The following is a 56664-nucleotide window of genomic DNA, read 5'->3' as shown; positions in this document are numbered from 1 at the left end:
AACTGCACGCGTCTGGCCTATCCCATCCGGCCGTCCGGTTGCCACCGCCTGCGGTGAAAGGCCCAGGACGCGCCGGAGAATTCACCCGGTCGTGGAAATCACGACGGGGTGGCCGCCGGCCACGAGCCGCCAGTCGGTGCGGGTGAAGTCGGCGGGGTCGAGCACGCCCGCGGCCTTCACCCAGTCGATCAGCAGCTGCCGGATCTCCTGCCGCCGGTCGAGCAGCACCGGGGCGGTCGCGATGTGCGGGAAGTCGCCGCCGCCCGCCTGCCGGTAGTTGTTCACCGCGACCGCGAACTCCTGGTCACCGGCCACCGGCACCCCGCCGTAGGACAGGTCCGTGATGCGCGAACCGGCCGGGCGGGCGATGTCGACGTCGTAGGTCAGCGGGGCGTCCAGGCCGTGGGCGATGTCGAAGTTGTAGTCGGGCACGTCAGCCGACACCTCCTCGGGCGTGAACGGCCCCGCGGCGGTGACCTGGCGGAAGTAGCGCGCCGACTCCTCCAGGAAGTCGCGCAGCTGCGCGCCGGTCAGCCGCACGCCCACGAGCGTGTTGTCGAAGATGTACAGCCCGGCGACGTCGCGGATGGACACCTCGCCGGCCGGGATCGCCGCGCCGCGGTTGAACGGCGCGCACAGCGACAGCACCGGCAGCGACGTGGACTTCTTGAGCTCCAGCGCCTGCACGTGGTTGATGAACCGCAGTGCGGGCGTGTCCTCGAACCGCGACCGCGCCGCCGACATCGCGGCCCGGCAGGTGCCGATCCGCCCGTTGACGTGGTGCACGACCTTCTCGTGGTCGTGCCGCAGCAGCCGCACGATCCGCGGGTCCTCCGGCACCGACGCCGACACCAGCACGGAGGACCGCGACCCGGTCAGGTGCCAGCCGCCGTCGTGCTCCAGGTCGAACTCCAGCACCGACAACCGCTTGCCCCAGTACAGCGGCTCGGTCAGCAGCACCCGCCGCCCGGTCACCCTGTTCCTCACGAACCGCTGCGGGATCTCGACGTGCGCGTGTCCCACCAGGATCGCGTCGATGCCCGGCACGGTCTCCGCGACCAGCTCCGCGCAGTTCTCCGGGAACGGCACCTGGTCGCCCAGCGACGACGACAGGTCCGCGCCCGAGTGCGCCACCAGCACCACCAGGTCGGACTGGCGCCGCACCTCCGGCACCCAGCGCAGCGCCTGCTCCACCAGCCCCGGGAACGTCAGCACGCCCTCGACGTGCACCTTGTCCCACACCGCGATGCCGGGGTTGGTGAGCCCGAGGACGCCCACCCGCAACGGCGGGCCACCGGTGCGCCACACCGTCTTCACCACGTACGGCGGGAAGGCGGGCAGCCCGGTCGCGACGTCGACCGCGTTCGCCCCGAGCAGCGGGAAGTCCAGCTGCCGTTCGAACATCCGCAGCACGTCGAGGCCGTAGTTGAACTCGTGGTTGCCCAGCACCGCGGCCGTGTAGCCGATGGCGTTCATCGCGGCCGCCATCGGGTGCACGTGCGTGCGGGTGATCGGCTCGACCTTGGCGTAGTAGTAGGCCAGCGGCGTGCCCTGGATCGTGTCGCCCGCGTCCAACAACAACGTGCGGTGCCGGCCCACCTCGGCGCGCACGCCGGCCACCAGCGTCGAGATCTTCGCGAGCCCGACGTCGTCGTGCGCGAAGTCGTCGTACTCCCGGTCGCGGTAGTAGTCCCAGTTGAAGAGGTTGCCGTGCAGATCGGTCGTCCCCATCACCGTCAGCGTGAACGTGCGCAGGACGCTCACCTCCGGGCGGTCGTCGGGTCCCCCGACCGAACATAGCTGCTCACAATTGACGTAACTGCTGATCGCCCGAACGGTGGACGGTCTCACAGGCGGTACACAGGATGACCGGTCACGATGGGAGCCATGCGCGCGATGGAAGCCGAACTCCGCCGGCCGGACGGGCAGCCCGTGCGGGTGCTCGTGGTGGACGACGAGTCCACACTGGCCGAGCTGATGACGATGGCGCTGCGCATGGAGAAGTGGGACGTGCGCACGGCGCTCGACGGCACGACGGCGGTCCGCACGGCACGGGAGTTCCGGCCGGACGCGGTGGTGCTGGACGTGATGCTGCCCGACTTCGACGGGTACGAGGTGCTGCGGCGGATGCGGGCCGAGCAGCCGGCCCTGCCGGTGCTGTTCCTGACCGCGCGGGACGCCGTGGAGGACCGCATCGCGGGGCTCACGGCCGGTGGCGACGACTACGTGACGAAGCCGTTCTCCCTCGAAGAGGTCGTGCTTCGGTTGCGTGCACTCATGCGGCGCACCGGTGTCACGGAGGAGGACGCGGGCGCACGGCTCGTTGTCGGCGATCTGGTGTTGAACGAGGACACGCGCGAGGTGACGCGGGCGGGTGAGCACGTCTCGTTGACGGCGACCGAGTTCGAGCTGTTGCGGTACCTGATGAGCAACCCGCGGCGGGTGCTCAGCAAGGCGCAGATCCTCGACCGGGTGTGGAGCTACGACTTCGGCGGCCAGGCGAACATCGTCGAGCTGTACATCTCCTACCTGCGCAAGAAGATCGACGCCGGACGGGCGCCGATGATCCACACCGTGCGGGGCGCGGGCTATGTCCTCAAGCCCGCGGCGTAGCGACGGCCGCCCGCGCGCGCCGTGGCCGAAGACGCTGCGGGGCAAGCTGATCGCCGGCCAGGTCGCGGTGCTGCTGGCGCTGTCGGTCGGCACGGGCGCGGTCGCGGTGCCGGCACTGCACGGGTTCCTCACGCACGACCTCGACCGCCAGGTCCGGGAGATGGTGCAACCGGCGGTCGGCCAGCGGGCCCGGGGCATCAACGCGCGCGTCACCGAAGGCGGGGTGGAGGGCACGATCGAGCTGCCCGGCACGCGCACGTTGCCCATGACGGACCACGAGCGGCGGCAGCTGACCGGGCTGGGTCCCGGCGACCACACCGTGGACATGGGCGACAAGGGCACGTTCCGCGTCAACGTCGGACCGGCACAGATCAAGGGCCTGCCGTCGGGTCCGGTGGACGACGTCGTGTGGCGGATGGTGTGGCTGCTGGTGGCGTTGACGGCGGCCGGGGTGGCCGCGGCGGCGCTGGCCGGCCAGCGGATCGTCCGGCGCGCGCTCGTGCCGCTGGACCGGGTCGCCGCCACCGCGGCCCGTGTCGCCGAGCTGCCGCTGCACTCCGGTGAGGTCGCGCTCGCCGAACGCGTGCCGGAGACCGACCCGGACACCGAGGTCGGCAAGGTCGGGCTCGCGTTCAACCGGATGCTCGGCCACGTCGGTGCCGCGCTGAAAGCCCGCCACGACAGCGAGACGCGCGTGCGCAGGTTCGTCGCGGACGCCTCGCACGAGCTGCGCACGCCGCTGGCCGCGATCCGCGGGTACGCCGAGCTGACCCGGCGCTCCGGCGAGGAGCTCAGCCCGCGGGTCGCGCACGCGATGAGCCGGGTGGAGTCCGAGGCGGTGCGGATGACGTCGCTGGTGGAGGACATGCTGCTGCTGGCCCGCCTCGACGACGGCCGGCCGCTGGAACGCGCGGAGGTCGACCTCACCCGGCTCGTGCTGGACGTGGTCGGTGACGCCCGCATCTCCTCCGCGGACCACAGCTGGAAGATCGCGGTGCCCGACGAACCGGTGACGGTCATCGGCGACGTGCAGCGGTTGCACCAGGTGCTCGGCAACCTGTTGTCCAACGCGCGCACGCACACCCCGCCCGGCACGACGGTCACGACCGGCCTGTCCGTCCACAACGGACAGGTGGAGCTGACCGTCACCGACGACGGGCCGGGCATCCCCGAGGGGCTGGAGGTGTTCGAGCGGTTCGCGCGCGGCGACAGCTCCCGGTCACGCGCCGCCGGCAGCACGGGGCTGGGGCTGTCCATCGTGGCCGCCGTCGTCGGCGCCCATGACGGCGAGGTGTCCGTGCAGAGCGTCCCAGGGCAGACCACGTTCACCGTCGCGCTGCGCGGCTGAGGTCTCGTTCCACAGCAGCGGCAGCAGGTCAGCGCCGCGCCGGAACACCCACGGGACGCCCTTGAGCAGCAGCCACGCCACGTGGTGCCAGACGGTCAGCTCGCGCCCGCCGGAGCAGTCGAGGCTGATCTCACCGAACGCGTGACCGCAGGCGCGCAGCTCGTGCGCGAAGGCCTTCGCGAGCATGCGGTGCCCCAGCTCGGAGGGGTGCAGCCGGTCGACCGCCCAGGTGGCTGGCTCGTACGCGCCGGGCAGCGCGTGCAGGTCGACGCAGCGGACGCCGTGCCGGGCGACGACGACGTCGACGACCCGGTTGAGCTCGTCGATGCGGCCGCGCAGCACCCGCCGCAGCCGGCCGGGCAGCGTGAACACGCGGCCCTGGTCGTGGAACCGCACGGTCACCACGGAACAGCCGGCGGCGGTCAGCTCGCGGCAGACGTGGTCGAGGTCGGAGTGCGCCTGCCGGGCGGAGAAGTCCGAGCGCAGCGTGTCGTTGACGCCGGCGATGACGACGGCGGCCTTCGGCGCGAGCCGCAGCGCCTGCGGCAGCTGCAGGTGCCGCACGTCCGCGATCCGCGCACCGGAGACGGCGAGGTTGCGGTAGCCGTTGTGCTCGTAGGCCGCCGACAGCAGGGGGCCGAAGCCGCGCCAGCCGCCGGGTACGAGGTCGCCGATCCCGACCGCTGTCGAGTCACCGAGAAGCACCAGCACGTGCCCCAGGATCGACCGGCCCGGTGAGCCCGGGATGACCGTGCGGGAACCGTTCAGCGAAATGCCGGGTAAAGCGGGAGTTCGAGCACCTCGGACCCGTAGCGCTCGGCCAGCGCCCCGATGACGGCGTCGGCGTGCGAGGCGACGGTCTTCTCGCCGAGGACCAGCGCGTCGGCTCGCAGCCGCACCCACCGGCCCGCCAGCACGACGCTGCGCGGCGGGGCGTTCACGACGCTCGGCATGGGCTTGGACAGCGCACGCCACGTCGCGAGCCACACCCACAGCAGCTGGGCCTGCAGCAGCCGGGGTAAGAGCACCGCGTCGTCGTCCATCTCCGGCCACACCGAGCCCACCTCGGCCCGCCAGGCGGCGACCATGGCCTCGGACATGCCCGGCGGCAGCCCCCACCCGCACCAGCAGGACGGGAACGGCACCCGCAGGCTGGCCGCGTCGAAGACGATGTCGCGGACGCAGCCGCCCTCGAAGTCGACGAACCGCACGCCGCGCGAGGTGACCAGGTGGTTGTCCGGGCACGACGTGGACGGGCTGAACGCCCTGCGCCGCGACGTGCTGAACGCCTTCGCCGCCGCGACCGCGAACTCGACGGCGTGCGCGGAGGTCTCCACGGCCAGCTCGGTCTCCAGCAGCCCCGGTAACCCGGCGATCGCCGCGTGCACGTCGACCGCGATCGGGTCCTGGCAGCACTGCGCACCGGCCCGGCGCATCAACGCGTCGAAGTCCGCGTCCCTGCCCGCCGTCGTGGCGTGCAGCCGCCCCATGGCGTGCGCCCAGGACAACAGGCCGCGTTCGGCGACCCGCGCGTCCTTGCCGTGCAGCTTCTCGGACAGCCGCGGCGCCCGGCCCAGGTCCTCCAGGACGACCAGCCGGGACGTGCCGTCGTGGGCGAACAGCTCCGGTGTGGCGCGCTCCTCCGCGGGCAGCGCGGTGAGCAGCTGGTGGCTGACGGCCTCGTGCGCCCACGGGTCGCGGTCACCGGCGGCGGGCGGGTAGCGCTTCACCACCAGCGTGCGCGGCATCGAGAACGGCGAGGAGGCCACTCTGACCCGGATGACGACGGAACGGCCGGTCCCCCCGAGTGCCTCGGGGTCCGCAAGGCGCACCTGTGCGCCCAAGCGCCTGGTCAGTACCCGCTCGGCGGCCTCGACGGCTTCGACGATCTCCGGTGAAGTCGTGTCGGGAGGGCCCGCGGTGATCTCCACGCTCATCCCCTCCGACCCTACTCCCCATGCCCGTGCGCCCGGCTGACGCCGATCAGGCCCCGTTGCGGTCACCACCACCGGTTCACCGCGGTCCCCACGTTCCCACAACACCCCTCCGAGCCCTGGACGTGTGCAAACACCTTCCGTTGCCCGGTACGGGCAGATCAACCCGATCGTTCGAGCCGGTCGCGTCAATACCGATCAAGTTGCCGCTCGTTCAGGCGATCCGGTCCCATGTTGTGGGAAACGCGCGTGACCGTCCGGGAGGTTGCCCTCCCGGACGATCTTCCTGCGGAATCGATCCCGCTCAGCTCTTCTGGTCGGGCTTCGCGTCCACGCCGGCTTCCTTGCGCTGCTGCGCGGTGATCGGCGCCGGAGCCGCGGTCAGCGGGTCGAAACCGCCGCCGGACTTCGGGAACGCGATGACCTCGCGGATCGAGTCGACGCCCGCGAGCAGCATGCAGAGGCGGTCCCAGCCGAGCGCGATGCCGCCGTGGGGCGGGGCGCCGTACTTGAACGCGTCGAGCAGGAAGCCGAACTTCTCCTGCGCCTCCTCGGCACCGATGCCCATCACGTTGAACGCGCGCTGCTGCACGTCGGCGCGGTGGATACGGATCGAGCCGCCACCGAGCTCGTTGCCGTTGAGGATCACGTCGTAGGCGTAGGCCAGCGCGTTGCCCGGGTCGGTCTCGAAGTTGTCGATCCACTCCGGGGTCGGCGAGGTGAACGCGTGGTGCAGGGCGGTCCACTTGCCGCCGCCGACCGCGACGTCGCCGGCCTCCAGCTTGTCGACGGCCTCGAACATCGGGAAGTCGACGACCCAGGCGAACGCCCAGGCGTTCTCGTCGATCAGGCCGACGCGGGTGGCGATCTCGACGCGCGCGGCACCGAGCAGGGCGCGGGCGTCGCGGGCCTCACCGGCGGCGAAGAAGATGCAGTCGCCGGGGTTGGCGCCCACGGCCTTGGCCAGGCCGTCGCGCTCGGTGTCGGTCAGGTTCTTCGCGACCGGCCCTCCCAGCGTGCCGTCCTCACCGACCAGCACGTACGCGAGCCCCTTGTGGCCGCGCTGCTTGGCGAACTCCTGCCAGCCGTCGAGCGTGCGGCGCGGCTGCGAGGCACCGCCGGGCATGACCACGGCACCCACGTACGGCGCCTGGAACACGCGGAACGTCGTGTCCTTGAAGTACTCGGTGAGCTCGGTCAGCTCCAGCTCGAAGCGCAGGTCGGGCTTGTCCGAGCCGTACTTCGCCATGGCCTCGGCGTAGGAGATCCGGCGGAACGGCAGCGGCAGCTCGACGTCCTTGGTCTCCTTCCAGATCGCGGCCAGCAGCTTCTCGGTGAGCGCGATGACGTCGTCCTGCTCGACGAAGCTCATCTCGATGTCGAGCTGGGTGAACTCCGGCTGCCGGTCGGCGCGGAAGTCCTCGTCCCGGTAGCAGCGGGCGATCTGGTAGTAGCGCTCCAGGCCGCCGACCATGAGCAGCTGCTTGAACAGCTGCGGCGACTGCGGCAGCGCGTACCAGCTGCCCGGCCGCAGCCGCGCGGGCACCAGGAAGTCGCGCGCGCCCTCGGGCGTGCTGCGGGTCAGGGTCGGCGTCTCGACCTCGACGAACTTCTCGCCGTGCAGCACCTCGCGGGCGATGCGGCTGACCTCGCTGCGCAGCCGGATGGACTTGGCCGGGGTGGACCGGCGCAGGTCGAGGTAGCGGTGCTTGAGGCGGGCCTCCTCGCCCGGCTCCACGTCGCTCTCGACCTGGAACGGCAGCGGCGCGGCCTCGTTGAGGACCTCGAGGTCGCTCACGTAGACCTCGATGGCACCGGTGGGCAGCTCGGGGTTCTCGCTGCCGTCGGGCCGCTTGCTCACGTCGCCGGTGACCTTGATGACGTACTCGCTGCGCAGCCGGTGCGCGCGCTCGGCCATCTCGCCCTCGCGGAACACGACCTGGGCGACCCCGCTGGCGTCGCGGAGGTCGATGAAGATGACACCGCCGTGGTCCCGCCGGCGAGCGACCCACCCGGTGAGGGTGACGGACTGCCCGGCGTGCTCGGCCCGGAGTGATCCGGCCTCGTGCGTGCGCAACACGGTGGTGGCTCCTTGTAGACGAAGTCAGCTTTTCCGTCAAGGCTAGCTGGCCGCACCGACAGATTTTCACGCAGGTCGTGCGCCTGCGCCCGTCCGCCCGCGGCGCTGATCTTCGCCGGCCGCGTTCCGGCCGCGCCCGCCCTGCTGCACGCGCTGACGCCGTCGCTCCGCCCGCATCTGCAGCAGGGGGGTGAGCGGGTAACTCAGCCGCGGCCGGGAAAACCCACCCGTGCAGCCGAAAAGGGCCGCGACCTGTGTCGCGGCCCTTCCCTCACAGCTCAGTTCACGCGGCCCGGCTCACCGGCCGGACCCGGTTCACGCGCTCGGCGCGAGGTACAGCAGGCGGTTCGGCGAGCCCGAACCCGGGTTGGTCACCTTGGACGGCGTCGACTGCGCGACCAGGTACGAGGCGACCTGGGCGGGCGTGGCCGACGGGTTGGTGGACAGGTACCTGGCAGCGGCGCCCGCGACGTGCGGGGTGGCCATCGAGGTGCCCGAGATGGTGTTGGTGGCGCTGTCGGAGGTGTTCCAGGCCGAGGTGATGGCCGAGCCCGGCGCGAAGATGTCGAGCAGCGAACCGTAGTTCGAGTACGACGCGCGGGCGTCGTTGCGCTCGGTGGCGCCGACGGTGATCGCCTCGCTCACGCGGGCCGGGGAGAAGCCGGACGCGTTGGCGTTGGAGTTGCCGGCCGCGACCGCGAAGGTCACGCCCTTGGCGATGGCGTTGCGCGTGGCGGCGTCGAGGGTGGCGTTGGCACCGCCACCGAGCGACATGTTCGCCACGGCGGGCTTGACGGCGTTGGCGCCGACCCAGTCGATGCCCGCGGCGACACCGGCGAGGGTGCCGGAGCCGTTGTTGTCGAGCACGCGGACGGCGACGATCCTCGCGTTCTTCGCGACGCCGTACTGCGAGCCCGCGATGGTGCCGGCGACGTGCGTGCCGTGGCCGTTGCCGTCCTGCGCGACGTTGTCGTTCTCGACGAAGTCACGGCCGTTCGAGGCGCGGCCGCCGAAGGTGGAGTGGCTGATGCGCACGCCGGTGTCGATGACGTACGCGGTGACGCCCGATCCGGTCGAGGTGTAGCTGTAGGACGAGTCCAGCGGCAGGTTGCGCTGGTCGATGCGGTCCAAGCCCCACGACGGCGGGTTCGTCTGCGTCGCCTGCGTGTGGATGACCTGGTCGGCCTCGACGAACTCGACCGTCGGGTCGGCGGCCAGGCGCTTGGCCTGCTTCTCGGTCAGCTTCACGTTGAAGCCGCCGAAGCTCGTGTAGTCGCGCTCGACCTTGGCACCGAACCGCGACGCCAGCGCGTGCGAGTTGCCCTTGCCCTCCTTGAACTTCACGATGAAGCTGCCCGCGATCTTCTCGGGGGCGTTGAGGGAGAGGACCTCGCCCTCGGCGGCGGAGGCGTTGGGAACCATGAGGACCGACATGGCGAGCGTCGCCGCGCCGGCACCGGCCAGGAACCGGATCTTTCGCGTCATGATGTGCATTCCGTTCTTTGCAGGGGAACGAAGCGCTTTCGACGCTAGGGAGAGATCCGGTCCCTGCCAAGGGTGTCCTATGGATTAAGACGGCCTTGTGCCGCCCAACAATTCACGCTTCACAGCGTCGGCGGCCAGTAAAGGATACGAGTGACGGGTGGCGTTCCCGGGGTGCCCGTGGTAACCAGCGCGCTCTCCACCTGCGCGGGCGTCGCCGCGCGGTTGAGCTCCAGGTACCGCGCCGCCACACCGGCCGCGTGCGGTGCCGCCATCGACGAGCCGGACAGGGTGTTCGTCGCCGTGTCACTGGAGTTCCACGCCGACGGGACGCTCACACCCGCCGCCCAGATGTCGACGAGCGGACCGTAGTTCGACGAGGAGGACTTGGTGTCGTTCTGCGTCAGCGCGCCCACGCAGATCGCCTGGGACACGCGCTGCGGCGAGGAGTTGGCCGGGTCGGTGTTGCTGCCGCCGGCCGCGACCGTGAACGAGACACCGGACGCGATCGCACGCCGCACCGCGTCGTCGAGCGCCGTGGAAGCGCTCCCGCCCAACGACATGTTCGCCACCGCCGGCTTCACGGCGTTGCGGGTCACCCAGTCCACGCCCGCGATCACACCGGAGATCGTGCCGGAGCCCGACCCGTTGAGCACCCGCACGCCCCACACGGTGGCGCGCTTGGCCACGCCGTGCTTCGTGCCCGCGGCGATGCCGGCGACGTGCGTGCCGTGACCGTTGTCGTCCTGGGCGACCGCGTCGTTGTCGACGGTGTCCCAGCCGTTGCGCGCCCGCCCGCCGAAGTCGGTGTGCGTCACCCGCAGGCCGGTGTCGATCACGTAGATGTTCACGCCCGCACCGGTGCTGGTGTACTCGTAGCGCTGGTCGAGCGGCAGGGCCCGCTGGTCGATGCGGTCCAGGCCCCACGGCGGGTTGAGCTGGGTGGTGTTGGCGTGCACCAGTCCGTCGCGCTCCACGTGGGACACGTTCGGGTCGGCCTGCACCGCGCGCAGCTGCCGCGCGGTCAGCCGGGCGCTGTACCCGGTGAAGACGCTGGTGTACCGGTGCTGCACCTCGCCCGCGAACGAGGACACGGCGCCGTCCTTCAGCACCACGATGTAGGAGGAGGTGGCCGCGGCCGCCGGGACGACCACGACCGAGGCGGTGAGTGCGGCGACTGCCAGCAGGGCTCTCACAGTCGGTTTTCCTTTCGGAGCAGGGATTCTCTTCTGGGCGGAGAACGGGGAACGGCTCGGGAACGGGCCGGGGCAGCACGTGCCGGACCGGCACTCAGCTGGTCGTCGTGTCCGTCGCAGGGGTGTGCGGAACCCGACCGGGACCATTGGCGGCGAAATAGGCCCGAGATCTGAACTTGCCGAGTTTCCACCGGCCGCAAAACCGCCGATCGGCTGTACCGCGCGCCCTTTGCTGCCGATAATCTCTCGTGCTTGACTCCGGGAACGGAGGGGTGATGCTCACGATCTACCCACCGCGCGAGGAGCTCGCCGACCTGTTGGTGACGGGTCCGTTCGCGGACGCGCTGAGGGTCGCGATCCAGGTGCGGGGACTCAGCCTCGAACGCTTGCAGCACCGGTTGCGGGTGCGCGGCGCGCCGATCAGCGTGACGGCGCTGAGCTACTGGCAGTCGGGGCGCCGCCGGCCGGAGCGACCGGAGTCGCTGAGGGCGCTGGCGCACCTGGAGGACGTGCTGGGGCTGCCCAGGACAGCGCTCTCACGGCTGCTGGGCCCGCCCCGGCCGCGGGGTCGTTCGCGCAGGCGGGAGGTGTCGCCGCGGGCGGCCTGGGACGGGTCGGGGCTGGTGCTGACCGCGCAGCAGGACCGGGTCGACGTCGCGCCGTGCGGCGGGGTGCGCGGGGTGCGGTCCCGGCAGGTCATGCAGGCGACGAAGGCCGGCGTGGACCGGTGGGTGCTGTGCCAGGAGACGGGTTCGGCGCAGCCGGCGCTGACCGCGATCCGGTCGTGCCGGGTCGGGCGAACCGCGCGGGAACGCACGAGCGGCGTGCTCGTCGCGGAGCTGTTGTTCCCCGAACCGCTGTGCGCCGACGAGTCCATCGCGATCGAGTACGAATTGGTCTATCCACGTCCGACGGCCGAGCACACGCATTTCCGGCGGTTCGCCGAACGGGTGCACGACTACGTGCTGGAGATCAAATTCCCGGTCGGTGCGACACCTGCCGTGTGCGAACAGTTCGCGTCGGGTCCGGCGGGCGTGGAACTGTCCGGCGGCGTGCGCCCGGCCCCGGTGGACGCCTGGGGCTACGCGCACGCCGCCGCGCTCGACTTCGGGCCCGGTCTCTACGGGATGCGCTGGACCGCGCCGGTGACGGCCGAGGAGAACGCCGCGGGGTCGTCGGCGAACGGGAAGTGACCGGCGCCGGGCTGCACGACCAGCTCGGCGTTGGGGAACAGGTCCGCGTACGCGCGCGCACACTTCGGTGGCAGCGCGACGTCGTACTCGCCGGCGATGAGGAGTGTTGGCACGTCGAGGGTTGCGAGCGCCTTGCGGGTCTGCTCGGGGTCGAGGGCGCCCTCGGCGTAGAACTGCGCGGCCCCCTCGTCGTTGCTCGGGTGGGCGTCGAGCGCGCGTGCCTCTTCGTCCCAGCGGCCGTAGTGGAACGGCGCGATCTTCGCGAAGTTCTCGGCCGTCGGCCGGCCGGCCCAGATGTCCTCGAACGCGGCGAACGCCTCGGCGAACCAGGGTTCCGCGCTGCGCTGCTCGGCGACCTCGCGGCGGTCGGCGTCGGTGACGTCGAGCCCGACGACCCGCGGGCTGGGTGCGACGAGGACGAGCTGCTTGACGTGCCGCGGGTAGCGCTGCGCGTAGAGGACCGCGAGGGTGCCGCCCGCGGAGTGGCCGAGCAGGCGGAGCCGGTCGAGGCCGAGGTGGCGGCGCAGCGCCTCCACGTCGTCGACCTGGCGGTCGGCGCGGTAGGTCTGCGGGGGCGCGGCCTGCGAGTCGCCGGTGCCGCGCAGGTCGAGGACGAGCGTGTTCGGCAGCCCGCCGAGGTCGCCGAGGTAGGAGGAGTGCTGCATCGGCCCACCCGGCAGGCAGACCAGCGGGTCGGTGCCGCCTGCCGGGTGGTACGCGAGCGTGATGCCGTCTGAAGTCGTGAAGGTCCCCATGACGGCGCAGTCTGTCAGTAGGAGCGCGGGAGCTTGAGCGAGTTCTGCGCGACGAAGTTGAGGACCATCTCCCGCGACACCGGCGCGATCCGCGAGAGCCGTGACATGCCGAGCATCGACGCGAGGCCGAACTCGGCGGTCAGGCCGTTGCCACCGTGGGTCTGGATCGCCTGGTCCACTGCTGCCGCCACGGCCTCGCCCGCCGCGTACTTGGCCATGTTCGCGGCCTCACCGGCCTCCCGGTCGTGGCCGCTGTCGTAGAGCGCGGCGGCCTTCTGGGTCATGAGCCGGGCCAGCTCGATCTCGATGTGGATCTTCGCGAGCGGGTGGGAGAGGCCCTGGTGCGCGCCGATCGGCGTCTCCCACACCTGGCGCTGGCGGGCGTAGGTGACGGCTTTGCGCATGGCGAGCCGGGCCGAGCCGGTGGCCATGCTCGCGCCCATGATCCGTTCGGGGTTGAGTCCGGCGAAGACCTGGAGCAGGCCCTGGTCCGGTGCGCCGACGACGGCGTCCGCGGGCAGCCGGACGTCGTCGAAGAAGAGGGTGAACTGCTTCTCCGGTGACAGCAGGTCCATCTCGATCTCGTGGTGGGTGAAGCCCTCCGCGGTCACCGGCACCACCACGAGCACCGGTCCGGTGGCCTGGATGGAGACCACGAGAACGGCGTCGACCTCGTCGATGCCGGAGATGTAGGTCTTGCTGCCGTTGAGGACCCACTCGTCGCCGTCGCGGCGGACGTTCGTCTTCAGCTTGTGCGCGTTCGACCCGGCGTCGGGCTCGGTGATGGCGAACGCCATCTTGAGCGTGCCGTCGGCGAAACCGGGCAGCCACTTGGCCTTCTGCTCATCGGTGCCGAACCGGGCGATCACCGTGGCGCAGATCGCCGGCGAGACCACCATGAGCAGCAACGGGCACCCGGCGGCGGCCAGCTCCTCGCACACCGCGGCGAGGTCGCCGATGCCGCCGCCACCGCCGCCGTACTCCTCGGGCACGGCCACGCCGAGGTAGCCGAGCTTGCCTGCCTCCTGCCACAGCTCGGTGGTCTTCTCCCCCGCGCGGGCCTTGGCGACGAAGTACTCGGTGCCGTACTTGCCACCCAGCTCGGCGACCGCCCTGCGCAGCGCGGTCCGCTCCTGCGACTCGACGAAGCTCACTGTTCCTCCACTACGGCCAGGACGTCTCCGGCGTTGACCTGCTGCGCCCGTTCGACGAGGAGTTCGGTGACGGTGCCCGCGGTGCCGGCGAGCACCCGGTGTTCCATCTTCATGGCTTCCAGCACCAGGAGCTCCTGCCCCGCGGTCACGTGGTCGCCCTGGCGCACCGACACCCGGACGACCGTGCCGGGCATCGGCGCGACCGTCGCACCGGGGGCCACCCCGGTCTCGGGTTCGGGGAAGCGCGGCACGACCCGCAGCGACACCGACCCGCGCGGCGAGTCGACCTCGACGGTGTCGCCGTACCGGGCGACGTGGAACGGGACGCGCACGCCGTCGAGGTCGAGGGTGACGGTGTCCGCGGTGGCCTGCGCCGGGTCGTACTCGACCTCGATCTGCTCGTCGCCGAAGAGGAACCTCGCCTTCGGCTGCTGCGAGCGAACGTTGCGCCAGCCCAGCGGCAGCGCGCCGATCCGGCGGGTGGCCGCGCCCGCCAGTGCCGCCGCGAGCGCGAACGGGTGCGGGTCGACGGTTCTGGTGAGGTCGTGCTCGGTGAGGAACCCGGTGTGCGTGTCGCCGTCGAGGAACGCGTCGTGCCGCAGGACGTTCACGAGCAGCGCGCGGTTCGTGACCAGACCGTGGACCTGCGCGTTCTCCAGCGCCGCCGCGAGCTTGCGGGCGGCGGCCGCGCGGGTCGGTGCGTGCGCGATCACCTTGGCCAGCATGGGGTCGTAGTGCACGGAGACGACCGACCCGTCCTCGACGCCGCTGTCGAGCCGGACGTCGCCGGGCACGGTGAAGCGGTGCAGCGTGCCGCTGGCGGGGCGCCAGTCGTGCGCGGGGTCCTCGGCGTAGAGGCGGACCTCGATGGCGTGCCCCCGCGGCGGTGGTGCCTGCTCGGGCAGCCGGGCGCCCTCGGCGATGCGCAGCTGCCACTCGACCAGGTCGACGCCGTGCACCAGCTCGGTGACGGGGTGCTCGACCTGCAACCGGGTGTTGACCTCCAGGAAGTGGAAGTCGGTGCCCTTCAGCATGAACTCGACGGTGCCCGCGCCGACGTAGCCGATCGACTCGGCGGCGGCCACGGCGGCGGCGAACAGGCGTTCGCGGACGTCGTCGCCGACCGCGGGGCTCGGGGACTCCTCGACGATCTTCTGGTGGCGGCGCTGGATGGAGCACTCGCGTTCCCCGAGCGCCCACACGGTGCCGTGGGTGTCGGCGAGGACCTGCACCTCGACGTGGCGCGCGTGTTCGAGCAGCGGTTCGCAGAACACGGTGGGGTCGCCGAACGCCGACTCGGCCTCGCGGCGCGCACTGGCGAGCGCGTCCGCGAGCTCCGCTTTCCCGCGCACGACCCGCATACCGCGCCCGCCGCCGCCGGCCGAGGCCTTGATGAGCACCGGGAACTCGGTGACGGTGTCCGGGTCGAGCTCGGGCAGCGTGGGCACGCCCGCGGCCGCCATGCGCTTCTTCGCGGCGACCTTCGAGCCCATGGCCTCGATGGCGTCCGGTGCCGGGCCCACCCAGGTGAGGCCGGCCCGCTGGACCTCGCGTGCGAAGCCGGCGTTCTCGCTGAGGAAGCCGTAGCCGGGGTGGACGGCGTCGGCGCCCGCCTTCAGCGCGGCTTCGACGAGCAGGCCGGCCCGCAGGTAGGTGTCGGCGGGTGCCGCGCCGGGCAGGTTGACCGCGAGGTCGGCCTCCCGCACGTGCGGTGCGCCGGCGTCGGGGTCGGAGAACACCGCGACGGTGCGGATGCCGTGGGCGCGGCAGGTCCGGATGATGCGGCGGGCGATCTCGCCGCGGTTGGCGATGAGGAGCGTCTTGATCACTGGGGTCATCACATCCGGAAGACGCCGAAGCCGTCGGCGCCCCTGATCGGTCCGCTGTGGACAGCGGAGAGGCAGATGCCGAGCACGGTCCTGGTGTCGCGCGGGTCGATCACGCCGTCGTCGTAGAGCTTGCCGGACAGGAACGGTGCGAGGGACTGCTCCTCGATCTGCGCTTCCACCATGGTGCGCATGGCGGCGTCGTGCTCCTCGTCGTACTCCTGGCCCTTCGCGATCGCGGCCTGCCGTCCCACGATCGACAGCACGCCGGCGAGCTGGGCGGGGCCCATGACGGCGGACTTGGCGTTGGGCCAGGTGAACAGGAACCGCGGGTCGTAGGCGCGGCCGCACATGCCGTAGTTGCCCGCGCCGTAGCTGGCGCCCATGGTGATGGTGAGGTGCGGGACCCGGCTGTTGGACACCGCGTTGATCATCATCGAGCCGTGCTTGACGATGCCGCCCTGCTCGTACTGGGCGCCGACCATGTAGCCCGTGGTGTTCTGCAGGAAGACCAGCGGCGTGTCGCTCTGGTTGGCGAGCTGGATGAACTGGGTGGCTTTCTGCGACTCCTCGCTGAAGAGCACGCCGCGGGCGTTGGCGAGGATGCCGACCGGGTAGCCGTGCACGCGCGCCCAGCCGGTGACGAGGCTGGTGCCGTACAGCGGTTTGAACTCGTCGAACTGCGAGCCGTCGACGAGCCGGGCGATGACCTCGCGCGGGTCGAACGGGACGCGCTGGTCCTCGGAGACGAGGTCGAGGATGCTGTCGGCGTCGTACAGGGGTTCGACGACGGCGGCCGGTTCCGGTCCCTGCTTGCGCCAGTTGAGGCGGGCGACGACGCGGCGGGCGAGGCGGATCGCGTCGACCTCGTCCTCGGCCACGAAGTCGGCGAGCCCGGACGTGGTGCCGTGCATGGTGGCGCCGCCGAGCGACTCGTCGTCCGCGTCCTCCCCGGTGGCCATCTTGACCAGCGGCGGGCCGCCGAGGAACACCTTGGAGCGGTCCTTGACCATGATCACGTAGTCGGACAGGCCCGGCACGTACGCGCCGCCGGCCGTGGCGTTGCCGAAGACCGCGGTGATCGTGGGAACTCCGGCCGCGCTCAGCCGGGTGAGGTCGCGGAACGCCCGGCCGCCGGGGATGAAGATCTCGCTCTGCGTCGGCAGGTCGGCGCCGCCGGACTCGACGAGGCTGACCACCGGCAGCCGGTTCTGCAGTGCGATGTCGTTGGCCCGCAGGCTCTTGCGCAGCGTGTACGGGTTGCTGGACCCGCCGCGCACGGTCGGGTCGTTGGCGACGACCACGCACTCGACGCCCTCGACCCGGCCGATGCCGGTGACCACGGACGCGCCGACGGGGAAGTCGGTGCCCCAGGCCGCGAGCGGTGACAGCTCCAGGAACGGGCTGTCCTCGTCGAGGAGCAGCTCGACGCGTTCGCGTACGAGGAGCTTGCCGCGCCGGTGGTGCCGTTCGACGTACTTCGGCCCACCTCCGGCGAGCGCTTTGGCGTGCTCGGCGTCCAGCTGCGCGATCTTCGCGAGCAGCGCCTCCCTGTTGCCCATCAGGCGAACCCCAATCGTCGTGCCGCGAGCTCGGTCATCACCTCGCTCGCACCTCCCCCGATGCCGAGGATGCGGGCGTCCCGGTAGTGGCGCTCCACTTCGGACTCCCGCATGTAGCCCATGCCGCCGTGCAGCTGCACGGCCTCGTCGACGACCTCGGCGCACGCGTCGACGGCGGCGTTCTTCGCGAAGCAGACCTCGGTGACGCAGTCCTCGCCGCGGTCGACCCTGGCCGCGACCTCGCGCGTGTAGGTCCGCGCCAGCTCGACCTCCTGCGCCATGTGGGCGAGCTTGTGCCGCACCACCTGGTTCTTGATGAGCGGTTTGCCGAACGTCGCGCGGTTGCGCACCCATTCGACGGTGAGGTCGAGGGCGCGCTGGGCCGTGGCGTAGGCCTCGACCGCCATGGTGACGCGTTCGACCTGGAACTGCTGCATGATCAGCGCGAACCCCTGGTTCTCCTCGCCGACCAGGTTCGCCACCGGTACCCGCACGTCGTCGAAGTGCAGCTCGGCGGTGTCGCTGCAGTGCCAGCCCATCTTGTCGAGCCTGCGGCGGGTGAACCCGTCCTCGACCACGAGCAGCGAGATGCCCTGGTAGCCCTCGCCGCCGGTGCGCACGGCGGTCGTGACGAAGTCCGCGCGGCACCCGGAGGTGATGAACGTCTTGGCGCCGTTGACGACGTAGTGGTCACCGTCCCTGACCGCGCGGGTCGTGATCGCGGCGACGTCCGACCCGGCGCCGGGTTCGGTGACGGCGAGGCTGCCGATCTTCTCGCCGCGGATGGCGGGCCGCGCGAACCGTTCGATCAGGTCTTCGTCGCGCGACTGCCAGATGTGCGGGATCGCGATGCCGAGCGTGAACAACGCCGCCATCAACCCCGAGGAGCCGCCGTTCTGGATGATCTCCTCGGTGAGCACGACCGAGTCGAGCAGGTCGCCGTGCTCGAACCCGATGCCGAGCAGGCCGAGCTCCGCCGCCTTGCGGTGCAGCTCGCGCGGGACCTCGCCGTCGCGCTCCCACCGGTCGAGGTGCGGCACGACCTCCTTGCGCGTGAAGTCGCGGACGAGCTCCCTGAGCTCCTTCCGCTCGTACAGGTCCTTCGTGATCACAGGAGCTCCTCCGGGATCTCGACTTCCCTGCTGCGCAACCACTCGCCCAGGGCCTTGGCCTGCGGGTCGAACCGGGTGCCGCTGGCCACGCCCTCGCCGAGCAGGCCGTGCAGCACGAAGTTGAGCGCCTTGAGGTTCGCCAGCTCGTACCGCGTGACCGCACTGGCCTCGGGCAGCAGCTCCTTGAGCCGGTCCGCGGTGAGCGTTTCCGCCAGCCACGCGTACTGCGCTTCCGTGCGCACCCACACACCGATGTTGGCGTCGCCGCCCTTGTCTCCGCTGCGGGCGCCGGCGATGGTGCCCAGTGGCCGTTTCACAGGATCACCGCCTTCGGGCTGACCTCACCGCGGTGCACGTACGCGGCCCGGTAGACGCCGAACGGCGTGCCGTCACTCGGCGGCGCCGTGACGTGGAAGCCGGGGTAGCTGCCCAGCGCCAGCTCGACCGCCGCCCGGCTGAACGCCTTGGCCCGCTTCGGGTCCGCGGTCTTGACCACGACGTGCAGGAGCGCGCTGGCCTGCTCCTCGGTGGCGGCGTCGGGCCGGTCGGTCCTGGCCAGCGTCCAGGTGAGGTCCTGCTCGCCGATCCGCCGGTGCAGCTGTTCCCTGACCAGCTCCGCCTTCTGCTCGACGTCGAGTCCGGTGAGGACGAACGTGGTGCCGTTGCGGAACCCGCCGAGCGTGTTGAGGCACACCTTGAGCGTGTCCGGCGGTGGGCTGCCCCTGGTGCCGCTGATCTCGACACCGCGCGGGGTTTCCTGGAGCCGGACGGTGTCGAAGTGCGTGGTGACGTCCGGCCCGAGGTACTGCGGCGCACCGATCTCGTAGAGCAGCTGGGCCGTGACGGTGTCCACGGTGACCGCACCGCCCGTGCCGTCGTGCTTGGTGATCAGGCTGCTGCCGTCCTCGCGCACCTCGGCGATGGGAAAGCCGGGATGCGTCGCGTCGATCTCGGTGAAGAACGAGTAGTTGCCGCCGGTGGCCTGCGTGCCGCACTCCAGCACGTGCCCGGCGACGGTGGCGCCGGCGAGGCGGTCCCAGTCGCCGCGCCCCCACCCGAAGTGCGCCGCGGCCGGCCCCACGACGAGGCTCGCGTCCGTGACCCGCCCGGTGACCACGACCTGCGCACCCTGCGTCAAGCAGTCGGCGATCTCCCAGGCACCCAGGTAGGCGTTGGCGGTCAACGCCTCCGGGAACCGGTCCTTGAGGTCGTCGCCGGTGACGTACCCGACCATGGTGTCCGGTGCGAGGTTCTTGAGCTTGCGCGCCAAGCCCTCGGGGTTCAGGCCGCCGGCGTTGGTGACGACCTTGACACCCCGGTCGAGCGCGAGCGCCAGGCAGTCCTCCATCTGCCGCAGGAACGTCTTGGCGTACCCCAGCTCCGCGTTCTTCATGCGGTCGCGGCCGAGGATCAGCATGGTGAGCTCGGCGAGGTAGTCGCCGGTCAGGACGTCGAGGTGACCGCCTTCCAGCTGTTCGCGGACCGCGGACAGGCGGTCACCGTAGAAACCGGAGGCGTTGCCGATGCGGATCACCGGGTGGCCGCCTGGGGGGTGTGGCTTTGTGCGTTGCCGCGCCGCCTTGTGTTGCCGCACCCGCTCGCGTTGCTGAGCCCGCTCGCGTTGCCGAGATCGTGCGACCTGCGCCCGTGCGCGCCCGCCGGTCTCACCGACCCGCACACGTCCACACGCCCCGCAGCCCCGCGCCCGTCCGCGTTCGCAGAACCCGCCAACCTGCCCGCGTTCTCCATCCCCGCTCGCGTCCCAGCGCTCACCGCCCGCCTCCGGGCGGCCCGGCGAACGCCTGCGCGATCGGCACCCACTCCTGCGCCACCGGCCCGACGGCCTCGATCTTCAGCTGCTCGCGGTTGCGCCGCTGCGTCACCAGGAACGCGAAGTCCAGCGCCGGCCCCGTGATCCGGTTCTCCGCGTCCTGCGGGCCCCACGTCCACACCTCGCCGCCCGGCCCTTCGAGCTCGACGCGCACCTCCTGCTCGGGGGTGGCCTTGCCGTTGAGCAGGAAGGCGAAGCCCATGGTGCGCACGCCGATGTGGCAGACGTGCCGGATGCGCGCGGTCGGTTCGCGGGTGACGCCCAGGCCGTCGAACACGTCCTGGCCGTGCGCCCAGGTCTCCATGATCCGCGCGGTCGCCATCGAGGCGGGGCTCATCGGCGGGCCGAACCACACGATCTTGCCGCTGGCTGCGGCGAGGTGCTCCCGCAGTGCGCGGCGGCTGTCGCGCCACAGGTCCAGCAGGTCCGGCAGGGCCGCCGCCTCGGCCGCGGTGCGGTCGACGATGTCCGGGGTCAGGGGTTGCGCCTGGAACGCCTCCGGGTCCGTGATCGCGAGGACCGCGGCCTTGTCCGTCCACATGAGATGGCCGATCTGGTGGCCGACGGTCCAGCCCTCGGCCGGTGTCGGCGTGGTCCAGTCCGCGTGCCTCGTCACGAGCTCGTCGAGCTCACGCGACTCGGCGTCGAGGTCGGCCAGCAGTTCCGTGATCACAGCTGCTCCTCCAGCATCCTCGCCCAGTACCGCACGACGTGGGCACGCCGTTTGGTGTCGTCGCCGAGCTGGTTCGCCAGTGCCAGGCCGCGGACCAGGTCCAGGGTTGCCTGCACGGCGTCCTTCACGCCCGGCTTGGTGTCGTCGGCGTCGAGCAGTTCCAGTGCCAGGCCGTAGACCTCGCGGCCCAGCCGCGCCTGCAGCTGGAGCACCTGCTCGCGCAGCTCGGGGTCCGTTCGCGCGGCCACCCACAGTTCGAGGGCCGCGGTGAACAGGTCGCTCGCATGGAAGTCCGCGATCAGCTCCACCACCGCGTGCGTGCTCTTCTCGGCGACGGCCGCCCGGCTCTTCAGCGCCTCGACGCTTTCCGCGCCCACGTGCTCGACCGCCGCCGCCACCAGCTCGCCGCGGGTGCGGAAGTGGTGCAGCTGGGCGCCACGGGACACGCCGGCGCGTTCGGCGACCACCGTGGTCGTGGTGCCGGACCAGCCGTGCTCGACCAGGCACTCGACGGTGGCCTCCATCAGCTTCCGCTTGGTCTCGCGGGTGCGGTCGGCTTGCCGCTGCCTCGTCTCCACGGGTCCGAGTGTTCCGGGCCACAAACAAACAGTCAAGCCTGCTTGTAAATGTCCTTACCTCACCTCCTCCCCTCCACATCTGCCGCCCCACCCGCGTTTCCTCCTTGCGGGGGAGGGCGAGGAGCGGATCCGGACATGAAGAAGACGGGCGCAGGCGTGAATCCGGACAAGCTTCACCCGTCGGAGTGATGAGACCAGGCATGAGCAGCGGAAATGAGAGGCGTTCGACGAGCGCGGAAACAGTCCGTACAATGTACGGTATGTCGTACGAAGAGGTGCAGGACTGGTTCACGCGGTGGGACGCGCTCGCCGTCGCGGGTGAGGTCGAGAAGATGGCCGACATGGCCCTGTTCCCCATCAACACGGTCACCGACGGGTCCGCGGTGACGTGGGACCGCGAGCGGTTCATCCAGGAGATGGGCGCGCAGGTCGGGGGCGGTGAGGTGCAGATGGAGTCGACCAGGACGCCGCACTTCATCAACGACAACCTGGTGTTCGTGATCACCGACGGCACGATCAACGGGGCCGTGGTGCGGTACGGCGACCTGCTGGTGAAGGTCGGCGACGAGTGGAAGTTCCAGACCATGGTCCAGGGCGGCTGGGCCTAGCCACCGCCCGGAGCGACGGTCGGGGAAACGGCGTGGCGGGCGACATCGGCGCCCGCCACGCAGTGCACCTGCGGGAACCTGGGGCGTCCGAACGGTCGAGCCGGCCTGAGCCGGAGCGAGGAGAGGACCACCCTGGGGAAGAGGGTGCGTCCACAAAGCTGTCAAACAGAGGTCAAAACAGGATCAGAGCAGGGTGAGCTGGTCCTGGTCCACGCGCGGCACCGGCACGCCCACCGGCAGGCTGCCGTCGGGCCACACGCCGTCGTCGTCACCGGGCACCCCGGTGACGGCGTCCGCGGCACGACCGCGGGGCGCCAGGCCGTGCTTCTCGATCAACGGCGTCACGCGCGCGGTCAGCCGCCTGCGGTAGCCGCGGTCCACATAGGACCCGTTGCCGTACAGGTGCCGGTACGTCTCGATCAGGTCCGGGTGTTCGCGCCGCAACCAGGCCGCGAACCACTCGCGAGCGCCCGGACGCAGGTGCAGCGGCAGCACGGTCACGCCGGTGGCGCCGGCGTCGGCGATCTGCTCCAGCAGGAAGTCCAGCTGTTCCACCGAGTCCGTCAGCTCCGGCAGCACCGGGGCCACGAACACACCGCACGGCAGCCCGGCCTCCCGCACCTTGCGCACGAGGTCGAGGCGCGCGGCCGGCGTCGGCGTGCCGGGTTCGAGGGACCGGTGCAGGTCGCGGTCCAGCAACGCGAGCGACACGCCGATGCCGACCGGCACCACCTCCGATGCCGCGACCAGCAGGGGGAGGTCGCGGGCCAGGAGGGTGCCCTTCGTCAGGATCGAGAAGGGCGTGCGGGACGCGGTCAGCGCCTCGATGATCCCTGGCATCAAGGCGTACCGGCCCTCCGCGCGCTGGTACGGGTCGGTGTTGGTGCCCAGTGCGACGTGCTCCTGCTTCCACTTCGGGGACCGCAGCTGCCGGGACAGCACCTCGGGGGCGTTGACCTTCACGACCAGCTGGCTGTCGAAGTCGGTGCCGCTGTCGAGGTCGAGGTAGGAGTGCGTCTTGCGGGCGAAGCAGTTGTGCGACACGACGCCGTTGGCGATGAAGTCACCGGTGCCGGTGGTGATGTCGTAGAGCGCCATCTCGCCGACCTCCTCGACGGCCACGACGCCGAGTGGTTGCTGCGACTTGATCGCGACGCCGTCGATGTCGCGCTTGCGGGTGATCGCCGGGTCGACGAGGTGGAAGAACCGCAGGTTCTCGCGCAGGCCGCCGCGCAGGCGCACGACCCGCACGCCGCGGCGGCGGCGCAGCTCCTCGATCGCGAAGTCGAAGTGGAAGTGCTTGAGCGCCAGGCAGATCGCCTCGACGACGGTGGCGTTGCGGGTGGACATGCGCAGGATGCTGCGCGAGCAGGTGCCGAGGTAGTCGAACGCACCCGCGAGGAATCCCTTGAGCCAGTCGGGGTTCGGCGCTATCTGCCAGTGCGCTAGTTCGCGCACCTGGTGCAGAAATCCCCTCCCTTCTCGCACACCGAAGTAGTCGAGGTACTCGCGGGTGCGGTCCATGGCCTCGATGTCGGCCAGGGGGATGCGGAACTCGTGCTCGTCCTCGACCATGCCGCGCAGGTAGCCGCGGCGGTAGTCGTCGGTCACGGTGGGCTGCTCGACGAAGGCCCCCGTGCCCATGAGCTTGTTGCCGGTGGTGAGGTGCGGGCGGCGCCCGGTGCCGGCGGTCTCGCCGGTCACGTGCTTCCAGCCGCGGTCGGTCAGGAACCGGTGGTCGCCCGAGGCGACGACCGACGTGCCGTCCTCCAGCGTCAGGCGGTACGCGACCTTCTCGGTCTCCCAGTGCGCCAGCACGGTCGTGAGCTTGTAGCGCCGGTAGTTGCCGACGAGCTCGGTGCCGTAGATCTGGTCGCCCTCGCGCAGCTCGGACAACGGCCTGGTGCGCCCGTCCGCCATGAGGATCGGCGTGTCACCGGCCATGCAGTAGGTGCAAGCGTGCGAACACCCCCGGTACGGGTTGACGGTCCACGAGAAGGGCAACGACGAACCCGCTACCCCGTTCAGCACGGATTTGGCGCGGACCTCGTGGAACACCACGTCCGCGAACTCAGGAGTTCGTACGCTGCGCACCAGTCCCGGTAGCCCCGGTAGTGCCTGTTGCGGCTCTGCCTCGAGTTTCTGCCCGTCCCATCGCACACCTCGATTCGAACACATGTTCGAACAGCGGTCAAGGAGAGCACGTGTCACCCATTGAGGTCGCAGGCTTCGTCACCGGAGCACTGTGCGTGTGGCTGGTCGCCCGGCAGAACCCGTGGAACTGGCCCATCGGGATCGCCAACAACATCGCGTTCTTGGTGCTGTTCTGGGGAAGCGGGCTCTACGCGGACTCCGGGCTGCAGGTCGTCTTCATGGCGCTGGCGGTCTACGGGTGGTGGGCGTGGGTGCGCGGCGGGGAGCGGCACAGCACGTTGAAAGTCAGCCGCACGACCGCGAACCAGTGGATCGCGCTCGCAGTCACAGGAGTCGCAGGAACCGCTCTGCTGCACTGGGTTCTCATCAGTTTCACGCAGTCCACGGTGCCGTTCTGGGACGCCGTCACGACCGTGCTGTCGTTGCTCGCCACCTGGGGGCAGGCGCGCAAGAAGGTCGAGAGCTGGTGGCTGTGGATCGCGGCCGACATCGTCTACGTGCCGCTGTACGCGTACAAGGAGCTGTATCTGACGGCGGTGTTGTACGTGGGGTTCATGGTGCTGTGCGTGCTGGGGTTGCGGAGCTGGTCGAAGGACCTGAAGAGCGAGGTGCCCGCGTGAAGGAGTTCCGCCACGCGCTCGTGCTGGGCAAGTTCTACCCACCGCACAACGGCCACCACCACCTGGTCGAGACGGCGGCGGCCCGCAGCGAGCGCACCACGGTCACGGTGCTCGCGGCGTCCACAGAGGCCATACCGCTCGCACACCGGGTGGAGTGGATGACCGAACACCACCGGTATACCGACGGTGTACGCGTTGTCGGCGACCTGGACGACCACCCCATGGACTTCGACGACGACCACGTCTGGTCGCTGCACGTCGAGCTCACCAAGGCGGTGCTGGCCAGACGCGCCATCGCCGACGGGGAACCCGGCGGGGCTCCGGTCGACGTCGTGTTCTCCAGCGAGAAGTACGGCGAGGAGCTGGCGCGCCGGCTCGGTGCCGAGCACGTCCTGGTGGACCTCGACCGCACCACGCACGCCGTGTCGGGCACCGCGGTGCGCGCGGACCCGCTCGGCAACTGGCACCACCTCTCCCCCGCCACCCAGCGCGGCCTGGCCCGCCGCGTCGTCGTCCTGGGCGCGGAGAGCACCGGCACGACCACCCTGTCGAGGCAGCTGGCCGAACACTTCGGGGCGCCCTGGGTGCCCGAGTACGGCCGCGAGCACACCGAGCACAAGCTCAGCGCCGCACGGGCGTTCAACCCTGCGGCCACTGTGGACGATCTGGTGTGGACGCTGGGCGACTTCGACGACGTGGCGCGCGAGCAGGAACGCCGCATCCGGGCCGAGACGGCGCCGCTGGTGATCGCGGACAACGACGCGTTCGCCGCGACCGTCTGGGGAGAGCGCTACCTCGGTTTCCGGCCGGAGGTCCACCAGGGCACCCGGCCGCACCTGTACCTGCTGACCGACCACGTCGGTGTTCCGTTCGAACAGGACGGCTGGCGCGACGGCGAGCACCTGCGGGAGTGGATGACGGGCGTGTTCGAACGCGAGCTGGCGCAGCGCGGCGTCGAGTGGCTGAAGGTGACCGAGGACCGGTTCGCCACGGCCGTCACGGTGGTCGAACGGCTGATGCGGCAGGATGTCACGCGTGGGTCACGGTCACGGGCATAGTCATTCAGCGGAACCGGCCTCGCGGCGCGTGCGGACGTTGCTGACGTGGCTGCTGGTGCCGTTGGTGCTGGCGACCGCCGTCGGCGCCCTGCTGCTCTACCCGTTCGGGCACGAACAGCGCACCGGCGCGCAGATCGGCCTGCACCAGAAGCCGGTGGACGCGGTCGTCACGGGCGTGCAGGACGGCGTGTGCGGGGAGAACTGCACCGCGGTGACCGTGCGGATGTCCGACGGGGACGCGAGCGGGCAGAGCGTCACGATCCCGAACCTGCGCGGGGCGGGTGCGCCGCGCTACCAGACCGGCGACGAGGTGGTGCTGTCCTATTCGGGCAGTCAGCCGCAGGCGGCGGAGTCGTACCAGATCGTCGACTTCCAGCGCGGCTGGTCGCTCGTGCTGCTGGCGGTGCTGTTCGCGGCCGCCGTGCTGCTGCTGGGCCGGTGGAAGGGGCTCGCGGCGCTCGGTGCGCTGCTGCTGAGCTTCGTGGTGCTGGTGCTGTTCGTGCTGCCGGCGATCCTGGCAGGCGAGAACCCGCTGATGGTGGCGGTCGTCGGCGCCGGGCTGATCATGTTCGTGGTGCTGTACCTGTCGCACGGCGTCTCCGCGAGAACGTCCACGGCGGTCCTCGGCACGCTCGTGAGCCTGGTGCTGATCGGCGTGCTGGGCGCGGTGTTCTCGTGGGCGGCGCAGCTGACCGGCCTCGACGAGGACACGATCAACCTCGTCACGGTGCTGGGCACCGACATCGACACGCGCGGGCTGCTGCTCGCGGGCACGATCATCGGCGCGCTGGGCGTGCTCGACGACGTGACCGTGACGCAGACCAGCGCGGTGTGGGAGCTGCGGCGCGCCAACGACCGGCTGACCTGGCGCGAGCTGTTCGCCGCGGGGTCGCGGATCGGGCGCGACCACATGTCGTCGGTCGTGAACACGCTCGTCATGGCCTACGCGGGCGCGGCGCTGCCGTTGCTGCTCGCGATCTCGCTGGCCGGGCGGTCGATGGGCGAGATCCTCACGGCGCAGCAGATCGCCCAGGAGATCGTGCGGACGCTCGTCGGCAGCATCGGCCTGGTCGCGGCGGTGCCGGTGACGACGGCGCTGGCCGCGCTCGTCGCGGTGCGCCAGGAGGTCACCCCCGCCGCGGCCCCGGACCCCGAACCCGAGCCGGAACCCGAGCCCAAGATCGTGAAGCGCGCGAAGCCCGCGGCGGAACCGGCTCCGGAACCGGCGGTGCGGCCCGCGCGCGCCCGGATCGAGGGCGACCTCTACGGCTACGACCCCGACAAGGGGCCGTGGGTGCGCCCTAGTGGGCGAGCAGCACGAAGAGCAGCGTCAGAACGCCCGGCACCACCTGCACGAAGAAGATCTTCCGGCTCGCCGTGAACGTGCCGTAGACGCCGGCGACGATCACGAACACGGTGAACAGCACGGACGCGCCGAAGTCCTGCCGGACGAGCGCGTAGATGAGACCGGCGGCCAGGAAGCCGTTGTAGAGGCCCTGGTTCGCCGCGAGCGACTTCGACGCCTCGGCGAACTCCGGCGTGAGACCGAAGGCCTTGCGGCCGCGCGGTGTTGTCCAGAGGAACATCTCCAGCACCACGATGTAGATGTGGATCAGCGCCACGAGGGCCATCAAGATGTTCGCGATAACCTGCACTTACGTCCTCCTCTGGAGCGGCATGCCCGGTGAGAGGATAGAGCAGTGGGAAGACAGCGGCCCGAGGCAGAAGCGATCACCGAGTCGATCGACTCCGGAGTGGCCGAACTGGTGCCCGAGGTGGGGAGCCGGAGCTCGTGGACGTTGCGCGTCAACGGAACTCCGCAGTCCCATGTGGACCTCGACGACCCGACGTACCTGGAGTTCGAGTACGTCCGCCGGCTGGGCCACGTGGTCGACCTCATCGCACCCGCCCGCGTGCTGCACCTCGGTGGTGGCGCCCTCACGCTCGCCCGCTACGTCGCGGCGACGGTGCCGCGCTCGACCCAGCAGGTCGCGGAGATCGACGCGGGCCTGATCGCGTTCATCCGCCGCGAGCTGCCGCCACCGCCGCGGGTGAAGATCACCACGGGGGACGCGCGGGCGGTGCTGGCCCGGTCCCGGCCCGGTTCGTTCGACCTGATCGTGTCGGACTGCTTCGCGGGGGCGCGCACACCGGCGCACCTGACGTCGGTCGAGTACGTGCGGCAGGCGTCGGCGGCGCTGGCCGATGACGGCGTCTACGCGGCGAACATCGGTGACGGCAACGGCCTGCAGTTCGCACGGGCGCAGTGCGCGACCGTGCGCGCGGTGTTCGAACATGTCTGCGTGCTCGCCGAACCGGGTGTGTTCCGGGGCCGGCGGTTCGGGAACTTCGTGATCTTCGCGTCGCACACCGGTCTGCCGATGCAGCAGCTGACCCGTGCGACGGCGAGCGACCCGTTCCAGGGCCGGGTGGAGCACGGGACGGGGCTGACGAAGTTCATCGGCGGCGCACCCGTGACGACAGACGCGACGGCGACCCTGTCACCAGCGCCGCCGTCCGGCCTCTGGGGCACCTGACCCACCCCTGCCGTGAAGCGGTCCGCCAAGCAACCGTTCACCCACAGGAGCCCCACCAGCCTCACTTCAACGCACGCGGGGAGCTTTCGTGCACCAGAAGCGCACGAAAGGGCCCCGCGTGCGACGAACAAGGCGGAGGGGCTAGTCGAGCGAGGTCACGAACTTCGACACGGCGTCCGGGTGCAGTTTCTGCGCCATCCGTCCCGCCGGTGCGAGCGACCCGAGCCGGTACAGCGGCCGGTCGGCCGGCGCCACCCCGCGGGCTTCAGCGCGCAGCTGGGCGACCAGCAGCTCCGAGAACACCAGCCCCGGGGTGTCGCCGCGGCCCGCCAGCGTGTCCGCGAGCCGCCGCAGCTGGTAGATGCCCAGCTCACGGCCGCCGACACCGGAGTACATCGACAGGGCGACGTTGATCGCCTTCTTGCCGCCGCGCACGAACAGGCCGACGGTGCGGGCGCCGCGCAGGTCGGTGACCAGCAGGTCCAGCCCGTCGGCGGTGGTCAGGTCGACGGTGCGGGTGCCGAACGCACGGACGTGCACCGAGCTGCCCTCCAGCCACACCGTGCGGCGGGCCTCGGACATGGCCAGCAGCACGACCGGCAGCGACACGACCAGGAACGTGATCACGCCGGCCCAGCGACCGCCGATGAAACCGACGATCGCGCCGAAGGCCAGTGCCACCATGAAACCGCCGATCGCGACCATGCGGGCGCGTTTGCGGACGGTCACCTTGTCGAGCAGGTCCAGGGAGAGCTTGTCGTCGGCGCTCACAGGGCGGTCCGCACCGCCTCGACCACGTCGGTCAGCGCCACGGACACCTGCTCGCCCGTCGCCAGCGTCTTCACGCCGATGGTGCCCGCCTCCAGGTCGCGTTCGCCCAGCACGAGCGCGAGCCGCGCACCGGACCTGTCGGCGGCCTTGAACCCCGCCTTCATCGACTTGCCGCCGTAGACGAGGTCCGTGCGGATGCCGGCCGCGCGCAGCTCACCGGCGACCGCGACCAGGCGGGCCCGCGCGGGCTCGCCCAGCGGAACGCCGATCACGTCGACGCGGCTGAGCTCCGGCAGCACGCCCTCGGCCTGCGCCGCCAGCAACGCCCGGTCGACGCCCAGGCCGAAGCCGACACCGGAGAGCTCCTGCCCACCGAGCTGCGCCATCAGGCCGTCGTAGCGGCCACCGCCGCCGATGCCCGACTGCGCGCCCAGCCCGTCGTGCACGAACTCGAACGTCGTCTTCGTGTAGTAGTCGAGGCCGCGGACCATGCGCGGGTTCTCGACGAACTTCACGCCCAGCTCGGTCAGGTAGCCCTTCACGAGCTCGTAGTGCTCACGGCACGCGTCGCACAAGTGGTCCACCATCAGCGGTGCCTCGGCGACCAGGGCGCGCACCTCCGGCCGCTTGTCGTCGAGCACGCGCAGCGGGTTCAGCTCGGCCCGCTGACGGGTCGGTTCGTCCAGCGGCAGCGTCGCCAGGAACCGCTGCAGCAGCTCGCGGTACGCCGGGCGGCAGTGCGCGTCGCCCAGCGACGTCAGCTCCAGCCGGTAGCCGGTGAGGCCGAGCGCGCGGAAGCCCGCGTCGCCGACGGCGATGACCTCGGCGTCGAGCGCCGGGTCGTCCACGCCGACCGCCTCGATGCCGACCTGGTGGAACTGCCGGTACCGGCCTGCCTGCGGAGCTTCGGCGCGGAAGAACTGGCCCGCGTAGTAGAGCTTCACCGGCAGCGGGCCGCGGTCGAGGCTGTGCTCGATCACGGCCCGCATCACGCCCGCGGTGCCCTCGGGGCGCAGCGTGATGGAGCGGTCGCCGCGGTCGGTGAAGGTGTACATCTCCTTCGTGACCACGTCGGTCGACTCGCCGACGCCGCGCGCGAACAGCGCGGTGTCCTCGAAGACCGGCAGCTCGACGTAGCCGTAGCCCGCGAGCTCGGCCGCGCGGGTGAGCGTCGACCGGACGTGCGTGAACGCGGCGGACGTCGGCGGGATGTAGTCGGGAACGCCTTTGGGAGCGGAAAACACGTGTCTCAGAGTCCTCGGTGCGGGGCGGCCGGAGCGTCTCGCAGCTGAACCAGGTAGGGGTTCGTCGCGCGCTCGCGGCCAATGGTCGTCGTCGGTCCGTGGCCGGGCAGCACCACCGTGTCGTCGGGCAAGGTCAGGACCTTGTCCTGCAGGGACGACAGCATGCGGGAGTGGTCGCCGCCAGGCAGGTCGGTGCGTCCGATGGAGCCGGCGAAGAGCGTGTCACCCGAGATCACGAGGCGACCGCCCTCCTGCGCGCCGGACCGGAACATCACCGACCCGCCGGTATGGCCAGGGGTGTGGTCGACGGTGATCTTCAGCCCGGCCAGGTCGAGCTCGGCTCCGTCGTCGAGGGTGCGCACCTCGGAGGGTTCGCGCATCTCCAGGTTGCCGCCGAAGAACGCGGCCGACTCGCGGCTGATGCCCTTCAGCGGGTCGGAGAGCATGGCGACGTCGTCCGGGTGGATGTAGGCCGGGACGTCGTTGCCGTCGCAGACCGGCGTCACGGAGAACGTGTGGTCGAAGTGACCGTGCGTGAGCAGCACGGCGACCGGTGCGAGCCGGTGCTCGCGCAGTGCCTGCTCGATCGGCTCGACCGCGTCCTGACCGGGATCGATGATCACGCAGGGCTCACCCTCACCGGTCGCCAGGACGTAGCAGTTCGCCTGGAGCGCACCGGTCGGGAACCCGATCACGAGCACGAGAATGACCTCCCTAGTCCCCGACAGCGTAACCACTACACAAAGGTCATATGCCCAGGCCCTAGACTCCCGAGCCGACCGCCCTATTCGCATGAGTCCCTGGGGAGGGAGCACGTGCCCACCAACGAGCAGCGACGCGCGAACGCCAAGCGCAAGCTTGAGCGTCAGATGGTGTACCGCCAGGAGCGGGCCAAGAAGCGTCGCATCATCGCCGTCATCTCGACGGTCGTCGTTGTTGCGCTCGTCGGAGCCGGCGTGTGGTTCCTCTCCACGCACGACTTCGGCAACGGTGACGCGGAGGCGTCGGAGACCCCGCAGCAGGAGTCGGTGGACAAGGCGGAGAACATCCCCACCGCGCTGCACGCCGTCCCGAAGCGCCCCACCCCGCTGCCGGAGAAGGTGAGCTGCGAGTACACCAAGGGCACCGAGCCGGCGGCCAAGGAGAACACGATCCCGGCGAACGGCGAGCAGCCCGCCACCGGCACCGTCGGCGTCACGCTGGGCACGTCGATCGGCGACCTGAAGTTCAACCTGGACCGGTCGATGGCGCCGTGCACGGTGAACAACTTCGTGACCCTGGCGAAGCAGAAGTACTTCGACAACACCACCTGCCACCGGCTCGTGGTGACCGGCATCCAGGTGCTGCAGTGCGGTGACCCGGCCGGTACCGGCACGGGCGGCCCCGGGTACACGTTCAAGGACGAGGTCTACCCGGAGATGACCTACGGCCGCGGCGTGCTGGCCATGGCGAACGCGGGCCCGGACACCAACGGTTCGCAGTTCTTCATCGTCTACGGCGACGGTTCGAACCTGCAGGCGAAGTACACGATCTTCGGCACGGTCGACGAGGAGTCGCTGAAGAAGATCGACGAGGTCGCGAAGACCGGTGCGATCTCGCAGACCCCCGGCCAGGGCGACGGCAAGCCGAAGACGCCGGTCGACATCAAGTCGGCGACGGTCGCGAACTAGTCCGCTCAGGTGCATTTCGCGCGCTAACTCTTCACACGCAGAAGCCCCCGGCCGATTCGGCCGGGGGCTTCTGCGTCTTCCCCGTGGTGCAACGATCTCAGGTGTCGCTGTCGTTTCGCTGACGTCCGATTTCACGGGCTCCCGGTGGTCAGGATCAGGACGCCGATGTGACGCGGTAGACGTCGTAGACGCCCTCCACGCTGCGGACGGCCTTCAGGACGTGCCCGAGGTGCTTCGGGTCGCCCATCTCGAACGAGAACCGGCTGACCGCCACCCGGTCGCGTGACGTGGTGACCGACGCCGACAGGATGTTCACCCGCTCGTCCGCGAGCACCTTCGTTACGTCGGAGAGCAACCGGTGCCGGTCGAGCGCCTCGACCTGGATGGCCACCAGGAACACCGACGAGGCCGACGGGGCCCACTCGACGTCCAGCAGCCGTTCCGGCGACTTCAGCAGCTCGTCGGCGTTCGTGCAGTCGGTCCGGTGCACGGACACGCCACCGCCGCGCGTGACGAACCCGAGGATGTCGTCGCCGGGCACCGGGGTGCAGCAGCGGGCGAGCTTCACCCACACGTCGCCCGCGTCCTTGACGATCACACCGGCGTCGCCGGTGGGGCGGCGGCGGGTGACCGTGGACGGGGTGGCGCGGTCGGCGAGCTCCTCCTCGGCGTGCTCGACACCGCCGAGCTGCGCGACGAGCCGTTGCACGACGTGGCGGGCCGAGGTGTGGCCCTCCCCCACCGCCGCGTACAGCGCGCTCATGTCCGGGTAGTGCAGCTCCTTGGCCAGGGCCTGCATGGAGTCGACGGAGACGAGCCGCTGGATCGGCAGGCCGACGCGGCGCACCTCCTTGGTGATCGCCTCCTTGCCCTGCTCGATCGCCTCTTCCTTGCGCTCCTTGGCGAACCACTGCTTGATCTTCGCCTTGGCCCGCGGGGAGGCCACGAAGCTCAGCCAGTCGCGCGACGGGCCCGCTCCCTCGGCCTTGGACGTGAAGATCTCGACGACCTCGCCGTTCTCGAGCTTGCGCTCCAGTGCGACGAGGCGGCCGTTCACGCGGGCGCCGATGCAGCGGTGGCCCACCTCGGTGTGGACGGCGTAGGCGAAGTCGACCGGGCAGGACCCGACCGGCAGCGTCTGCACGTCCCCCTTGGGGGTGAACACGAAGATCTCGCGGGCGGCGAGGTCCCAGCGCAGCCCTTCGAGGAACTCACCGGGGTCGGCGGCCTCCCGCTGCCAGTCGAGGAGCTGGCGCATCCAGGCCATCTCGTCGATCTCGACGGACTTGCCGTTGTGCGTGCCCTTGGTCTCCTTGTACCGCCAGTGCGCCGCGATGCCGTACTCGGCGCGCTGGTGCATCTCGTGCGTGCGGATCTGCACTTCGAGGGGCTTGCCGTCGGGACCGATGACGGTCGTGTGCAGCGACTGGTAGACGCCGAACCGCGGCTGCGCGATGTAGTCCTTGAACCGGCCGGGCATCGGCTGCCACGCGGCGTGCACGACACCCATGGCGGCGTAGCAGTCGCGCACCTCGTCGACGAGGATGCGCACGCCCACCAGGTCGTGGATGTCGTCGAAGTCGCGGCCGCGGACGATCATCTTCTGGTTGATCGAGTAGTAGTGCTTGGGCCGGCCCTCGACCTTCGCGACGATCCGCGCCGTGTCGAGCTGCCCGTTGAGCTCCGCGACGACGGTCCGCAGGTACGTGTCGCGACTCGGCGCGCGCTTGGCGACCAGCCGCACGATCTCGTCGTACTTCTTCGGCTGCAGGATCGCGAACGCGAGGTCCTCCAGCTCCCACTTCACGGTCGCCATGCCCAGCCGGTGGGCCAGCGGCGCGAGCACCTCGAGGGTCTCGCGGGCCTTGCGGGCCTGCTTCTCCGGCGGCAGGAACCGCATGGTGCGCATGTTGTGCAGCCGGTCGGCGAGCTTGATGACCAGGACCCGCGGGTCCTTCGCCATCGCGATCACCATCTTGCGGATCGTCTCCGCCTCGGCCGCTGCCCCCAGCTTGACCTTGTCGAGCTTCGTGACGCCGTCGACCAGCCGGGCGACCTCTTCGCCGAAGTCCTCTTTCAGCTGGTTGAGCGAGTAGTCGGTGTCTTCCACCGTGTCGTGCAGCAGCGCGGCCACCAGCGTCGTGGTGTCCATGCCCAGCTCGGCGAGGATCGTCGCCACGGCGAGCGGGTGCGTGATGTACGGGTCGCCGGACTTGCGGCGCTGCGGGCGGTGCTTCTCCTCGGCGACGTCGTACGCGTGCTGCAGAAGCGCCAGGTCGGCCTTGGGATGGAGGTCACGGTGCACGGCGGCGAGAGGTTCGAGGACCTGCTTCACCGGGGCCGCACGTTGGGCGGTGATGCGCCGCGCCAGGCGGGCGCGCACACGCCGGGTAGCCGACGGTTGAACAACCGTCGCAGCGGGTTCGGTGTCTTGACTCAACCCCACGCTCCTCGGGTCTCGCGAGTACCGAGGATAACGCGTTCGCGCTGACAGAACTTCCGGTGGCGCGCTGAGCGGCACAGCTCACACGGTGAACGCTCGGGAAACTTCCGCTGGGCCGATCAGGCGACGCGGGCCAGGAAGGCGCGCCAGGCGTGGATCGTGAACACGAGCCGGTCACCGTTCGCGTTCTTCGAGTCGCGCACGAGGACATCGTCGGCGAGCGAAACCTCGACGCACTCGTCGCCGTCCTGGCCGCCGCTGTGGGTGCTCTTACGCCAACTCCGTCCGGAAGTCATCAGCGTCCTCTCGCGGTCCGCTGACGTACTTCGCCAGCATGTTCCGCGATTGTTCCGCATCCAAAGCGTGCGTCTCAGCCACGCGAAGAACCTCTTGCCCTCTCTCACGACGGCAGGGTTCTGCGAGAACACCATCGCAACCTCGTTCTCGGTGTAGACCACGGGGTCTGCCTTGGCGAAGCTGAACAGCGTGCGCGCCGACCGCATCGCCAGGGTCACGCCCGCCGAGATCGGCACGATCCGCAGCACGTGCGTGTTGAAGAGCGCCTGCAGGTACTGGTCCTCCATGAGTGCTCGCGCAGCCGGCGCAGCTCGTCACCGAGGTCTCTGCTGCAAGCGGTGGAGGTAAGCGCAGCCATGTCTGGGGAAAGTACGGATTGCAGGCCCTCCACGGACTTGCTCGTAAGGGTGAAAATGGTCCGGTGAGGACTTTCCTGTGGTGCGGTGCGATGAACGTCGTCTGGTTGCTCGCCATGGCGTACGGGGCCCTGCAGGAGGTCGGCCACTTCGACCAGCGCGCCCTGCTCGGCACGGGCACGGCGTGGGTGCTGGCGACGGTGGCGAGCTGGTCGTTGCTGCGGCGGTCGACGCGCAGGCACGCGGTGTGGGAGTACGCGGTGGTGACGGCGCCGGCCGCGCTGGTGGCGCTGGTGCTGGTCACGACCGGGGCGTGGTTCGTGTCGCCGCCGGGGCCGGGCAAGCCGCTCGCCTGATCCGCGCAACGTGAAAGGGCCCGGTGACCGACGGTCACCGGGCCCTCGGCACGAGAGCTCAGACGGCGAGCAGGGCGCTCACTTCGCGGCCCGCCAGCCTGGAGCGGCCACCCAGGGCCGGGATCTCCAGGACCACCGACACACCCGTCACGATGCCGCCGGCGCGCTCCACGAGCGTGCAGGCGGCCTCCGCGGTGCCTCCGGTGGCGAGGACGTCGTCCACGACCACCACGCGCTGACCGGGCTGGATGGCGTCCGCGGGCAGTTCCAGCGACGCTTCGCCGTACTCCAGCGCGTACGACACGCGGTCGGCGACGGCGGGGAGCTTGCCGGGCTTGCGCAGCGGCACGACGCCGTAGCGCCAGCCGTACCCGAGCGCGGCGCCCAGGAGGAAGCCGCGCGACTCGATGGCGGCGATCACCTGAGTGCTGTCGTCGATCTTGTCCTGCAGGGCGTCGACCACGGCGCGCAGGGCGTCCGGGTCGGCGAGGACGGGCGTGAAGTCCCGGAAGACGACCCCCGGCCGGGGGAAGTCCGGGACCTCACGCAGCAGTCCCAGTGCACGATCTAGCTTCAACGCTGGCGCTTTCCGGTCGGGCGGCCGCGACGGGTGTCGGCGACCTTGGCGGTGCGGTGCGGAACCGACGCGGCGGCGGCCATCGCCTCTTCCTTGCGCAGGTCGGCGGCGAGGGACTCCTCGTCGGCCGACTCGATGCCCTCGGCGTCGGGCGCCACACCGACCGACGCGGCCTTGGCGCGACGAGCGGTCACGCGCTTGGCCTGCGCCACGTACTTCGGGTCGCGCAGCTTCAGGTCCACGAGGACCGGGGTGGCGATGAAGATCGACGACAGGGCGCCGATGAACATGCCGACGAGCTGCACCAGCGCGAGGTCCTGCAGGGTGCCGACGCCCAGGATGCCGACGCCGACGACCAGCAGGCCGATGACCGGCAGCAGCGCGATCAGCGAGGTGTTGATCGAACGCATCAGCGTCTGGTTGAGCGCCAGGTTCGCTGCCTCGGCGTAGGTGCGGCGGGTCAGGCCCAGCAGGCCGCGGGTGTTCTCCTTGACCTTGTCGAACACGACGACCGTGTCGTACAGGGAGAAGCCGAGGATCGTGAGCAGACCGACGATCGTCGCCGGCGTCACCTCGAAGCCGATCAGCGAGTACACGCCCGCGGTGATGACGACGTCGTGGAACACCGCGACGAGCGCCGCGACCGCCATCCGCCATTCGAAGTAGAACGCCAGGAACAGCGTCACCACCACGAAGAACCAGAACAGCGCCCACAGCGCCTTGCCGCTGATCTCACCGCCCCAGGACGCGGAGACGGCGCTGTCGGAGATCGCCGACGGGCCGCCGCGCGGGCTGGTGTCGGTGGCCAGCGCCGACTTGAGCGCCGAGACCTCCTGCACGTTCAGCGCGGGCGACTTGACCTGGATGGTCGCGCTGTCGCCGGTGCCGACGGCCTGCACGGCGTTCGGCTTCTTGCCCGGCAGTGCCTTCGCGAACACGTCCTCGACGGTGGTCGTCGTGATCGTCTGGCCGGACTGGGAGATCGACGGCATCGAGATCTTGGTGCCACCGAGGAAGTCGATGCCCAGGTTGAAGCCGTTGAACACCATCGAGCCGATGCAGACCAGCAGGATGATGGCCGACGTGATGTACCAGCGGACGCGCTTGCCGACGATGTCGAAAGCGCCGTTGCCGACGTAGAGGCGCGTGAACACGTTGCCCATGTCAGGCCTCCTTCACGGCGGTCTTGCCGGACCCGGCGCGGTGCGACGCGCCCTCGCGGGCGGCACCGCCCAGGCCGGACAGGCTCGGGTTGGACAGGAACTTGGACTTCGAGGCGATCGCGACCAGCGGGTGCGTCACGAGGAACACGACCACGAGGTCGAGGACCGTCGACATGCCCAGGGTGAACGCGAAGCCCTTCACCTGGCCGACGGCGATCACGTACAGCACGGCGGCGGCGATGAAGCTGACCGCGTCGGCCGACAGGATCGTGCGGCGGGAGCGGACCCAGGCGCGCGGGACGGCCGAGCGGAACGACCGGCCCTCGCGCACCTCGTCCTTCAGGCGTTCGAAGAAGACGATGAACGAGTCCGCGGTGATGCCGATGGCGACGATGAACCCGGCGATGCCGGCGAGGTCGAGGGTGAACCCGATCCAGCGGCCGAGCAGCACCAGCACGCCGTAGACGATCACACCGGACAGCGCCAGCGACAGGATCGTCAGGATGCCCAGGAGGCGGTAGTAGAACATGCAGTAGACGAAGACCAGCGCGAGGCCGATGCCGCCCGCGATGAGACCGGCCTTGAGCGACTGCAGGCCGAGCGTCGGCGAGATCGTCTGCGCCTCGGAGGAGTCGAACGACAGCGGCAGCGCGCCGTACTTCAGGGTGTCGGCGAGCGACTGCGCCTGCTTCAGCGTGAACTTGCCGCTGATCTCGGTCGAACCGCCGGAGATGGCCGCCTGGATGGTCGGCGCGGACATGACCTCACCGTCGAGGACGACGGCGACGGCCTGCTGCACATTCGCGGCGGTGAACTTCGACCACTTGTCGCCGCCCTCGCTCTTGAAGTCGAGGTTGACGACGTAGCCGGTGCCGTTCGGGTTCGCGTTCGCGGCGGCGTTGCTGATGTCCTCGCCGGACAGGCGCGAGTACGTGGTGTAGTCGTCCGGCTTGACCGTGGTGTCGCCGGCGGCCGGGTGCACCGGCGCGAGGATGTACTTGAACTCGCCGGCCTCGTCACAGGTGACGAGCGGCTTGTCCAGGTCGTCGTTGCCGCGCAGCGGGTCGGCCTTGGAGCAGTCGAGCAGGAGCGCGGCCTGCTGGAGGGTCTGCTGGTCGCTGCTCTGGCGCAGCGCCTTGGCCTCCTGGATCTCCTTGGCGATCTTCGGGTCCACGTTGCCCGGCACGGACGGCTGCGAGCTGCCGGGAGCCGACGAGGACGGCGGGGTGCCGGCCGACGGCGGCGCGCTCGACGGCTGCGCTGCCAGGTTCGGAGCGGGACGGCCCTGCGGCGCGTTGCTCGACGACGGCTGGCCCGCTGACGCGCTCGGGGGCGCGGGCGTGCTGGTGGCCGGGGCGTTGCTGCCCGACGGCGGAGCGGACGTCTCGGACGGCATCGCGGTGCCCGCCGGGATCGGCTGGCCGACGACCTTGCGGAACGCGAGGCGGGCGGTCTGGCCCAGACCCTTCGCGCCCTCGCTGTCCGCGCCGGGCACGGTGATCGTCAGGTTGTTGCCGTCGCGGACGACCTCGGCGCCGGAGACGCCCAGACCGTTGACGCGCACCTCGATGAGGTCACGCGCGCGGTTCAGCGCTTCCTCGCTGGGCTGCGCGCCGTCTTCCTGACGCGCTGTCAGCGTGACGATCGTGCCGCCCTGCAGGTCGATGCCGAGCTTCGGTTTGGCGGAGCCGTTGCCCGTGAAGAACACAAGGGCGTAAAGCGCGACGACGACGACGGCGAAACTCGCCAGATACTTCGCGGGGCGAATTTGCCCGGCCGGAGGTGCCACGGTCCGTCCGTCTCCTCAGTTGACATGTCTCAGCGGAGGCGCAGATTACCCTGCGGGTTGTGAGCTGCGCGTCACTCCCCGGCACCGGTTTGCGCCGTTCACACTTGCCAGCACCGTCACCAGTGCTTCGTTGACGCCGCTGAGCGGAGACTGACACAATTGCGGACCGGGGGGCAAGCTGGGGGTTATTCCCGCTGAGCGCCTGCGCCCGAATTCGTCCTGGGGACACGGCTGACCGCCGCGTCCGTGCGCGGTCTCGGCGACCGGGCACGGACGTTGCGCGTCTGAACGCCTGAACTACTTCTTGGCGTTGTGGTCGAGCGGCTCGGCGACCTGAGCGGCGGCCGGGGCCGTGGTCGGCGCGGTGGTCGCCGTGGTGGCCGGCTCGATGACCTGCTCGTCGTCCGCCGTGTCGACGACCGCGGTCTCCTCGACGTCGACGACCTTCTCGCGGATCGCGGCGCGCAGCCACCGGGTGACGACACCCTCGGAGATCTCGATGTCGATGGTGGTGTCGTGGCTCGAGTCGGCGACGGTGCCGTAGAGACCCGACGTCGTCATGACCTTGTCGCCCGGCTGGAGCTCGTTCTGCAGCTTCTGCTGCTCGGCCATCGCGCGCTTCTGCTTGCGCGCGCTGAGGAACAGCGGCACGGCCAGCAGCACCAGCAGCAACGGGAACATCAAAGACGAAAGGTTGCCCATCATTCTCCGATCAGGTGGACATGCCTTCTCGCACGTCCGATATGTCCAGGTGCTCTCACCGATTGTGCCAGGTCACCACAGTTGATCTCCGGCGGGCGGCTCCAGCCCCAGGTGTTGCCACGCGGCGGGCGTCGCCACTCGTCCGCGCGGTGTCCGGGCCAGCATGCCAGCCCGCACCAAATACGGTTCGCACACCTCTTCCACCGTGGTCGGCTCCTCCCCCACGGCGACCGCGAGCGTGGACACCCCGACCGGTCCCCCGCCGAAGCTCCTGACCAGCGCGTTCAGCACGGCCCGGTCGAGCCGGTCGAGGCCGAGGTGGTCGACGTCGTAGACCTCCAGGGCCTGCTTGGCGATCTCCTCCGTGACCCGGCCGTCCGCCCTGACCTCGGCGAAGTCGCGGACGCGGCGCAGCAGCCGGTTGGCGATGCGGGGCGTGCCCCTGGAGCGGCCGGCGATCTCCCTGGCGCCGTCGTCGTGCAGGTCGACGCCGAGGATCTTGGCGCTGCGCTTCACGATCTGGTCGAGGTCGTCGGGGTGGTAGAACTCCATGTGGGCGGTGAAGCCGAACCGGTCGCGCAGCGGCCCGGTCAGCGCCCCGGACCGGGTGGTGGCCCCGACCAGCGTGAACGGGGCGATGTCGAGCGGGATGCTGGTGGCGCCGGGCCCCTTGCCGACGACCACGTCGACGCGGAAGTCCTCCATCGCGAGGTAGAGCATCTCCTCGGCGGGGCGGGCCATGCGGTGGATCTCGTCGATGAACAGGACGTCGCCCTCGACGAGGTTGCTGAGCATGGCGGCGAGGTCGCCGGCCCGTTCGAGCGCGGGGCCGCTGGTGATGCGGATCTGGCTGCCCAGCTCCTTGGCGATGATCATGGCGAGGCTGGTCTTGCCGAGCCCGGGGGGTCCGCTGAGCAGCACGTGGTCGGGTGCGGTGCCGCGGCGCATGGCGCCGTGCAGGACCAGTTCGAGCTGCTCGCGGACCCGGTGCTGGCCGACGAACTCGCTGAGGTCGCTGGGCCGCAGGCTCGTCTCGAGGTCGCGCTCGGCGGGGACGGCGTAGGGGCTGAGCTCGTCGTCGGTCACTTGCGCCCCAGCGTGGAGAGCGCGCGGCGCAGGACTGCGCTGGTGGACTGGTCGGGGTTGTCGGCGAGGACCTTGTCGACGGTCGCCTCCGCCGACTTGGCCGGGAAGCCGAGCCCGAGCAGCGCCTCGACGACGTGGTCGCGGGTCTGGTTGTGCTGGGCGGGCGTGGCGGCGCTGGGCAGCTGGCCGACCTTGTCGCGCAGCTCGATGATGAGCCGCTCGGCGCCCTTCTTGCCGATGCCGGGCACCTGGGTCAGGACCGTGATGTTGCCTTCGGCGATCGCGTGGCGCAGCTTGTCCGGCTCCAGCACCGCCAGCGTGGCGAGCGCGAGCCGCGGCCCGATGCCGCTGACCGTCTGCAGCAGCGTGAACAGCTCGCGGGCCTCGGCGTCGGCGAACCCGAACAGGGTGAGGCTGTCCTCGCGGACCACGAGGGTCGTCGCGAGGCTCGCCTCCTCACCGCGGCGCAGCGTGGCGAGCGTCGTGGGGGTGGCCTGGACGGCGAACCCGACGCCGCCCACCTCGACGACGGCGTGGTCGAGGCCGACGTGCTGCACCTGGCCGCGCAGTGACGAGATCACCTGTGTCCTCCGATCGCGGCCTGCACGCTCGCGCAGGCGTCCCCTCGCAAGGGGGACCCCTTGCTTTCATTCTTCCAGCCGGCACCGACAGTTTCGGTGCGCGCTGAAGCCATCATGATCCGCCTCGCCATGCCGGGCCGGTCAACCGGGCCTGGCTCGCACCGCCGCGCCACGCTCGACCCAACCGCACGAAAGCTCCCCGCGTGCACTCCCAGCGCACGAAAGCTCCCCGCGTGCGGTTGCAGTGCACGAAAGCTCCCCGCGTGCGTGAAAGACGAACGCCGGGCTCCCGCGTGCTCCGACAGGGAACGCGGGACTCCCGCGTGCCCCGGTGGGGAACACGGGACTCCCGCGTAACACCGGAACGCACGAAAGCGCCGCGCATACGACGGGAGTGCACGAAAGCGCCCCGCGTGCGATGTGAGCGCACGGAAGGGCCCCGCGTGCGTCTCGAACGGGCGGAAGAGCGGGGTTCGACGTGCGGTGCGCGGGGTCACGAACCGCCCCGGCGGGCGGCTTCGGCCAGCCGGGCCTTGTGCACGCGGGCCAGTTCGGCGGCTTTCGCCTGCGCTTCCTCCATGCGCGAGCGCATCGGCGCGCGCCAGTGGTGGCAGATGGCGATGGCGAGCGCGTCGGCGGCGTCGGCGGGCTTGGGGGCGACCTTCAGGCCGAGCAGTTTGGTGATCATGAGCGTGACCTGGGCCTTGTCGGCGCGGCCGGAGCCGGTCACGGCCGCCTTCACCTCTGACGGCGTGTGGAACTCGACGGGCAGGTTCCGCTGGGCCGCTGCCAGGGCGATGACGCCCGACGCCTGCGCGACGCCCATGGCGGTGCTGACGTTGTGCTGGGCGAAGACGCGTTCGATGGCGACGACGTTGGGTTCGTGGCGGTCCATCCACTCGCACACGCCGGTGTACAGCTCGTGGAGGCGCACGGCCAGAGGGGCGTCCACGGGAGTGCGCAGGACGTCGACGGCCACGGCACGCACGGTCCGGCCGGGCCCGCCGTCCACGACGCCGAGGCCGCACCTGGTCAGACCGGGGTCGACCCCGAACACCCGCACGACAGCCCCACTCCCGCCGACCGACCCGGACGAAACACTTTGACGAACACTCGTTCGAACCATATCCGGTGCGCCGCGGGGGGACGTGCACCGACACGGTTCGACAAGCGCACGCCGCGTTACTACGGTGGTCAGGTTTCTGATCACGGGGGTTGCCGGTGAAGCGGTTCTGGCTCGTCGCGGGGTGCGTCGGCACCTTCATGGCGGTCACCGTCCTCGCCGCGCTGACCGCGCCGCGCGACATCGGTGTCGCGATCGACAAGGTCGTGCAGCTCATGTTCGCCGTGGCGGCGTTGCTGGCCTACGCGCGTGCGGGAAACCGTTGGATGACGGCGGCGATGACCAGTCTCACGGTGGGGTTGTCGGCGTGGATCTGGGGGCAGCAGATCCTGGGTGTGCAGCTGCCGACGTCCACTATCGCGCCGTTGGGGTTCACGATGGTGCCGGTGTTGTGCCTGGCCGCGGTGATCACACGGGCACATGCCGCGCGACGGGCCGATGACCTGCTGCCGAACTACCGCAGCCGCACGGTCGTGGTGCTCGACGGGTTGATCGTGATCGGGTCGCTGTTCGTGCTGACGTGGGTGTCGGCGCTGGAGTCGCTGACCCGGCCGTGGGCGCAGCAGGGGCCGGGGTTCATCACGGTGGTCGCGCATCCGGCCGCGTACCTCGTGCTGCTCGTGACGATCGTGGTGATGTCGTGGACCCATCAGTCCGTGCGGCAGTGGTCGATGGTGTTCGTGGCGTTGGCCGGTGTCGCGCAGTCGTCGTCGGGGTGGGTCTTCGCGTTCCACATCTCGAAGGGCATCACGGCGATCCCGGCGTCGGCGGACATCGGGTTCATGTTGTGCCCGGCGCTGTTCTTCCTGAGCGCGCTGGCACCGGCGCGCGACGCCCCGGCGACGCCCGGCCGCATCCGGATGGCCGACATGCTGCACCTGCTGGTGCCGTACCTGCCGCTGGCGGTCACCGGGCTCTTCGTGCTGTGGAACACCGCGACCGGCGGGCGGCTCAACCCGGTCGAGATCTACGTCGGGCTCGCGGTCGTGTGCCTCGTGATCGTGCGGCAGCTGTTGACGATGATGGACAACGTCAGGCTGATGGACCAGCTTCGGCTCAGCAGAGAGCAGCTGCGGCACGAGGCGTCACACGACCCGTTGACCGGTGTTGCGAACCGTTCGCTGTTCCGTGAGCGATTGGAACGCGCGTTGGCCGTGCGCGACCGGTCGACGCCGTTGATCCTGCTGTTCATCGACGTCGACGGGTTCAAGTCGGTCAACGACAACTACGGCCACGCCGAGGGCGATGTCGTGCTGCGCAACGTCGCGGCGCGGCTGGAGCACAGCGTGCGGCCGGAGGACACGGTGGCGCGGCTCGGCGGCGACGAGTTCGGCGTGCTGGTCGACGGCGGCGACCCGGAGGAGCTCGGCGAACGGCTGCTCGCGGCGCTGACCCACCCGCACGAGGTGCACGGCCGCGTCCACCGGGTGCGTGCCAGCATCGGTGTGGCACAACGGCGTTCCCACGACCCCTCGGTGACCGCCGACGACGTGCTCGGAGCCGCGGACGCCGCGATGTACACGGCGAAGCGGCTCGGCAAGGGCATGGTCGTCGTGCACGGCGCCCCTCTTCCGGAGATGACGTGACCCCAGAGCAGTTGATCGAGGACCTCGGCATGCAGGAGCTGCCGGTCGAGGGCGGCCACTTCGCGCAGACGCACCGCTCGGAGGAGGTGTCGGCCATCGCGTACCTGTTGCGGCGGCCGGACTTCTCGGGCATGCACGTGCTGGAGCACGTGGAGATCTACAGCTTCCACGCCGGGTCTCCGTTGCGGATGCTGCTGCTGCACCCCGACGGCACCGTGTCGCAGCCGTTGCTGTCGGAGTCGAACCCGCAGGTCGTGGTGCCCGCGGGCGTGTGGCAGGGCAGCGCGCCCGCCGGCGAGTGGTCGCTGGTCGGCACGGTGGTGGTGCCGCCGTACACCGACGACATCGTGTCGTTCGGCCACGCGGACGACCTGTGCGCGCGTTACCCGTCTCACGCTTCGGAGATCAGGGGCTTGTGCCGCTTCTAAGATCTCCGGAATGGCGCTTGTCCCGCTCAACGGCATCGAGCTGAACGTCCAGACCGAGGGCACCGGTGACCTCGTCGTCCTGGTGATGGGCACCGGCAGCCCCGGCCGGGTGTGGCGCACCTACCAGGTGCCCGCGCTGGTGAAGGCCGGCTACCGGGTCGCCTACTTCGACAACCGCGGGATCAAGCCGTCGTCGGAGTGCGCGGACGGCTTCACGATCACCGACATGGTCGCCGACACGGCGGCGCTGATCACGCACCTGGGCGGTCCCGCGCACGTCGTCGGCACCTCACTCGGCGCGCGCGTCGTGCAGGAGCTGGCACTGGCGCGTCCCGAGCTGGTGCGCAGCGCGGTGCTGATGGCGACCACCGGGCGGCCCGACCCGGTGCAGCAGCTGTGGTCGCGCGGCCTGCGGGAGCTGCACGACAAGGGCATCGAGCTGCCGGCGTCGTTCTACGCGGCGGCTTCGGTCACGCGGAACCTGGCGCCGGCCACGCTGGCGGACCCGGTGATCGCGCGTGACTGGCTGCAGATGTACGAGTTCGCGGCCACGATGCCCACCGCGGGTGAACGGGCGCAGCTGGCGCTGGGCGAGTTCACGCCGCGGGTCGAGGCCTACCGCGGCATCACCGTCCGGTCGCTCGTGATCGGGTTCGCGGACGACCGCGTCCTGCCGGCCCGGCTGTCGCGCGAGGTGGCGGACGCGATCCCCGGCGCGCGGTACGCCGAGGTGGCCGACTGCGGGCACATCGGGTACCTGGAGCGGCCCGACGAGGTGAACCGGCTGCTGGTCGAGTTCCTCGGTGGCGCGTGAGGCGGCCGGCGCCCGGACGGCTTCAGCGGTGCGCGGCCTGGCCGGTCGGCCGGAGCAGGATCTCGTTGACGTCCACAGTGGACGGCTGTGACACCGCGTAGAGCACCGCGCGCCCCACGTCGGCGGGCTCCAGCTTCGGGTCGTCCACACGCGACGCCGGGATCGCCTCCGTGTCGACGAGTCCCGGCTGCACCACGGTCACCCGCACGCCGGTCCCGACCGCCTCCGCGCGGATCGCCTGCGCCAACCCCGTGGTCGCCCACTTCGTCGCCGAGTACAGGCTCCCCGGCCGCACGCCGCGGCCCGCCGCCGACCCGGTCAGCACCAGGTGGCCGCCGGACCGCAGCAGGGCGGGCATCGCGGCGCGCGCGGTGAAGGCGGGACCGCAGACGTTCGTCACCACCATCGCCGCCCATTCGGCTGGTTCCGCACCACCCGAAGTGGTGAACGAGGTGTCGACCGAGGCGCCGGCGTTCGCGAACACCACGTCGATGCGGCCCCAGCGGGACTCCATCCGGGACATGAGGTCCTGCACGGAATCCCACGAAGACACGTCGCATTTGGCGTCCCAGCCGCGATCGCCGACAGATTCTTCGGCCGAACGGGAGGCGCGCACGACGCGATAGCCCGCTTCCGAAGCCAAGGAGGCGGTGGCCGCGCCGATGCCGCGGGACGCGCCGGTCACCACGAAGACCTGTTCCATGATCGGCAACCCTAGTCAGGGAGATGTCAGCGGCGCCTGTTTTGATGAGCCGCATGACTTTGAACCGCAGGTCCGTGTTCGGGCTGGGCACCGTCGCGGCCGCGACGGCCGTGCTCGGGCCCACCGGCACAGCACAGGCGCAGGAGGAGGCGGAGGTCGAGATCGAACGCTTCCCGACCACCGCCGAACGGTCGCGCAAGCGCGTCGCGCAGGTCTACCGCAGGCAGGTGAAGAAGGCGCGCGGCACGTGGTCGTCGTACATCACGGTCGCGGACCTGGACGGCAACACCCGGCCCGCGGTCGACGAGAACGCGGACGCCGTGGTCGAGGCCTACAGCGTCAACAAGGTCGCCGTCGCCGTGGCGGTGCTGGACAAGGTGGACCGCGGCCTGGTCAGGCTCGACCAGACGGTCACCGTGTCGGCCGCGATCGTCATCCAGGACACCGACGGCATCTTCGCGCTCGACGGGGCGTACCCGAGCGAGGTCACCGTCGGGCACGCGCTCGCGAACCTGCTGACGGTCTCGGACAACACCGCGGTCCGGCTGTGCGGGCTGGTCGTCCCGGCGCTGGAGCTCAACGAGATCCTGCGTTCCAAGGGCTTCGTGCACACCCAGGTCGTGCCGGTCGCCAACCCGAACCGGTTCTTCCTCGGCACGACGACGGCGCGGGAGACGCACGCGCTGCTGCAGAAGCTGGTCGACGGCGAGCTGCTCTCGCCAGCGTCGACGGCGTACCTGCTCAACATCCTGCGGGCGACGGCGAGCTTCACCGACGGCGTGCGCCTGAACCTCACCACCAACGAGCGGTTGCGCGTCGCGACGAAGGCCGGCTGGTACGAGGACGGCCGCAACGAGGCCGGGATCATGTTCAGCGAGGACAACCGGGCGATCCTGGTGTACTCGATGTTCGCCTCCGGCGCGTTCAGCGGCGACAAGGCGCAGAACGACCAGGACTTCAGCACCACGCACCCGGCCGTCGCGGCCCGCGCGGAGCTCGGCCGGTCCATGTTCGACGCGGTCATCAAGATCACGACCAGCAAGCCGAAACACCGCGCAAAGGTTTACAGGTTCTTCAACGGCGGCTGATTCCTGAATTTTGTTCGAAAACCGGGTCACCGGGTAGTGCTTCTCGGCTATACACGTACCAGCGCCGGGGTCGGTCGTCGCCGCCGTCGACGACCGGCTTCCCCGCGTCGCTGAGCAGGTCGCCAGATGTCAGCGCCGATTTGATCATGTGTTGGTGGTACTTGCAGACGCCTGGGCGGCAACGAGGGGCGGGCAAGGCTTCTGGCCAGGTGCTCAGAGGGCCGGTTCCACAATGGAGTGGTACCGCCGCGACACCTCCCCGATCACCTCGTCGAAGTCCGCGGCCCAGATCTCGGCGTTGAAGATCTCCACCTCGACGTCCCCCGCGTACCCGGTCGCGGCGACCTGCCTGGTCAGCCGGTCGAGGTCGATCACGCCGTCGCCGGGGTAGCCGCGGCCGAGCAGCACGTCGGCGGGCACCGGCGTGAGCCAGTCGCAGACCTGGTACGAGGCGATGAGCGGGCCCGCGCGGGCGATCTGCGCGTCGACGTCGGGGTCCCACCAGACGTGCAGCGCGTCGACGACGACGCCGGCGGACACGTGCTGCTCGGCGAGGTCGAGGGCCTGCGCCAGCGTCGACAGCACGCCGCGGTCGGCGCAGAACACCGGGTGCATCGGCTCCAGTGCCAGCGTCACGCCCGCCTCGGCCGCGTACCCGGACAGCTCCGCGACCGCGTCCGCGACCCGGTGACGTGCGCCGGTCAGGTCCTTGTCGGCGGCGACTCCCCCGACGACCACCACCAGGGTGTCCGTGCGCAGCGCCGCCGCCTCGTCGATCGCGCGGCGGTTGTCGTCCAGCGCGGCGCGGTTGTCCACGGCGGTGAGGAACCCGCCGCGGCACAACGACGACACGCGCAGTCCCGCGTCCGCGACGAGCTTCGCGGTGCGGTCGAGGCCGTGGTCGGCGACCGGTTCACGCCACAGGCCGATCGAGGTGATGCCGTGCCGAGCACAGCCCTCGACGGCCTCCACGACGGTCGCTCGCTTGATCGTGGCCTGGTTCAGCGAGAGGCGAGCCACTGCTGCCACCGCCGTTCCGCGAGCTCGGGCTCGACCACGCCGGCGACCTCGGCGAGCCGTTTGGCCTCGGCCAGGTGCTCGACGCCGCGGGCGGTCTGCAGGCCGTCGAGCAGCAGGAACCGGTCCTGGTGCCCGGCCAGCCACGCCAGGAACACCACACCGGTCTTGTAGTAGTAGGTCGGTGCGCTGAACAGATGGCGTGACAACGGGACCGTGGGCGCCATGATCCGGTGGAACTCCGCGGTGTCGCCCTCGTCGAGCTTGCGCAGCGCCTTGGCTGCCACCGGTGCGATCGGGTCGAAGATGCCGAGCAGCGCGTCGCTGTGGCCGTGCTCGTCGCCCGCGATCAGGTCTGGGTAGTGGAAGTCGTCGCCGGTGTAGCAGCGCACGCCGGATGGGAGCGCCCGCCGCAGCCCGATCTCGTGGCCGGCGTCGAGCAGCGAGACCTTCACGCCGTCGACCTTGTCCGGCCGGAAGTGGACGACCTCCAGGAAGTTGCGGGTGGCCTGCGCGACGTCGGCGGCACCCCAGTAGCCGGCCAGCGCCGGGTCGAACGCGGTGCCGAGCCAGTGCAGGACCACCGGCTCGCTGACGTTGTCGAGCAGCGTGCCGTAGACGTTCGCGTAGTCCTCCGGCCCGCGGGCGCACGCGGCGAGCTGCCGTGAGCACATGAGCACCGGCTGCGCGCCCGCGTCCTGCACGACCTCCAGCTGCTCCAGGTAGGCGCGGAGCACGTCGTCGAGGCCGGCCGCGCCGGTGAGGTGGTCGGTGGCGACGCCCGCGCAGATCCGCCCGGCCTTCTCGGCGGCGCTGCGGCGGACCAGCTCGGCGGCGGCCGGCCAGTCGAGGCCCATGCCGCGCTGGGCGGTGTCCATGGCCTCGGCGACGCCCAGGCCGTGCGACCACAGGTGGTGCCGGAACGCGAGCGTCGCGTCCCAGTCCACCGTGCGCTCGTCCCGCGCGACGACGTGCGCGGCGGCGAAGACCACCCGGCTAGACATCGGCGAGCTCGATCCTGCGACCCTCCGAAGAGGACCGCAGCCCCGCGGCCGCCAGCGCGACACCGCGTGCGCCGGCGCGGAAGTCGTGCGGGAACGGCGTGCCCACGCAGACGTGCCGCAGGAACTCCGCCCACTGCACCTTGAAGCCGTTGTCGAACTCCTCGTTGTCCGGCACCGCCTGCCACTGCTCGCGGAACGGGTGGGTGACCGGCAGGTCCGGGTTCCACACCGGTTTGGGCGTGACCGCGCGGGGTTGCACGAAGCACTCGCGCAGCCCGGCGACCGCGCTGCCGTCCGTGCCGTCCACTTGGAACTCGACGAGCTCGTCGCGGCGCACCCGCACGCACCAGGACGAGTTGATCTGGGCGATGATCCCGTTCTCGAGCTCGAAGATGCCGTACGCGGCGTCGTCGGCGGTCGCGGCGTACTCGGTGCCCTGCTCGTCCCAGCGCGTCGGCACGTGCGTGACGGCGCGCGCGGTCACGGCCTCCACCCGGCCGAACAGGTTGTGCAGCAGGTAGCTCCAGTGGCAGAACATGTCCGAGACGATGCCGCCGCCGTCCTCGGCGCGGTAGTTCCAGCTCGGGCGCTGCGCGGGCTGCCAGTCGCCCTCGAAGACCCAGTAGCCGAACTCGCCGCGCACGCTGAGGACGCGGCCGAAGAACCCGCCGTCGACCAGCCGCTTGAGCTTGCGGATGCCCGGCAGGTAGAGCTTGTCGGCCACGACGCCGTGCTTGACGCCCTTCTCGTCGGCGAGCGCGGCCAGCCGCAGCGCCTGCTCGACGGTCTCGCTGACCGGCTTCTCCGTGTAGACGTGCTTGCCGGCCTCGATCGCCTTGGTGATCGACTCGACGTGCTTCGACGTGACCTGCGAGTCGAAGTAGACCTGCACGTCCGGGTCCGCGAGCGCGCCGTCGAGGTCCGTGGTCCAGCGCGCGAGGTCGTGCCGTTCGGCGATCTCCTTGAGCTTGTCGGCGTTGCGGCCGACGAGCACCGGCTCGACCTTGAGCACCGTGCCGTCCGGCAGCCGCACGCCCTCGTCGCGCAGCGGGAGCAGGGACCTGACCAGGTGCTGGCGATATCCCATCCTCCCGGTGACGCCGTTGACCGCCACTCCGATGGTCCGAACCGCCATCGCACCTCCCTGGTAGCAGCGCTGGAAAGCGCTTTCCCGCCACGCTAATAGCGGTACTTCGCGGCCGTCAACCTCCGTGGGAGCTAGTCTCCCGTCCACACACGCACTAGACGGAGGTGGTCGTGTCCGCCCGACAGGTGACGCTCGCCGAGGTGGCGAAGCAGGCGGGTGTGTCGCTGGCGACCGCCTCGCGCGTGCTCAACGGCAGCACGCGGCAGGTGAGCGAGGAGCTGAGCGACCGGGTCCTGCGCACCGCGGAGGAGCTCGGGTACGTGCCGAACGCGTCCGCGCAGGCGCTGGCCCGCAACTCGAGCTCCCTGGTCGGGCTGGTCGTGCACGACATCACCGACCCGTACTTCTCCTGCATCGCGGCCGGGGTGACGCGGGTGGCGGAGGAAAACGGCCTGGTCGTGGTCCTCGGCACGACCAACCGGTCACCGGACCGCGAGGTGGAGCTGCTCTCGACGCTGCGCGCGCACCGGGCCCGCGCGGTGGTGCTGGCGGGCTCGCGGACCACGGACCGGGCCGCGCAGGCCAGGCTGGCGGCGGAGATCGACGCGTTCACCGAGCAGGGCGGCCGGGTGGCGTGCGTGTCGCAGGCGAAGCTCGGGACGGACACGGTCGTGCCGGGCAACCGGGCCGGCGGTCGCGCGCTGGCCCGTGAGCTGGCCGCGCTCGGGCACCGCAGGTTCGCCGTTCTGGGTGGTCCTTCCGACCTCGTGGTGGCCCGCGACCGGCTCGCCGGGTTCAAGGCGGGACTCGCCGACGCCGGGGTCGCCCCGCCGGTCGTGGTCAACGGCCCACTGACCCGTGACGGCGGTTACGAGGCCGCGCTGGAACTGCTCGCCACCCGCAGGCAGGCCCGCGCGACCTGCGTGTTCGCCGTCACCGACGTGATGGCGATGGGCGCGATGGCCGCGTTGCGCGAGCGGGGCGTGCGGGTGCCGGAGGACATGTCGATCGCCGGGTTCGACGACATCCCGACGCTGCGCGACACGGTTCCGGCGCTGTCGACCGTGCGGCTGCCGTTGGAGCGGATGGGTGAGATCGCCGCAGGTCTCGTGCTGGACGCCGGGGGTGACGAGGCCCGCACCGTCCGCGTCGCCGGTGAGGTGGTGCTGCGGGCCTCGACTGCCCACAATTAGACTCGTCTGGCTGTTCACGTACTTAGTCATGAGGAGTTGAGCCGTCCCCGTGGGTACTGGCCCCGGCTGGCATACCAACCCGGTCCCCCGTCGCTCGGGAGCACGCAGGTGACCGGAACCCTGTTGAGCCTGCTCGGTCTGCTCGCCGTCGTGGCGCTGACAGCGGGCACCTTCATCGCGGTGGCGGCGGAGTTCTCGCTGACCGCGCTGGAACGCAGCACCGTCGAGCGGCACCTCGCCGAGGTCGGTGACGCCAAGGCGCGCACCATCGACCGCGCGCACCGCACGTTGTCGTTCCAGCTCTCCGGCGCACAGCTCGCCATCACGCTGACCACGCTGATCACCGGGTACATCGCGGAGCCCGCGATCGCCTCGCTGATCCAGCCGGGCCTGAACGCGCTCGGCGTGCCGCCGACGGTCGCGGGCGGGTTGTCGCTGGCCCTCGCGCTGGCGATCGCCACGGCGTTGTCGATGGTGTTCGGCGAGCTCGTGCCGAAGAACCTGGCGATCGCGAAGCCGCTGGAGACCGCGCGGGCGGTGGCGGGCCTGCAGGCCGGCTTCTCGACCGTGTTCCGGTGGCTGATCACGGCGATGAACGGCTCCGCGAACTGGCTCGTGCGCCGTTTCGGCGTGGAGCCGGTCGAGGAGCTGGCGTCCGCCCGGTCACCGGAGGAGCTGGGCGCGCTGGTCCGCACGTCCGCCGAGCACGGCACGCTGGACGAGGGCACCGCGGTGCTGCTCGACCGCTCGCTGCGCTTCGGCGACCGGACAGCCGGCGAGCTGATGACCCCTCGCATGCGCGTGGAGGCCCTTCGCGCCGACGCGACCGTGCACGACCTCGTGCAGAAGGCGCGTGACACCGGCTTTTCGCGTTTTCCGGTGCATGACGGTTCTCTGGACGAGGTGCGCGGCATGGTGCACGTGAAGCAGGCGTTCGCCGTGCCCGCCGCTCTGCGCGGGACGACTCCTCTGTCGGCGTTGACCCGCCCGGTGACATCGGTGCCGGAGACGCTGGAGGGTGACGCGCTGCTGGACCGCCTGCGCGCTTCGGGCCTGCAGACGGCACTGGTGGTCGACGAGTACGGCGGCACGGCCGGCATGGTGACGCTGGAGGACGTGGTCGAGGAGATCGTCGGCGACGTCCGCGACGAGCACGACCGCGGCGAGGCACCACCGGTCCGGTCGCTGGGTAAGGACAGCTGGCTGGTGTCCGGCCTGCTGCGCGACGACGAGGTGGCCGAGGCGACGGGTTTCCGGATGCCGGACGGCGACTACGAGACGCTGGCCGGCCTGGTGCTGACGCGCCTGGGCCGGATTCCGGACGTCGGTGACGAGATCAGGGTCGACGGCTGGCGGGTGACGGTGATGCGGATGGACCGCCACCGCGTGGCCGAACTGCGGGTGGTGTCGGCGTGAACTTCCTGGTTGTCGTCCTTCTGCTGGCGGGCAACGCCTTCTTCGTCGGCGCCGAGTTCGCGGTCATCACCGCGCGGCGCGACCGTTTGGAGGCGTTGGCCGACAAGGGTTCCTCGCGCGCACGCACGGCCATCAAGGCGTCGCAGGAACTGCCGTTGCTGATCGCCGGCGCACAGCTCGGCATCACACTGTGCTCCCTCGGCCTGGGTGCCATCGCCGAGCCGGCGCTGGCCACAGTGCTGGAGGGCCCCCTCGGCGCCGTTGGCCTGCCCGCTGCTGTGGTGCACGGCGTGGCGTTCGCGGTGGCGTTGGTCATCGTCGTCGCCCTGCACACGATCCTCGGCGAGATGGTGCCGAAGAACCTCGCCATCGCCGGCCCCGAACGCGCCGCCCTGTGGCTGGTGCCGGTGCACTACGGGTTCAGCCGCATGATCGCGCCGGTGCTGGCCCTGTTCAACGCGGTCGGCCGCTGGGTGCTGCGCCGCTTCGACGTGGAACCCGTCGACGAGCTCGAGTCCGCCTACACCCCCGACGAGCTGGCCCTGCTGATCGGCCAGTCCCGCTCGGAGGGCCTGCTGGAGGTCTCCGAACACCGGCGTCTGACCCAGACGCTGACCTCGGTCTCCCGCACGGTCGCCGACGTCCTCGTGCCGCTGGACCGCGTGACGACCGTGTCCGCCGCCCCCACCGTCGGCGAGATCGAGGCGGCGGTGGCGGCCACCGGCTTCTCCCGCTTCCCGGTCAAGTCCGACGCGCGCCTGGTCGGCTACCTGCACGTCAAGGACATCCTCGACCTGGAGGGCGCGGCGACCCCGGTGCCCCGCGCCCGCGTGCGCGGCCTGCCCGAGGTGCCGGTGGACGCACGCCTGGACGAGGCCCTGACGGCCCTTCGCCGGGCCCAGTCGCACCTCGCTCGCGCTGTTGGGGCCGATGGTGGGGTGCGTGGGGTGGTGGCGTTGGAGGACCTGGTGGAGGAGTACGTCGGGACTGTGCGGGATGGGACGCACGTGCGGTGGGTGTAGCTGGGGTTCGGCGCTGGGGTTCGGGTCGTGTGGATTCACCCGATCGTGATGTCCTGATTTGCCGGTTCGGCCGCCCTGCGTAGGGAGGAAGCGCGGGGGGCGGAGGTGAGTCGGGAGGGAGTGGCGGGGTTCGGCTTGGTTCGGCCGGGGCTGGCTCGGGTGGGGTGAAGGTCGGGCGAGATCGGGGTCCGATGCGGACGGGTCGCGCCGGGCGCGGTGGGTCGGGCGCGGTGGACCAGCCGCAGGTGGACCGGGCGCGGCTGGTCAGGCGCGGCTGGACCGGGCGCGGTGGGCGCGGGTAAGTCGGGCGCAGGTGAGCAGCCTCGACGAGCGCAAGGCGCGCCACGGTTCAACGCCCCAGCTCAGCGCCCCGGGTCAACCCCCGCCGCCGTGCGGATCTCCAGCATCAGGCAGCCACCATCGGTCCGGTAGGGCCCGTGCGGCATCCCCGGCCGGCGGCTCGCGAAGTGGCCCGCGGTGAACGTCTCGCCGAGGGTCAGGTCGGTGAGGTCGCCCTCCAGCAGGTACACCTCCTCGTGGTAGTCGTGGCGGATCACGCCGGACGTCTCCAGGCCCGGTTGCCAGCGGGCCAGGCGGGTGAGGGTCGGAGTGGCCGGGTCGTGGCTGAGGACGCGTTCGGTGACGCCCGGTTCGGCCGGGTGCCACGGGAGGTCGGCGACCGGGAAGAACTCGTGTTGTGTGCGCATCACAGCCGCCGGTTCGCCAGCACGGGCAGGGTGCGGCGGGCCTCGTCGACCGAGGAGGCGTCCACATCGGACACGAGTGTGCCGGGGGCGTCGGCCAGGCTGGCGGCGACTGCGCCGAGTGGGGTCACGACGGTGCTGCGGCCGATGCCGGTCGGGGCCGGCCCGTGGTCGGTGGTGGGCAGGGCCTGGCCGCAGGCGAGGAGCCATGCGGTGGAGTCCAGGGCGCGGGCGCGGACCAGGAGGTCCCACTGGTCGGCCTTGCCGGGGCCGGCGCCCCAGGAGGCGCCGAGCAGGATGGCCTGCGCGGTGTCGGCGAGGGTGCGGAAGAGTTCGGGGAAGCGGACGTCGTAGCAGGTGGCGAGGCCGAAGGTGAGGTCGTCGACGGTGAAGGTCACCGGTTTGTCGCCGGGGGTCACGGTGCCGGACTCGCGGAAGCCGAAGGCGTCGAACAGGTGGATCTTGTCGTAGCCGAGGTGCAGGCCGGCGCCGGTGACGAGGGTCGTGTTGGCGACGCGGCCGCCGGTGCCGGGGGTGAACATGCCGGCGACCACGACGACGCCCGCCTCGGTGGCGATGTCGTGGACCGCGGTCGCCCAGGGGCCGTCGAGGGGTTCGGCGACCGGGGCGAGGGGGACGCCGAAGCGGCAGTGGGTGGCTTCCGGGAACTGGACGATGCGCGCACCCGCCTCGGCGGCGCGGGTGACCTCGGTGCGGACGGTCGCGAGGTTGGTGGCGGGGTCGGCGGTCGAGCTGATCTGGCACAGGGCGATGCGCATGATCCTCCTCTGGTATACATGTTGTATGCAGGTCGCGGACAGCTTGTCAGGCCGGGAGAAGGCCTACGAGTTCATCAAGGACACGATCCTCGCCGCCCCGGAGATGCAGGGGCGGTTCATCAGCGAGCAGGACGTGGCCAACCAGATCGGTGTGTCGCGCACGCCGATTCGTGAGGCTCTTCTTCTTCTGGCGGCCGAAGACCTGGTGCAGCTCGTGCCGAAGAAGGGTGCGTATGTCGCGCCGTTGTCGTCGCGGCAGATCACGGAGCTCATGGAGCTGAGGGGCGTTATCGAGCGGTATGCCGCGGAGCGCACGATGACCGAGGGCACTGTTCCGTTGGAGACCATGCGCGCGTACATCGAGGAACAGCGCGTGCAGCAGCACGACCCGCGTGAGTTCATCGACGTCGACCGGCAGTTCCACGCCGTTCTCGTGGCGGCGACCGGCAACGACCTGCTGACGAAGACCTACGAGGGGTTGCGCGCACGGCAGGTGCGCGCGGGTGTGGTGGCGTTGTTCCGTGCGAACAACCGGCAGCAGGCCGTGATCGACGAGCACAACGCGATCGTGGCCGCGCTTGAGTCCGGGGACGTCGGCGCGGCCACCGCGGCGATCACCGCTCACCTGGACACCACGCTGAAGGTGCTGCTCAACGGCTGAGCGTCGGCGTCCTCCGGGTCGCGGCCCAGGCGCAGGCCGATCAGCGTCACCACGCACGCCACGGAGACGTAGATGCCGACGACGACCCACGTGCCGAACTCCGCCAACAGCCAGGTGAACAGCAACGGCGCCACGGCACCGCCGATCACGCCGGCCAGCGTGTAGGCCAGTGAGCTGCCGGTGTAGCGCAGGCGTTCGGTGAACTGCTCGGCGATGAACGCCGCCTGCGGGCCGTACATGAACGCGTGGAACGCGAGGCCGACGACCACGCCGACGACGATCAGCGGGACGGAACCGGTGTCCACCAACGGGAACAGCACGAACGGCCACACCGCGCCGCAGACCGCGGCCACCGCGTAGAGGCCGCGCCGGTTGACCCGGTCGGACAGCCAGCCCGCGAGCGGCATCAGGAACAGCTGGAAGCCGGAGGCGATCAGCACGGCGATGAGGCCGACGTTGCGCGACATGCCCAGCTGCGTCGTGATGTAGGTGAGGACGAAGACGGTGTGCAGCGCGTACAGCACGTCCGGGCCGACGCGGGAGAGGACGGCGGCGACCAGCGGGCGGGTCTGCGTGCGGAAGACCTCGCTCACGGGTGCGGACGGGCGTTCGCCGCGTTCCTGGATCGCCTTGAAGACCGGGGTCTCCTCCAGCTTCACCCGGATCCACAGGCCGAACACGACCAGCACC

General features: G+C 70.7%; 52 protein-coding genes and 2 pseudogenes (2 of these 54 cut by a window edge). 18 read left to right on the top strand and 36 right to left on the bottom strand.

The features are described from left to right. Positions 1-8 carry the start of a hypothetical protein gene (locus ACZ7CF_RS27570; protein ID WP_360392244.1) on the bottom strand. 454 nt of this gene lie to the left of the window's left edge, so 8 of the gene's 462 nt are visible here — the first part of the coding sequence; the start codon lies at positions 6-8; its stop codon lies beyond the left edge, outside the window. 73 nt (positions 9-81) lie between these two features. Then, the gene (locus tag ACZ7CF_RS27565) at positions 82-1731 is read right to left on the bottom strand and encodes a bifunctional metallophosphatase/5'-nucleotidase (RefSeq protein ID WP_470370916.1); all 1650 of its coding nucleotides are present in this window, start codon (positions 1729-1731) and stop codon (positions 82-84) included. Positions 1732-1887: 156 nt separating this feature from the next. Between ACZ7CF_RS27565 and ACZ7CF_RS27560 the strand changes: the two genes are divergently transcribed. Both ACZ7CF_RS27560 and ACZ7CF_RS27555 read left to right on the top strand, forming a co-directional pair. Beyond that, entirely contained in the window at positions 1888-2613 is a 726-nt protein-coding gene (locus ACZ7CF_RS27560; protein WP_470370915.1) for a response regulator transcription factor, read from the top strand. Further along, a complete protein-coding gene (locus ACZ7CF_RS27555) occupies positions 2591-3961 on the top strand; it encodes a sensor histidine kinase (RefSeq protein WP_470370914.1) in 1371 nt (456 codons plus the stop codon). The genes ACZ7CF_RS27560 and ACZ7CF_RS27555 overlap by 23 nt, the downstream gene beginning before the upstream one ends. Before the next feature lie 180 nt (positions 3962-4141). Here ACZ7CF_RS27555 and ACZ7CF_RS27550 read toward each other — a convergent pair. The 5 genes and pseudogenes from ACZ7CF_RS27550 to ACZ7CF_RS27530 all read right to left on the bottom strand — a co-directional run. After that, positions 4142-4666: pseudogene (locus tag ACZ7CF_RS27550) on the bottom strand (SGNH/GDSL hydrolase family protein); the annotation flags it as partial. A 59-nt stretch (positions 4667-4725) separates the two neighbouring features. After that, positions 4726-5898 carry a hypothetical protein gene (locus ACZ7CF_RS27545; protein ID WP_470370913.1) on the bottom strand — a complete coding sequence of 391 codons (1173 nt, stop codon included), beginning with the start codon at positions 5896-5898 and terminating at the stop codon, positions 4726-4728. 301 nt (positions 5899-6199) lie between these two features. Further along, positions 6200-7975: an aspartate--tRNA ligase gene (gene aspS, locus ACZ7CF_RS27540; RefSeq protein ID WP_470370912.1), complete on the bottom strand. Its 1776-nt coding sequence runs from the start codon at positions 7973-7975 to the stop codon at positions 6200-6202. A gap of 315 nt (positions 7976-8290) precedes the next feature. Then, positions 8291-9460 carry a S8 family peptidase gene (locus ACZ7CF_RS27535; protein ID WP_458430994.1) on the bottom strand — a complete coding sequence of 390 codons (1170 nt, stop codon included), beginning with the start codon at positions 9458-9460 and terminating at the stop codon, positions 8291-8293. Positions 9461-9579: 119 nt separating this feature from the next. Beyond that, entirely contained in the window at positions 9580-10653 is a 1074-nt protein-coding gene (locus ACZ7CF_RS27530) for a S8 family peptidase (protein WP_470370911.1), read from the bottom strand. Positions 10654-10928: 275 nt separating this feature from the next. Between ACZ7CF_RS27530 and ACZ7CF_RS27525 the strand changes: the two genes are divergently transcribed. Further along, positions 10929-11846: a hypothetical protein gene (locus ACZ7CF_RS27525; protein ID WP_360392265.1), complete on the top strand. Its 918-nt coding sequence runs from the start codon at positions 10929-10931 to the stop codon at positions 11844-11846. Here ACZ7CF_RS27525 and ACZ7CF_RS27520 read toward each other — a convergent pair. The 8 genes and pseudogenes from ACZ7CF_RS27520 to ACZ7CF_RS27485 all read right to left on the bottom strand — a co-directional run bounded on the left by ACZ7CF_RS27520 (position 11774) and on the right by ACZ7CF_RS27485 (position 21283). Next, entirely contained in the window at positions 11774-12601 is an 828-nt protein-coding gene (locus ACZ7CF_RS27520) for an alpha/beta fold hydrolase (RefSeq protein ID WP_470370910.1), read from the bottom strand. The genes ACZ7CF_RS27525 and ACZ7CF_RS27520 overlap by 73 nt on opposite strands. A 14-nt stretch (positions 12602-12615) precedes the next feature. Next, a complete protein-coding gene (locus ACZ7CF_RS27515) occupies positions 12616-13755 on the bottom strand; it encodes an acyl-CoA dehydrogenase family protein (protein WP_470370909.1) in 1140 nt (379 codons plus the stop codon). Then, on the bottom strand, positions 13752-15584 hold the full coding sequence (locus ACZ7CF_RS27510; RefSeq protein ID WP_470370908.1) for an acetyl/propionyl/methylcrotonyl-CoA carboxylase subunit alpha: 1833 nt from the start codon (positions 15582-15584) through the stop codon (positions 13752-13754). The genes ACZ7CF_RS27515 and ACZ7CF_RS27510 overlap by 4 nt, the downstream gene beginning before the upstream one ends. A gap of 8 nt (positions 15585-15592) precedes the next feature. Then, complete coding sequence (locus ACZ7CF_RS27505; RefSeq protein ID WP_470370907.1) at positions 15593-17143, bottom strand: acyl-CoA carboxylase subunit beta; 1551 nt, start codon at positions 17141-17143, stop codon at positions 15593-15595. Further along, complete coding sequence (locus tag ACZ7CF_RS27500) at positions 17143-18255, bottom strand: acyl-CoA dehydrogenase family protein (protein ID WP_470370906.1); 1113 nt, start codon at positions 18253-18255, stop codon at positions 17143-17145. Before ACZ7CF_RS27500 ends, ACZ7CF_RS27505 begins: the two co-directional genes overlap by 1 nt. Then, positions 18252-19789, bottom strand: a pseudogene (locus ACZ7CF_RS27495) (acyclic terpene utilization AtuA family protein). The gene ACZ7CF_RS27500 and the pseudogene ACZ7CF_RS27495 overlap by 4 nt, the downstream one beginning before the upstream one ends. Positions 19790-20024: 235 nt before the next feature. Continuing rightward, a complete protein-coding gene (locus ACZ7CF_RS27490; RefSeq protein WP_470370905.1) occupies positions 20025-20759 on the bottom strand; it encodes a TIGR03084 family metal-binding protein in 735 nt (244 codons plus the stop codon). Beyond that, positions 20756-21283, bottom strand: a complete 528-nt coding sequence (locus ACZ7CF_RS27485; RefSeq protein WP_458434350.1) for a TetR/AcrR family transcriptional regulator — start codon at positions 21281-21283, stop codon at positions 20756-20758. Before ACZ7CF_RS27485 ends, ACZ7CF_RS27490 begins: the two co-directional genes overlap by 4 nt. Positions 21284-21597: 314 nt before the next feature. On the opposite strand from ACZ7CF_RS27485, the gene ACZ7CF_RS27480 reads away from it, so the two are divergent. Beyond that, positions 21598-21945 carry a nuclear transport factor 2 family protein gene (locus tag ACZ7CF_RS27480; RefSeq protein WP_360392288.1) on the top strand — a complete coding sequence of 116 codons (348 nt, stop codon included), beginning with the start codon at positions 21598-21600 and terminating at the stop codon, positions 21943-21945. Positions 21946-22128: 183 nt separating this feature from the next. Here ACZ7CF_RS27480 and ACZ7CF_RS27475 read toward each other — a convergent pair whose 3' ends face one another. After that, positions 22129-24123 (bottom strand): intein-containing Rv2578c family radical SAM protein, encoded by a 1995-nt coding sequence (locus ACZ7CF_RS27475; protein ID WP_470370904.1) that lies wholly within the window; start codon positions 24121-24123, stop codon positions 22129-22131. A gap of 26 nt (positions 24124-24149) precedes the next feature. Here ACZ7CF_RS27475 and pnuC point away from each other — a divergent pair, with 26 nt between their 5' ends. From pnuC to ACZ7CF_RS27460, 3 genes are read left to right on the top strand one after another with little or no spacing between them, the layout of a single operon-like run. Next, on the top strand, positions 24150-24719 hold the full coding sequence (gene pnuC / locus ACZ7CF_RS27470; protein ID WP_470370903.1) for a nicotinamide riboside transporter PnuC: 570 nt from the start codon (positions 24150-24152) through the stop codon (positions 24717-24719). Beyond that, on the top strand, positions 24716-25777 hold the full coding sequence (locus tag ACZ7CF_RS27465) for an AAA family ATPase (RefSeq protein ID WP_470370902.1): 1062 nt from the start codon (positions 24716-24718) through the stop codon (positions 25775-25777). Before pnuC ends, ACZ7CF_RS27465 begins: the two co-directional genes overlap by 4 nt. Positions 25778-25805: 28 nt before the next feature. Then, the gene (locus tag ACZ7CF_RS27460) at positions 25806-27158 is read left to right on the top strand and encodes a YibE/F family protein (RefSeq protein ID WP_470370901.1); all 1353 of its coding nucleotides are present in this window, start codon (positions 25806-25808) and stop codon (positions 27156-27158) included. Here the strand turns inward: ACZ7CF_RS27460 and ACZ7CF_RS27455 are convergent. Next, a complete protein-coding gene (locus tag ACZ7CF_RS27455; RefSeq protein WP_360392301.1) occupies positions 27079-27432 on the bottom strand; it encodes a DUF1304 domain-containing protein in 354 nt (117 codons plus the stop codon). The genes ACZ7CF_RS27460 and ACZ7CF_RS27455 overlap by 80 nt on opposite strands. A gap of 45 nt (positions 27433-27477) precedes the next feature. Between ACZ7CF_RS27455 and ACZ7CF_RS27450 the strand changes: the two genes are divergently transcribed. Then, entirely contained in the window at positions 27478-28314 is an 837-nt protein-coding gene (locus ACZ7CF_RS27450; protein WP_360392303.1) for a spermidine synthase, read from the top strand. A gap of 141 nt (positions 28315-28455) precedes the next feature. Here the strand turns inward: ACZ7CF_RS27450 and ACZ7CF_RS27445 are convergent, their stop codons facing one another. Genes ACZ7CF_RS27445 through ACZ7CF_RS27435 form a run of 3 tightly spaced genes read right to left on the bottom strand, consistent with a single transcriptional unit; the run spans position 28456 to position 31030 of the window. After that, positions 28456-29085, bottom strand: coding sequence for a hypothetical protein (locus ACZ7CF_RS27445; RefSeq protein ID WP_360392305.1), 630 nt, complete (start codon positions 29083-29085; stop codon positions 28456-28458). After that, positions 29082-30329, bottom strand: coding sequence for a histidine--tRNA ligase (gene hisS / locus ACZ7CF_RS27440; protein ID WP_470370900.1), 1248 nt, complete (start codon positions 30327-30329; stop codon positions 29082-29084). The genes ACZ7CF_RS27445 and hisS overlap by 4 nt, the downstream gene beginning before the upstream one ends. A 5-nt stretch (positions 30330-30334) precedes the next feature. Beyond that, entirely contained in the window at positions 30335-31030 is a 696-nt protein-coding gene (locus ACZ7CF_RS27435) for an MBL fold metallo-hydrolase (protein ID WP_458430981.1), read from the bottom strand. Between the two features lie 114 nt (positions 31031-31144). Here ACZ7CF_RS27435 and ACZ7CF_RS27430 point away from each other — a divergent pair, with 114 nt between their 5' ends. Continuing rightward, positions 31145-31999, top strand: a complete 855-nt coding sequence (locus tag ACZ7CF_RS27430; protein WP_470370899.1) for a peptidylprolyl isomerase — start codon at positions 31145-31147, stop codon at positions 31997-31999. A gap of 154 nt (positions 32000-32153) precedes the next feature. Here ACZ7CF_RS27430 and ACZ7CF_RS27425 read toward each other — a convergent pair whose 3' ends face one another. Then, complete coding sequence (locus tag ACZ7CF_RS27425) at positions 32154-34439, bottom strand: RelA/SpoT family protein (RefSeq protein WP_458430980.1); 2286 nt, start codon at positions 34437-34439, stop codon at positions 32154-32156. A 122-nt stretch (positions 34440-34561) separates the two neighbouring features. Beyond that, entirely contained in the window at positions 34562-34987 is a 426-nt protein-coding gene (locus ACZ7CF_RS27420; RefSeq protein ID WP_360392316.1) for a DUF397 domain-containing protein, read from the bottom strand. A 173-nt stretch (positions 34988-35160) separates the two neighbouring features. Between ACZ7CF_RS27420 and ACZ7CF_RS27415 the strand changes: the two genes are divergently transcribed. Next, positions 35161-35451 carry a hypothetical protein gene (locus ACZ7CF_RS27415; protein WP_360392319.1) on the top strand — a complete coding sequence of 97 codons (291 nt, stop codon included), beginning with the start codon at positions 35161-35163 and terminating at the stop codon, positions 35449-35451. A gap of 58 nt (positions 35452-35509) precedes the next feature. Here ACZ7CF_RS27415 and ACZ7CF_RS27410 read toward each other — a convergent pair whose 3' ends face one another. From ACZ7CF_RS27410 to ruvC, 7 genes are all read right to left on the bottom strand, one after another. Next, complete coding sequence (locus tag ACZ7CF_RS27410; protein ID WP_360392321.1) at positions 35510-36028, bottom strand: adenine phosphoribosyltransferase; 519 nt, start codon at positions 36026-36028, stop codon at positions 35510-35512. After that, a complete protein-coding gene (gene secF / locus ACZ7CF_RS27405; protein WP_360392323.1) occupies positions 36025-37191 on the bottom strand; it encodes a protein translocase subunit SecF in 1167 nt (388 codons plus the stop codon). Before secF ends, ACZ7CF_RS27410 begins: the two co-directional genes overlap by 4 nt. Before the next feature lies 1 nt (position 37192). After that, positions 37193-38980, bottom strand: coding sequence for a protein translocase subunit SecD (gene secD, locus ACZ7CF_RS27400; protein ID WP_360392326.1), 1788 nt, complete (start codon positions 38978-38980; stop codon positions 37193-37195). Between the two features lie 297 nt (positions 38981-39277). After that, complete coding sequence (gene yajC, locus ACZ7CF_RS27395) at positions 39278-39661, bottom strand: preprotein translocase subunit YajC (protein WP_360392687.1); 384 nt, start codon at positions 39659-39661, stop codon at positions 39278-39280. Positions 39662-39754: 93 nt separating this feature from the next. Further along, on the bottom strand, positions 39755-40768 hold the full coding sequence (gene ruvB, locus ACZ7CF_RS27390) for a Holliday junction branch migration DNA helicase RuvB (protein WP_360392329.1): 1014 nt from the start codon (positions 40766-40768) through the stop codon (positions 39755-39757). After that, the gene (ruvA, locus tag ACZ7CF_RS27385) at positions 40765-41349 is read right to left on the bottom strand and encodes a Holliday junction branch migration protein RuvA (protein WP_470370898.1); all 585 of its coding nucleotides are present in this window, start codon (positions 41347-41349) and stop codon (positions 40765-40767) included. The genes ruvB and ruvA overlap by 4 nt, the downstream gene beginning before the upstream one ends. A gap of 493 nt (positions 41350-41842) precedes the next feature. Beyond that, positions 41843-42412 (bottom strand): crossover junction endodeoxyribonuclease RuvC, encoded by a 570-nt coding sequence (gene ruvC / locus ACZ7CF_RS27380; protein ID WP_360392335.1) that lies wholly within the window; start codon positions 42410-42412, stop codon positions 41843-41845. A 158-nt stretch (positions 42413-42570) separates the two neighbouring features. Between ruvC and ACZ7CF_RS27375 the strand changes: the two genes are divergently transcribed. The 3 genes from ACZ7CF_RS27375 to ACZ7CF_RS27365 are packed head-to-tail and all read left to right on the top strand — an operon-like array spanning position 42571 to position 45300. Continuing rightward, a complete protein-coding gene (locus ACZ7CF_RS27375) occupies positions 42571-44058 on the top strand; it encodes a GGDEF domain-containing protein (RefSeq protein ID WP_360392337.1) in 1488 nt (495 codons plus the stop codon). Continuing rightward, positions 44055-44486 (top strand): cupin domain-containing protein, encoded by a 432-nt coding sequence (locus tag ACZ7CF_RS27370; protein WP_360392340.1) that lies wholly within the window; start codon positions 44055-44057, stop codon positions 44484-44486. The genes ACZ7CF_RS27375 and ACZ7CF_RS27370 overlap by 4 nt, the downstream gene beginning before the upstream one ends. Before the next feature lie 10 nt (positions 44487-44496). Further along, the gene (locus tag ACZ7CF_RS27365; protein ID WP_470370897.1) at positions 44497-45300 is read left to right on the top strand and encodes an alpha/beta fold hydrolase; all 804 of its coding nucleotides are present in this window, start codon (positions 44497-44499) and stop codon (positions 45298-45300) included. A gap of 22 nt (positions 45301-45322) precedes the next feature. On the opposite strand, the gene ACZ7CF_RS27360 is transcribed toward ACZ7CF_RS27365, so the two are convergent. After that, a complete protein-coding gene (locus tag ACZ7CF_RS27360; RefSeq protein WP_470371061.1) occupies positions 45323-46006 on the bottom strand; it encodes an SDR family oxidoreductase in 684 nt (227 codons plus the stop codon). 50 nt (positions 46007-46056) lie between these two features. Here ACZ7CF_RS27360 and ACZ7CF_RS27355 point away from each other — a divergent pair, with 50 nt between their 5' ends. Further along, the gene (locus tag ACZ7CF_RS27355) at positions 46057-47091 is read left to right on the top strand and encodes a serine hydrolase (protein ID WP_360392345.1); all 1035 of its coding nucleotides are present in this window, start codon (positions 46057-46059) and stop codon (positions 47089-47091) included. Positions 47092-47304: 213 nt separating this feature from the next. Here ACZ7CF_RS27355 and ACZ7CF_RS27350 read toward each other — a convergent pair whose 3' ends face one another. Genes ACZ7CF_RS27350 through ACZ7CF_RS27340 form a run of 3 tightly spaced genes read right to left on the bottom strand, consistent with a single transcriptional unit; the run spans position 47305 to position 50247 of the window. Next, entirely contained in the window at positions 47305-48111 is an 807-nt protein-coding gene (locus ACZ7CF_RS27350) for a sugar phosphate isomerase/epimerase family protein (protein WP_458434348.1), read from the bottom strand. Further along, positions 48093-49112 carry a dihydrodipicolinate synthase family protein gene (locus ACZ7CF_RS27345; RefSeq protein ID WP_470370896.1) on the bottom strand — a complete coding sequence of 340 codons (1020 nt, stop codon included), beginning with the start codon at positions 49110-49112 and terminating at the stop codon, positions 48093-48095. The genes ACZ7CF_RS27350 and ACZ7CF_RS27345 overlap by 19 nt, the downstream gene beginning before the upstream one ends. After that, complete coding sequence (locus tag ACZ7CF_RS27340) at positions 49105-50247, bottom strand: Gfo/Idh/MocA family protein (protein WP_470370895.1); 1143 nt, start codon at positions 50245-50247, stop codon at positions 49105-49107. Before ACZ7CF_RS27340 ends, ACZ7CF_RS27345 begins: the two co-directional genes overlap by 8 nt. Positions 50248-50369: 122 nt before the next feature. On the opposite strand from ACZ7CF_RS27340, the gene ACZ7CF_RS27335 reads away from it, so the two are divergent. From ACZ7CF_RS27335 to ACZ7CF_RS27325, 3 genes are all read left to right on the top strand, one after another. Next, a complete protein-coding gene (locus ACZ7CF_RS27335; protein ID WP_360392357.1) occupies positions 50370-51392 on the top strand; it encodes a LacI family DNA-binding transcriptional regulator in 1023 nt (340 codons plus the stop codon). 108 nt (positions 51393-51500) lie between these two features. Next, entirely contained in the window at positions 51501-52808 is a 1308-nt protein-coding gene (locus tag ACZ7CF_RS27330; protein WP_360392359.1) for a hemolysin family protein, read from the top strand. Next, positions 52805-53830, top strand: coding sequence for a hemolysin family protein (locus tag ACZ7CF_RS27325; RefSeq protein ID WP_360392362.1), 1026 nt, complete (start codon positions 52805-52807; stop codon positions 53828-53830). Before ACZ7CF_RS27330 ends, ACZ7CF_RS27325 begins: the two co-directional genes overlap by 4 nt. 362 nt (positions 53831-54192) lie before the next feature. Here ACZ7CF_RS27325 and ACZ7CF_RS27320 read toward each other — a convergent pair whose 3' ends face one another. Both ACZ7CF_RS27320 and ACZ7CF_RS27315 read right to left on the bottom strand, forming a co-directional pair. Further along, entirely contained in the window at positions 54193-54537 is a 345-nt protein-coding gene (locus ACZ7CF_RS27320; protein ID WP_470370894.1) for a cupin domain-containing protein, read from the bottom strand. Beyond that, positions 54537-55313: a carbon-nitrogen hydrolase family protein gene (locus tag ACZ7CF_RS27315; RefSeq protein WP_470370893.1), complete on the bottom strand. Its 777-nt coding sequence runs from the start codon at positions 55311-55313 to the stop codon at positions 54537-54539. Before ACZ7CF_RS27315 ends, ACZ7CF_RS27320 begins: the two co-directional genes overlap by 1 nt. On the opposite strand from ACZ7CF_RS27315, the gene ACZ7CF_RS27310 reads away from it, so the two are divergent. Continuing rightward, on the top strand, positions 55312-55974 hold the full coding sequence (locus ACZ7CF_RS27310) for a GntR family transcriptional regulator (RefSeq protein ID WP_458430967.1): 663 nt from the start codon (positions 55312-55314) through the stop codon (positions 55972-55974). The genes ACZ7CF_RS27315 and ACZ7CF_RS27310 overlap by 2 nt on opposite strands. Here the strand turns inward: ACZ7CF_RS27310 and ACZ7CF_RS27305 are convergent. After that, positions 55935-56664, bottom strand: the 3' portion of a protein-coding gene (locus tag ACZ7CF_RS27305; protein WP_360392374.1) for an MFS transporter. 602 nt of this gene lie beyond the right edge of the window; only the last 730 of its 1332 coding nucleotides appear in the window; its start codon lies off the right edge, out of view; it ends in the stop codon at positions 55935-55937. The two genes, ACZ7CF_RS27310 and ACZ7CF_RS27305, sit on opposite strands and share 40 nt — an antisense overlap.

It is taken from the genome of Lentzea sp. NPDC036955, from assembly GCF_055608005.1.
Note: the sequence above shows the minus strand (reverse complement) of the source record. Positions and strands in the feature narration are given on the sequence as shown.

Coding starts and splice junctions, on each gene's coding strand:
- ACZ7CF_RS27365 (WP_470370897.1), top strand. CDS start 44,497: ATGGCGCTTGTCCCGCTCAACGGCATCGAGCTGAACGTCCAGACCGAG.
- ACZ7CF_RS27505 (WP_470370907.1), bottom strand. CDS start 17,143: ATGGGCAACAGGGAGGCGCTGCTCGCGAAGATCGCGCAGCTGGACGCC.
- yajC (WP_360392687.1), bottom strand. CDS start 39,661: ATGTTCCCGTTGCTGCTGGTGCTGCTGGCCGTGCCGCTGTTCCTCAGC.
- secF (WP_360392323.1), bottom strand. CDS start 37,191: ATGGGCAACGTGTTCACGCGCCTCTACGTCGGCAACGGCGCTTTCGAC.
- ACZ7CF_RS27555 (WP_470370914.1), top strand. CDS start 2,591: ATGTCCTCAAGCCCGCGGCGTAGCGACGGCCGCCCGCGCGCGCCGTGG.
- ACZ7CF_RS27560 (WP_470370915.1), top strand. CDS start 1,888: ATGCGCGCGATGGAAGCCGAACTCCGCCGGCCGGACGGGCAGCCCGTG.
- ACZ7CF_RS27310 (WP_458430967.1), top strand. CDS start 55,312: ATGATCCTCCTCTGGTATACATGTTGTATGCAGGTCGCGGACAGCTTG.
- ACZ7CF_RS27315 (WP_470370893.1), bottom strand. CDS start 55,313: ATGCGCATCGCCCTGTGCCAGATCAGCTCGACCGCCGACCCCGCCACC.
- ACZ7CF_RS27565 (WP_470370916.1), bottom strand. CDS start 1,731: ATGGGGACGACCGATCTGCACGGCAACCTCTTCAACTGGGACTACTAC.
- ACZ7CF_RS27320 (WP_470370894.1), bottom strand. CDS start 54,537: ATGCGCACACAACACGAGTTCTTCCCGGTCGCCGACCTCCCGTGGCAC.
- ACZ7CF_RS27475 (WP_470370904.1), bottom strand. CDS start 24,123: ATGTGTTCGAATCGAGGTGTGCGATGGGACGGGCAGAAACTCGAGGCA.
- ACZ7CF_RS27355 (WP_360392345.1), top strand. CDS start 46,057: ATGACTTTGAACCGCAGGTCCGTGTTCGGGCTGGGCACCGTCGCGGCC.
- ACZ7CF_RS27520 (WP_470370910.1), bottom strand. CDS start 12,601: ATGGGGACCTTCACGACTTCAGACGGCATCACGCTCGCGTACCACCCG.
- ACZ7CF_RS27485 (WP_458434350.1), bottom strand. CDS start 21,283: ATGGAGGCCACCGTCGAGTGCCTGGTCGAGCACGGCTGGTCCGGCACC.
- ACZ7CF_RS27345 (WP_470370896.1), bottom strand. CDS start 49,112: ATGTCTAGCCGGGTGGTCTTCGCCGCCGCGCACGTCGTCGCGCGGGAC.
- ACZ7CF_RS27340 (WP_470370895.1), bottom strand. CDS start 50,247: ATGGCGGTTCGGACCATCGGAGTGGCGGTCAACGGCGTCACCGGGAGG.
- ACZ7CF_RS27535 (WP_458430994.1), bottom strand. CDS start 9,460: ATGACGCGAAAGATCCGGTTCCTGGCCGGTGCCGGCGCGGCGACGCTC.
- ACZ7CF_RS27545 (WP_470370913.1), bottom strand. CDS start 5,898: ATGAGCGTGGAGATCACCGCGGGCCCTCCCGACACGACTTCACCGGAG.
- ACZ7CF_RS27480 (WP_360392288.1), top strand. CDS start 21,598: ATGTCGTACGAAGAGGTGCAGGACTGGTTCACGCGGTGGGACGCGCTC.
- ACZ7CF_RS27525 (WP_360392265.1), top strand. CDS start 10,929: ATGCTCACGATCTACCCACCGCGCGAGGAGCTCGCCGACCTGTTGGTG.